Origin of the sequence: Rhodococcus sp. GA1 (assembly GCF_024321955.1) — a bacterium.
Lineage (GTDB): Bacteria > Actinomycetota > Actinomycetes > Mycobacteriales > Mycobacteriaceae > Rhodococcus > Rhodococcus pyridinivorans.
Window position 1 is genome coordinate 519044 of sequence record NZ_CP097186.1, and the last position, 56380, is coordinate 575423.

Here is a 56380-nt window from a genome sequence, read left to right on the forward strand (position 1 = left end):
CCTTACTCGGCAGGCTCACGAGGGCCTCGGCCGTGCGGACCGCCAGGTAACCGGTGAAGTCGAAGGTCGCGGGGATCGCCGAGAGCGGCGTGTACTCGATGATGCCCGGCTCTCCCCCGACCCCGATCGCACCGACGGTGCGGGAGACGGGTTCGGCGTCGAGCGACTCGCTCTCGTAGACCCAGCGCTGGACCTGCTGGACCGTGACGGGCACGGTGAGGGTCTCGTCACCACGCTCGACGGTGAACGGTACGGTGCCCGACAGGGGCTGCGTGGCCCGGACGAGGTCGCCGAAGGTCTCGACGGACTGCCCGTCCACGGCGACGATCACGTCGCCCGGTTCGATGCCGGCCTGCTCGGCCGGGCCGGGACCCGAGCAGTCGGCCGGGGTGTAGTCGGGCGGCCCGTCCTGGGTCGGCGCGGCACAGCCGACGGTGCCGACCACCGCACGGTTGTCGGTGTTGGGCAGTCCCGCGCTGGCAGCGAGGCCGTAGATGAGCACGATGCCGAGCAGGAAGTTCATCGCGATGCCACCCGACATCACGACGAGACGCTTCCACGTCTTCTGCTTGTACATCGCGCGCTCGACCTCGTCGGGCGCGAGTTCGTCCAGGGCCGTCATGCCGGCGATGTCGCAGAACCCGCCGGCCGGAATCGCTTTGAGACCGTATTCGGTCTCCCCGCGGCGGAAGGCGAACACACGGGGACCGAACCCGATGTAATAGCGCCGGACCTTCATGCCCAGCTTCTGCGCCGTCCACATGTGGCCGGCCTCGTGCAGGGCGATGGAGACGGCGATGCCGAGGGCGAACACCACCACGCCCAATACGAACATCATGAGTGGCCGATCCTCCTATACGAGTGTGCGCGCCCGGTCGCGGGCCCAGCCGTCGGCGGCGAGCACGTCGTCCACGGTACTGGGTTCGGCGGACCACTCGTGTGCGTCGTTCAGCACGGCGTCGACGGTCTGCACGATCCGCGGGAACGACAGCGTCCCCGCGAGGAAGGCCTCGGCGGCGACCTCGTTGGCCGCGTTGTAGACGGCGGTGAGGCATCCGCCGCCCACGCCCGCTTGGCGCGCGAGCCGCACGGCGGGGAAGACGTCGTCGTCGAGGGGTTCGAACTCCCAGGTGGACGCGGTCGAGAAGTCGAGTGCCGGGGCGGCGTGCGGGACGCGGTGCGGCCAGCCGAGGGCCAGCGCGATCGGCAGCTTCATCGACGGCGGCGATGCCTGGGCAAGGGTCGATCCGTCGACGAAGGTGACCATCGAGTGCACGATCGACTGCGGGTGCACCGTCACGTCGATCCGGTCGTAGTCCACACCGAAGAGCAGGTGGGTCTCGATGAGTTCGAGTCCCTTGTTGACGAGGGTCGCCGAGTTGAGGGTGTTCATCGGCCCCATCGACCAGGTGGGGTGGGCGCCGGCCTGTTCGGGCGTCACCGATTCGAGGCGATCGGCGGTCCAGCCGCGGAACGGACCGCCCGAGGCGGTGAGCACGAGACGCGCCACCTCGCCGCCGGTGCCGCCGCGCAGGCACTGCGCGAGCGCGGAGTGCTCCGAGTCGACGGGCACGATCTGGCCCGGCCCCGCCGCCTTCGTGACGAGCGACCCGCCCGCGACCAGCGATTCCTTGTTCGCCAACGCGAGTCGTGCACCGGTGTCGAGCGCCGCGAGGGTTGGTTCGAGACCGAGGGAACCGACCAGGGCGTTGAGCACGACGTCGGCCTCGACTTCGCGTACGAGTTCGGTGACGGCGGTCGGGCCGCTCCGGACCGGCAGGTCGAGACGTGCGGCAGCGTCAGGGTCGGCCACGGCGACCTCGCGGACGCCGGTCGCGCGGATCTGTTCGGCGAGCAGGTCCGTCTTGCCTCCGCCCGCGGCGAGACCGACGACTTCGAAGTCGTCGGGATTGGCGGCGATCACGTCGAGTGCCTGGGTACCGATGGAACCGGTACTGCCCAGCAGGAGCACCCGGGTGCGGGAAGAAGATCGAGTCTCGGCCACGCGAGCATTGTTCCCCACGCACCTGAACGGTTCCTGAACCGCCCGGCTTCCACCCGTCGGAACGCACCGCACGCATGCCCCGCTTCGTACGACGCGGGGTCGTATGTCACGATAAGCAGCAACAGCAGCATCTGGTGAGCAGGAGGAAACCGTGGCCGGTACCGAGTTGCAGTCCACTCGTGGTGATGTGGCGGCGGAAGTGCCGTCCGCCGAGTGGGGTTGGAGCGGGGAAGCCCCCAGGTTCTTCCGCGTCATGGCCCTGATCGTGGCGGTGTTCCTGCTGCTGATGCTGATCGGCAACCACGAAGGCCACGTGGAGAGCCTGTACCTGATCGGCTCGGCGGCTCTGCTCGTGTTCATCGTCGCGCGCGACGCGGTGCGCCGGCGCCGTCTGCGCTAGTTCCACGAACGTTCGGGGCCCGTCCGGAATTCTCCGGACGGGCCCTGTCGTGTCTTCGGTGCCGCCTCAGCCTTCGGCGGCGAGCTGCCCGCATGCTGCCGCGATCTCCTGGCCACGCGTGTCGCGCACGGTGCACGACACGCCCTGGGCCTGCACGCGCCGCACGAACTCGCGTTCGACGTCCTTCGGACTGGCGTCCCACTCACTACCCGGGGTGGGGTTGAGCGGGATGAGGTTCACGTGCACGAGCGACCCGAGAGCCTTGTGGAGCTTCTTGCCGAGCATGTCGGCGCGCCACGGCTGGTCGTTGACGTCGCGGATGAGGGCGTACTCGATCGAGACGCGCCGGCCGGTCTTGTCGGCGTAGTACCGCGCCGCCTCGAGGACCTCGGCGACCGACCACCGGTTGTTGACCGGGACGAGGGTGTCGCGCAGTTCGTCGTCCGGGGTGTGCAGCGACACCGCGAGGGTGACGCTGAGTCCTTCGTCGGCGAGGCGCCGGATGGCCGGTGCCAGTCCCACGGTGGAGACGGTGACCGAGCGCTGCGACAGGCCGAGCCCTTCGGGGGCAGGTGAGGTGATGCGGCGCACCGCCGCGACCACGCGCTTGTAGTTCGCGAGCGGCTCGCCCATGCCCATGAACACGACGTTCGACAGCCGTCCCGGTCCGCCGGCGACGTCACCGTCGCGCAGGGCAGCGGCAGCCGCGCGCACCTGGTCGACGATCTCGGCCGTCGACAGGTTGCGGTCGAGACCGCCCTGGCCGGTCGCACAGAACGGGCATGCCATGCCGCATCCGGCCTGGCTGGAGATGCACAGCGTGGCGCGGTCGGGATAGCGCATGAGGACGCTCTCGAGCAGGGTGCCGTCGTGGGCGCGCCACAGGGTCTTGCGAGTCTCGCCTCCGTCGCACGCGATGTGCCGGACCGCGCTGAGCAGGGGCGGGAACAACGCCTCCCCCACCTTGTCGCGGACGGCGGCGGGCAGATCGGTCATCTTCACCGGATCCGCCTCGAGCCGCCCGTAGTACTGGCGGGCGAGCTGGTCGGCGCGAAAGGCCGGAAGCCCCAGTTCGCGCACCGCATCACGACGCTGATCTGCGTCGAGGTCGGCGAGATGGCGTGGCGGAAGACCACGCTTGGGTGCATCGAAGACCAGGGGCAGGGAAGAAGCCATAATCACCTATTGTCCCATGATCCGGGACGGATGGGTCCGGGCGTCGCTGTGATACTCGCCCCCATTCCTGTGCCGGTGGCACCGCTCGGTCTCCCTCACGCCGAGTCACCCGGGCGCGGAGGGGGAATACGGGAGCATGGACATCATGACCGGTCTCGTCGCTCCCGAAGTCGCACGCTCGTGGTTGCTCGTTCCGGGCCGCTCCCCCGATCTCTTCGACGCCGCCGCCGGCTCGCCCGCCGATGCGGTGGTGCTCGACCTCGAGGATGCCGTGCCCGCCGCGGCCAAACCCGCCGCTCGCGACGGCATCGTGGCGTGGCTGCGCGAGGGTGGGAAGGCCTGGGTGCGGGTCAACGACGCCACCACGTCGTTCTGGGCCGACGATCTCGCCGCGCTCGCCGGCCTATCGGGCCTGCAGGGCGTCATGCTCGCGAAGGCGGAGAGCGGTCACCAGGTCGAGGCCACCGCCGACCTGCTGCCGGAGGGCACGCGCATCCTCGTGTTGATCGAGTCGGCGATGGGTCTCGAGGCGGCTCCCGAGATCGCCCGCTCGGAGGGCACCTTCCGCCTGGTCTTCGGCAGCGGCGACTTCCGGCGCGACACCGGCATGAGCGACAGCCCGATGGCGATGGCGTACGCGCGATCGCGGTTGGTCATCACGAGCCGCGCCGCGCGCCTGCCGGGACCCATCGACGGACCCACACTCAGCGACGATCCCGAGGTCCTCGAACGTGAGGCCGAGCTGACGCGCTCGATGGGGATGACCGGCAAGTTGTGCATGACCGGCGAACGCGCGTCGTACGCGAACGTGGCTCTGAGCCCGAACAGCACGGACGTGGACTGGGCGGAAGGCATCATCGACAAGCTCGGTGAGGACGGGCGCAACGTCCGCGACGGCAGCGACCTGCCGAACCTCGCGAAGGCGAAGAAGATCACCGAGCTGGCGCGGATGTTCGGTATCGGCCGGTAGCGCTGACCGGTCTCAGCTCAGTTCCAGGCCACCGATGGGTCTGCGGCGCACGTGCAGCCGGTAGCGGACGGTGAGCGTCGTGCCGGGTGTCTCCCGGATCGCCCGGGTCGCGACGCGGGGTGCGAACTCGATGCCGAGCACCCGCTCGAGGGTCGCGCGGTCCGGGAACTCCCACAGCGTGTCGATGCGGCGCAGATCGAATCCCTGCGCCTCGAAGAACGCCTCGACCGCGGCCGGGTCGTAGTGCGGGAGGTCGTCGCGCATCCAGTCGCCGTAGGGATGGGCGGTGGCGTCGAGGTCGACGACGGCGAGCGCCCCGCCGGGACGCAGCACCCGCATGGCCTCGAGGATTCCGGCGCCGCACCCGGGGCCGAAGAAGTAGGCGGTGCGGGCGTGGACGAGATCGACCGAGGCGTCAGGCAGCGGCATGTCCGCGGCGGAGCCTTCCGTCACGGTGACCGACGGAAGACCTTTCACGCGGGTGCGGGCCGCGGCGACCAGCGGCGGGTGCGGCTCGATTCCGGTCACCGTGCGTGCGTCGGCCGCGAACATCGGAAGGTGGAAACCCGAACCGCACCCGACGTCGACGACGTGGCGGCCGATCCAGTCCGCGGCCTCCCGCAGCGCCGCGTACACGGCGCAGCGGGGGTCCTGCGCGCGGTTCTCCTCCTCGTACACCTCGGGCCAGTGCCAGATGTTGGGGCTGGCGATCACACCATTTCCCGACTTCGGCGCACGAAGCTTCGACGGACGCACCATCGGCCGACTACACGAAGGCCGTGAGGATCAGCCAGGTGACGAAGGCCGACGGCAGGATCGAGTCGAGCCGGTCCATGATGCCGCCGTGACCGGGCAGCAAGGTGCCCATGTCCTTGATGCCGAGGTCGCGTTTGACCTGCGACTCGATCAGATCTCCGGCCGTCGCCGTGAACACGAGCACCGCACCGAGGATCACACCGACCCACCACGGGCCGTCGAGCAGAAGCATGACCGTGAGGACGCCGACGGCGACGCACGCCACGAGCGACCCGCCGAACCCCTCCCAGGACTTCTTCGGGCTGATCGCCGGCACCATCGGGTGCTTACCGAAGAGCACGCCCGCTGCGTAGCCACCGATGTCCGACGCCACGCACACGAGCATCAGGCAGAACACGCGCTGCGCGCCCTGATCCTCGAGGACCATGAGGGTCGCGAACGACGCCAGCAGCGGCAACCAGGCGGCGACGAAGACCGCGACAGCGGTATCGCGCAGGTAGTTGCGTGGCTGCGCGACGAGACCGTGGTCGAACAGGCGCCACAGCATCGTCACGACGACCGTGCCCGCGAACGCGCCGAGCACACCCGTTGTGCCGTACGGCCACCCGAGCCAGATCATCGCCTGACCACCGGCCAGCAGCGGCAGTCTGGGGACGAGCACGTCGGCTTCACGCAGACGCTTGGTGACCTCCCAGGTCGCGATGCCGATGGCGATCGCGACGACGGCGAGCCACGCCTTCGGGGCGAACAGCAGGATCCCGATGACGAGCGCACCCAGACCCCCGCCGACCGCGAAGGCGGCCGGCAGGTCGCGTCCCGCCCGTGAGGGTTTCTTCACCGGCTCCGACGCAGGGTCGGGGGCCGGTGCCGGGTCTGCAGGGGTGGCACCGGAGTCGGCTCCGGCACCGAGTGGAAGCTGCGGGTCGGAGGACCCGTCGGCTCGACCCACTGTCAGACCTCCATCAGTTCGGCTTCCTTGTGCTTGATCAACTCGTCGATCTGACCGACGTACTTGGCGGTCGTCTTGTCGAGTTCCTTCTCGGCGCGGTTCACATCGTCCTCGCCGGCCTCGCCGTCCTTCTGGATGCGGCCGAGTTCCTCCATCGCCTTGCGGCGGACGTTGCGCACGGCGACCTTGGCGTCCTCGCCCTTGGCCTTTGCCTGCTTGACGAGTTCGCGGCGACGCTCCTCGGTGAGCTGCGGGACCGAGATGCGGATGATGTTGCCGTCGTTGGTGGGATTGACACCGAGATCGGAGTTGCGGATCGCGGTCTCGATCGCGTTCAGCTGCGAGGCCTCGTACGGCTTGACGATGACCATGCGCGCCTCGGGAACATTGATGCTGGCGATCTGCGTGATCGGCGTGGGAGCCCCGTAGTAGTCGACGACGATACGGTTGAACATGCCCGGGTTCGCGCGACCGGTCCGGATGCCACCCAGATCGTCCCGGGCCACCGTGACGGCCTTCTCCATCTTCTCTTCTGCTTCGAAGAGGGCTTCATCGATCACGGCAGTTCCTCCATGTTCCGTTGTCCGTTCATGACCGTACGAGTGTTCCGATCTTCTCACCGGCGATGGCTCGGGCGATATTGCCCTTGGTCAGCAGATTGAAGACCATGATCGGCATGGCGTTGTCCATGCACAGGCTGAAGGCGGTCGCGTCGGCGACCTTGAGGCCCTGTTCGATGACCTCGCGATGGGTGATCTCCTCGAACAGCACCGCATCCGGGTTCGTGCGGGGATCGTCGGAATAGACACCGTCCACGGCCTTCGCCATGAGGACGACCTCGGCGCCGATCTCGAGTGCGCGCTGCGCGGCGGTGGTGTCGGTGGAGAAGTACGGCATGCCCATGCCGGCACCGAAGATGACCACACGCCCCTTCTCGAGGTGGCGGCGCGCACGCAGCGGCAGGTAGGGCTCGGCGACCTGCCCCATCGTGATGGCGGTCTGGACGCGGGTGTCGATGCCTTCCTTTTCCAGGAAGTCCTGCAGCGCAAGGGAGTTCATGACCGTGCCGAGCATGCCCATGTAGTCGGATCGCGCGCGTTCGAGACCGCGCTGCTGGAGTTCGGCGCCGCGGAAGAAGTTGCCGCCACCGATCACGACAGCGACCTCGGCGCCACCGCGCACGACCTCCGCGATCTGCTGGGCCACCGTCGTCACCACGTCCGGGTCGAGTCCGACCTTGCCGCCGCCGAACATCTCGCCGCCGAGCTTGAGCAGTACCCGGCGGAATCCGGGCCGATCGTGGGCGTGGTCGGACATGACTCTCCTCTGGTTGCGCATGAATCGGCCCTTATCATCCTGCCTCATCCGCTCGCGGGAACCGAGATCGGGCGGATAGACACGCCACACCTGTCACCGCGCAGCACGCGCGGGCGCCTCCGGGCCCCGAGGCGGCGTGGCCCGACACACCTCGACCCCGCCGGTAGCAGCACCGACGGGGTCGTGGAGTGGAAGAACTAGCTGGCGCCGACCTCGAAACGCACGAAGCGGACGACGTTCGCGCCGGCCTCGTCGAGGATCGCCTTGACGGTCTTCTTCGAGTCCGTCACGGACGCCTGCTCGAGCAGGACGACATCCTTGAAGTAGCCGTTGACGCGGCCTTCGACGATCTTCGGCAGAGCCTGCTCCGGCTTGCCCTCGGCCTTGGCGGTCTCCTCGGCGATACGACGCTCGTTGGCGACGATGTCCTCGGGAACCTCGTCACGGGTGACGTACTTGGCCTTCAGAGCGGCGATCTGCATGGCGGCAGCGCGAGCGGCCTCTGCAGCAGCGTCGCCCTCACCGGTGTACTCGACGAGCACGCCGACGGACGGCGGCAGGTCGGAAGCACGCTTGTGCAGGTAGACGGCGGTCTGACCGTCGAAAGCGGCAACGCGACGCAGCTCGAGCTTCTCGCCGATCTTCGCGGACAGCTCCTGGACGAGGGCGTCGACGGTCTTGCCGTCGGCCTCGACGGCCTTGAGTGCCTCGACATCGTTCGCGCGGGCCTGTGCGGCAGCGGTGACGACCTTGTCGGCGAGAGCCTGGAACTCGTCGTTCTTGGCGACGAAGTCGGTCTCGGAGTTCAGCTCGACGAGAACGCCGTCCTTGGCGACGACGAGGCCTTCGGCGGTGGAGCGCTCGGCGCGCTTGCCCACGTCCTTGGCACCCTTGATGCGCAGCTGCTCGACGGCCTTGTCGAAGTCGCCGTCGTTGTCGGCGAGAGCGTTCTTGCAGTCCAGCATTCCGGAGCCGGTGAGCTCACGGAGACGCTTGACGTCGGCGGCGGTGTAGTTCGCCATGGAAGCGAGCCTCCTGTGTCTGTGGTGGAAAAGTCTCTGGGGGCGGCCCTGTCGCGCGGATGAGCTCGGGCCGCGATGCGACGGCCCCGACCAGGATCTCTCGATCGGAAGGTCGGGGCCGGGCAACGAATCAGGCCTCGGGGGCCGCGTCTGCTGCGGGGGCTACGTCCGCTGCGGGCGCCTCGGCGTCGGCGGCGGGGGTAGCCTGCGCGAGCAGCTCCTGCTCCCACTCTGCGAGAGGCTCGGCACCGGCCTCGGGCTTGGCCTCCGCGTCGCTGCTCTTGCCGGCGCGGGCCTGCAGGCCCTCGGCGACAGCGGAAGCGACGACCTTGGTCAGCAACGCCGCGGAACGGATCGCGTCGTCGTTGCCCGGGATCGGGTAGTCGACGAGGTCCGGATCGCAGTTGGTGTCGAGGATGGCGATGACCGGGATGTTCAGCTTGCGGGCCTCACCGACGGCGATGTGCTCCTTGTTGGTGTCGACGACCCAGATCGCCGACGGAACCTTCGCCATGTCGCGGATGCCGCCGAGGGTGCGCTCCAGCTTGTTCTTCTCACGCGTGAGCATGAGGATTTCCTTCTTGGTGCGTCCCTCGAAGCCGCCGGTCTGCTCCATCGACTCGAGCTCCTTCAGGCGCTGCAGGCGCTTGTGAACGGTCGAGAAGTTGGTGAGCATGCCGCCGAGCCAGCGCTGGTTCACGTAGGGCATGCCCACGCGGGTGGCCTCTTCGGCGATGGACTCCTGAGCCTGCTTCTTGGTGCCGACGAACAGCACGGTTCCACCGTGAGCGACGGTCTCCTTGACGAACTCGTACGCCTTGTCGATGTACGTCAGGGTCTGCTGCAGGTCGATGATGTAGATGCCGTTGCGGTCGGTGAAGATGAACCGCTTCATCTTCGGGTTCCAGCGACGGGTCTGGTGTCCGAAGTGGGCGCCGCTGTCGAGCAGCTGCCGCATAGTCACAACAGGCATGCCTGTTTCTCTCTTTCGTGTCGGTTTCCGCGGTGGATCTTCCGATCCCCGCCCTGGCGCCCACATGCCCGTCGAACCCTTGCGGGACCGGCCGACGGCCATTGCCGATGCGGCCCGGAGAAACGGGTCGGCATCGATGCGCGGACGCGCGAAGTCGATCTGCGTATACAGACCGCCCGACAAGTGTACGCGGAGCAGGCGCGGATCCCTAACCGGGAGTCACCGGACCTGTGGACGGATCCGGAGTTGTCCACAGATCGCGTCGCCCCCCTGGTGCGCAGCGACTCCGATTCACGAGGCTGGCGGGCATGCTCCTCACCGCTCCCCTCCGGTCGCTCGCCGTCGTGATCGCCGTGGTCGTCGTGCTCACCGCTGCGCCGGGACCCGGATCGGCCGACGCCGGACGGTTCGTGTGGCCGCTCGATCCCCGGCCGGTCGTGAGCCGGCAGTTCGACCCGCCCGAGCAGAACTGGCTCCCCGGTCACCGCGGTGTCGACCTCGACGCACACGTGGGGCAGACCGTCGTGGCCGCCGGTGACGGCGTCGTCGCGTTCGCCGGTGTCGTGGCCGGGAAGCCTGTGGTCTCCGTCGATCACGAGGGCGGGCTGCGCACCACCTACGAGCCGGTGGAGGCGGCGGTCGCCGCGGGTCGCCGGGTGACGAGGGGCGATCCCATCGGCACCGTCGTCGCCGGTCACGATGGCTGCGCCTCCCCCGCATGCCTGCACTGGGGACTCCGACGCGGCCGCGACGACTATCTCGACCCGCTGCCCCTCGTCGAGCGCCCGGTGATCCGCCTGCTGCCGGTATGAGACGTCCCGGGGCCCGTGCGCCCCGCCTGGCGCACTGCGTGTCGACCCGACTAGCGCCCCGCGTGTCGACCCGACTAGCGCCCCGCCTGTCGACCCGACTAGCGCCCCGCGTGTCGACCCGACTAGCGCCCCGCGTGTCGACCCGACAGTGCAGGGAAGTCGTCGGCGACCATCGCGGCGAGTTCGACGAACGCCGTGCGTGTCGCGGGGCGGAGGCGTTCGAGATCGATCTCGGCTCCCTCGGCGAGATGCTCGTCGAAGGGCAGCACCTTCACCGCCCGGCACCGCGCGAGGAAATGCGCGGTCAGCGCGTCCATGTCGATGCTCGCCGCACCCGGGCGCGGCGAGCTGATCACCACGACCGTGCGTTCGACCAGGTCGGAGTAGCCGTGCGCCTGCAGCCAGTCGAGGGTCGCCGCCGCACTGCGGGCCGCGTCGACCGCAGGTGAGGCAACGAGGACGAGGGTGTTCGCCAGGTCCAGCACGCCCCGCATAACCGAATGCATGATCCCGGTCCCGCAGTCGGTGAGGATCACGTTGTAGTAGACCTGCAGAATGCCGACGACGCGGCGGTAGTCCTCCTCGCTGAACGCTTGGGAGGCAGCGGGATCGCGTTCGCTCGCGAGCACTTCGAGCCGGCTCGGCGCCTGGGAGGTGTGGGCACGCACGTCCGAGTACCGGCGGATGTTCGACGCGTTCGCGAGCAGGTCCCGCACCGTCGAGGTGGTCTGCTGCGGAATTCTCTGCCCGAGGGTGCCGAAGTCCGGATTCGCGTCGACGGCGATGACGCAGTCGCCGCGCAGCGACGCGAACGTCGACCCGAGCCCGACGGTCGTGGTGGTCTTTCCAACCCCGCCCTTCAGCGACAGCACCGCGATCCGGTAGTCGCCCGGGATCGGCTGGCGGATCCGGGCGACGAGCTCCTCGCGGCGCTCACTGCCTCCTCCGTCGAGCCTGCCGCCGGTCAGCCGGTCGACCCGCTCCCGCCACCGCCGCGTGGAACGTCGTGACCTGCGGACGAGCACTCCCGACGCGAGGTCGACATTCGACGGCTGATGGTCGAACCGATGGGCCTCGTGTTGCAGGTCGTCGACCGGAGCGTCCGTTCGCGCCGGTAGCGGGCCCGAGACCTCGGGTTCGACCGGTCCAAGAGCGACCTCCGTAGTCTCCGGGCCCGACACCTCAGGTGCAGGTGCAGGTGCCACAGTGTCGGGCTGCGTCTCCATGGCTTCGGGTGCCGCTTCCGAGAAGACGGGCTCAGGCTCGGGTTCGGTCACGGCTTCCGGAACCACCGCATCGGTCGCTGCCGAGACCGCCGCCTCGGGCTCCGACGATGGGAGCACCGGATTCTCGGGTCGCGCCGGTTTGTGCGCGACGAGCGGTTCGGACGCCTCCGGCTCCGGGTCGTCTGCGCTGATCCGGGGCCGCAACGCCATGCCGAGAGGCACGGAGGCCGTCATCTCGATCGGAGCGGAGGCAGTGGGCGGAATCGCACCGTCGCCAGGCGAAGTGGAGGAGCCGAGCGTCTCGGCGACTCTGGCCGCGCGGCGGAGGCCGCGGCGCGCGTGGTCGGTTCCGGATTCCGGTGGGTCCTGCAGCCAGGCGGGCACGGCAGGACCCGGTTCGTTGCGTCTCATCTGTTCCCCCGATTCGATGGTGCCGGCGCACGCTATCAAACCGGGACGGCTTCTCGGGCAGGCCGATCAGGCGCGGGGATGAGCCTGATCGTGCGCGGCGCGCAGACGCGCCACCGACACGTGGGTGTAGAGCTGCGTGGTGGCCAGACTCGAATGGCCCAGGACCTCCTGGACCACGCGCAGGTCCGCTCCCCCTTCGAGCAGGTGCGTCGCAGCACTGTGCCGCAGGCCGTGCGGTGCGAGGTCGGGTGCGCCCGGCACCGACGAGACGGCGTCGTGCACCACAGACCGGACCTGCCGCTGATCGATCCGGCCACCACGCTTGCCCAGCAGCAGCGCCGCACCCGACGACGGTCGTGCGAGATGCGGGCGTCCGTGACGCAGCCACGCGTCGAGCGCCTCTGCCGCGGGACCTCCGTAGGGAACGATCCGTTCCTTGTCGCCCTTGCCGAGAACCCGGACGACCCGCCGCTCGGCGTCGACGTCGTCGATGTCGACCGCGCACAGCTCACCGACCCGGATTCCGGTGGCATAGAGCAGCTCGACGATCACCCGGTCACGCAGTGCGACGGGATCGAGTTCACGCGCACCGGATTTCGCGGCCTCCATGATCTCCAGTGCCTGGTCGTCGCGGAGCACGGCGGGCAGGGAGCGGTGCGGACGTGGCGAGACCAGACGCGTCGCCGGATCGGCGTCGAGTCGGCGGGTGCGTACGAGCCATGCCGTGAAGACGCGTGCCGACGAGGTGCGCCGCGCGAGCGTGGTGCGGGCCGCTCCCGCCGCCACCATCCCGGCGAGCCAGGATCGCAGCAGATCGAGGTCGAGGTCGGTGATGCGCGCATCGGGATTCCGGTCGGCGAGGTGCTGCAACAGCGAACGGATGTCGGCGCGATAGGCGCGGATCGTGTGTTCCGAGCGGTTGCCTTCGAGGCGGAGGTGGTCGACGAAGTCCTCGAGGTGCACGTCCAGCGTCGCGGGGAGCATGTCGGATTCCTTGCCTCGCATGGGTCTACCGTGCGGCACGACCGCCTCGGGTGCAACGGCCCGCGCCGACTAAGGTGCTTTCGTGAACAAAACGATCCCGGTACCGATGTTGTGCGCCCTGGCGTTGCTGTCGGCGATCGCGCCGCTCGCCACGGACATGTACCTCCCGGGACTTCCCGTCATGGCGGAGAGCCTGGGCAGTTCGACCGTCGGCGTCCAGCTCACACTCACGACGTTCATGGCGGGTCTCGGACTCGGCCAGCTGCTCGTGGGTCCCCTGTCGGACGGCTGGGGCCGTCGACGGCTGATCCTCGCCGGCACGATCGTCCTGGCGGTGAGCAGCGCGATCTGCGCGATGGCACCCACCGTCGAGATCCTGATCGCTGCGCGTCTGGTCCAGGGCTTCAGCGGCGGCACCGGCATCGTCCTCGCCCGGGCGGTCATCGCCGACCGGGCGCGAGGCAATCAGGCCGCCAAGCTGTTCAGCCTGATGATGATCATCGGTGGCATCGCGCCCGTCGCCGCTCCTCTGCTCGGTGGTGTGCTGCTTGGACCGATCGGATGGCGCGGCATCTTCTGGGTGCTCACGGGCCTGGCCGTCCTGATGGCCGTCGGCGCCTTCGCGTTCGTCCCGGAGACCCTGCCGCCGGAGGAGCGGCACGGCGGCGGTCTGAAGACGATGGCCGGCAACTTCGGGTACGTCCTCCGGCAGCGACGCTTCGTCGGTTACGCCGCCGCGATGGCCCTGGGCTTCGGCGCCATGTTCTCGTACATCTCGGCCTCGCCGTTCGTCACCCAGAACATCCTCGGTCTGAGCCCCGGCCAGTTCTCGATGGTGTTCGCCGTGAACTCGGCCGGTCTCGTGCTGGCCAATGCCGTCAACACCCGCCTCATCGGCCGGTTCGAGGTGCGGACACTGCTGCTCTTCGGTGTGACCACCATGTTCACGGCGGGCGCCCTGCTGTTGCTGACGATGGTCGTCGTCGGCTACGTCGCGGCGCTGATCCTGCCGCTGCTGTTCGTCGCGATCAGCATGATGGGCCTGACGCTGGGCAACGCCACCGCGCTGGCCCAGTCGCAGGTCCCGAAGGCGGCCGGTACGGGCTCCGCCGTGATCGGCGCCTCCCAGTTCGGTCTCGCCGCCGTGGTCTCCCCCCTCGTCGGGCTCGGCGGCGAAGGCACAGGTATCCCGATGGCCGTCGCCATCGTCGTGTGCTCGGGACTCGCGCTCACCTCCGCTGCGGTGCTGGCGCGTGACTCGGCCGCGGTGCCGGCGCGCGAGTCCTCGAGCTGACGCGAACCGCCGCCGTCAGTTGCTCTCGACGGCCGCCAGTTCGCTCTTCCATACGCGGAAGCCCTCCTCGGTGCGTCCGCGACGCCAGTAACCCGAGATCGACGCGCGTGCCGGCGGTACGGCCCGTTCCTTCCGCAGGTACGGCCGGATGTGCTTCATGACGGCCTCGGCCTCACCGTGCACGAAGACCTGCACGTCGCCGCCCGGCCAGGGCAGGGCCTTCACCGCTGCGACGAGCGGCGAGTTGCCGTCGATCAGGTCGGCACCGGCGTCACCGGCCGCGACACCGCGATGGAGCCACGTGATGTCCACACCCGCCGGCGCGTCGAGTTTCAGTTCGTCGCCTGGACCGATGACCTCCAGGAAGACCGCGCCCCGCGCGTCGGCGGGCAGGTCCTCGAGCGCAGTCGCGATCGCAGGGATCGCGGTCTCGTCGCCGGCGAGCAGATGGAAGTCGGCGGAGCGATCGGGCCGGTATCCCGCGCCGGGTCCCCGCACCACGACCTGCGTGCCCGGTTGCACCGAGTGAGCCCACGGCCCCGCGACACCCTCGTCGCCGTGCACGACGAAGTCGATCCAGATCTCCCCGGCGTCCGGGTCCACGCGCCGGACGGTGTAGGTGCGGACGACCGTCTCGTCCCCCGCGGGCAGCTCGATCTTCACGTAGCTGTCGGTCTCCGCACGGGCCTGGAACTCGCCGAAGCCGTCTCCGCCGAGCACCACGCGGACGAAGTGCTCGCCGATCGCCTCGGTCCGCAGAACCGTGAGTGTCGTCCCCATGGGCGCTTTCCGTGCCACCGAACCTCCTATTAGGGTTACCTATCTCGCGTCACCGTACTCTGTCGCGGGGTGCGGCGGGGAGGTCACGATCGGCGAGGCTCTAGGCTCGAGAACATGAGCACCACCGCGGCCGACATCGCCACATGGATGACCGACATCATCACCACCGAACGCAGGGTCACCCAGACCGACATGGTCGACGCGATCGAGGCCAAGTTCGGCTCCGAGTGGATCTACGTGAACGACAACGGCCACCCCTCGATCGACCGCGCCGTCCTCAAGGAGTTCCGCAAGGCCCACCGCGGTGCCGTGAAATGGGACCGCGAGGACCGCGCTTGGTACGTCGAGGACGAGCCGACCGCCGACACCTCGGCCGAGTAGGCGGTCCTCCTCCGAATTCACCCTCGCGCGTCCCCGCGAAACGTCTCGGAGTCTGTGAACATACGGTCACGACTCCTTCGCGCGACCGTCTCCGGCACCGCCGGGCGGATCGGCGCGTCGGCGGCAGGTCGGAGGGCGCCGGGTGGACATCGAGAACGTGCGGGAACCTACCGTTCCCGCTCGCGAACTGGCGACGATCTGTGTGCTGGCGATCGTGGCCGGCGCCGTCATCGGCGTCGTCGGCGGGGCCTTCCGCTGGTGCCTGGAACGGCTCGAGCGATGGCGGATCCACACCGCGGAGTGGGCGCACGAACTTCCCGGTCCGGGATGGCTCGTGCCGGTGGGAATCACGATCCTTGGCGCTCTGCTCGCAGCGCTGATCGTCCGGATGGTCCCCCTCGCCTCGGGTAGCGGAATCCAGCACGTCGAAGCCGTCGACCGCGGGCAGGCCGAGCCCCCACCTCTGTCGGTGCTGCCCTCCAGATTCGTCGGGGCGCTCCTGTCGATCGGGTCGGGTCTCGTCCTGGGACGGGAGGGCCCGATCGTGCACATGGGTGCCGCGGTGGGCGCCGAGACCGCACGCTGCGCCCGGCGTCCCGAGCACGAACGTCTGCTGCAGACCTCGGTGTCCGGTGCCGGACTCGCGGTCGCGTTCAATGCCCCGATCGGCGGTGCGCTGTTCGTCTTCGAGGAGGTCACCGCCAGCTTCCGTTTCCGCACGGTCGTACCCGTCGTCCTGTCGGTGGCCGCCGCGGTGGTGTGCTCGCGGACGATCGTCGGCGACACCCCCGACTTCGCCGTGGACCCCATCGCTCCCCCGTCGATCGTCCTGCTGCCCGTGTTCGTGGTGTTCGGTCTGCTCACCGGACTGCTCGGCGCGGCCTACAACCGGATGGTCCTGGGCTCGCTGAGCGTGGTGGAGTCGGTCCGGTCGCTCTCCCCGGTGATGAAGGCTGCAATCATCGGCGGACTCGTCGGGTTGTTGTCCGTGGTCGCACCGTGGGCCGGCGGTGGCGGCGACTCCCTCGTCCAGCACGTGGTGAGCGGTGGTGCGCTCGCACTGCCGGTGGTCGCCTGGTACGTCCTGCTGCGGTTCGTCGCCGGCCCGCTGTCGTACGCGGCCGGGACACCGGGCGGACTGTTCGCGCCGCTCCTCGCACTGGGCGCTCTCTGGGGTCTGTTGTGCGCCGGGATCTGTACCGCGATCGTCCCCGGGATCGGGTCGTCCCTGGCCGTGCCGATGGCCATCGCGGGGATGGCCGCTCTCTTCGGCGCGTCGGTGCGGGCCCCGATCACCGGAGTCGTCCTCGTCGTGGAGATGACCGCGGCGACGGGAGTGACGGTCCCGATGCTCGCCGCGACGATCTGCGCCGTCGTCGTGGCGTATTCCACGCGGGTCCCGCCCATCTACGACAGCCTGCGCGACCGCATGTTCGGCACCCCTCCCGACCGGGGGTAGACCGCCCCGGGCGTCGATCCGCCGTCACGTCCGCCGCCACCCTCCGTCCGTCACCACCACCAGACCGTCGAGTTCGAGCAGGGGCAGCGCCGCCCGCACCCGCTCGATCGGCAGCCCCGCGGACTCGGCCACCATCGCCGGATCACAGACATCCGACGCCGGAAGCGCCTCGTAGACCAGGGCCATGTCGCCCGACAATCCGTCCAGGTCGCGGCGGAACAGGCCGTCGAGGTCGTCGTCCCCGCCCGCCAGCAGCGGACCGCACTCCTCGACGACGTCGCGCGCCGCGCCCACCAGACGCGCCTCGCCCTCCCTGATCATGCGGTGACAGCCCTGCGAGGCCGCCGAGGTCACCGGTCCGGGCACCGCCATGACAGGCCGCCCGAGTCGTCGCGCCCACGCCGCGGTGTTGCGCGCCCCGCTGCGCCAGCCCGCCTCGACGACGACCGTGCCGGCGGACAACCCCGCGATCAGCCGGTTGCGGGCGAGGAACCGGTACCGCGCCGGAGTCGTGCCCGGGGGATACTCGCTCACCACCAGACCCGATTCGGAGATCCGCCGCAACATCGTCGCGTGTGCCGCCGGATACGCCCGGTCGACACCGCAGGCCAGGATCGCGACGGTGGTGCCACCCACCCCGAGCGCCGCGCGGTGTGCGGCCGCGTCGACGCCGAAGGCCGCGCCGGACACGACCGTCCATCCGTCGGCGGCGAGATCCCCGGCGATCTCGGCGGTGACGTGCTCCCCGTAACCGCTCGCGGCGCGGGTCCCGACGATGCCGATCGCGCGTTCGGCGAGGTCGTCGATCCGCCGGCTCCCCCACACCCACAGCGCGAGGGGTGGCCCTTCGGCGTCGGTCGCGGTGTCGAGAGTGCCGAAGCCGAGCATCTGCCAGGCAGGCCATTCGTCGTCGTCGGGCGTGACCAGTCGCCCGCCGGCCCGTCCCAAACGATCGAGATCCCGTGCCGCGGTATCGAGGTGTGCCCGCACCGAGTACCGCGACGAGAGTTCGTCGAGGCCCGCACCCGACCGGATGGCGGCTGCCACCTCGAGTACACCCTCGGCTTCCACTGCCGCCGACAACGAACGTGACGCACCCTGTGCGACGGTCGACAGATAGGCCCAGGCCAGGCGCCGTTCGTCGCCGTGCCCGCTCATGCGACACCCCGATCCCGGAAGTCGAGTGCGGCAGCGACGTGCGTCGCCGTCGGCGAATCAGAACCGTCGAGGTCGCTCAGCGTCCACGCGACCCGCAGTGCCCGATCCGCTCCTCGCGCGGTGATGGCGCCCTTGCGCAGCGCCCATTCGACGGGTTCGAGCGCAGCACGTGGAAGACGGAACTTCTGCCGGAGAGCCGGCCCGGGCACCTCGGCGTTGGTGGCCCAGCCGTGCTCGGCCCACCGCTCGCGTGCCGCGGCTCTCGCCCGGGCGACACGCGCCCGTACGTCGTCGGTGCTCTCGCCGGTCTCCCCCATCAACGCGCTGGTCGCGACGGCTTGCATCCGGACCCGCAGGTCGACGCGGTCGAGGAGCGGGCCCGACAGACGCCCCAGATAGCGGCGACGTGCGGTCGGCGCACACACGCAGTCGGCGTCGCGTGGTGGTGCGCACGGGCACGGGTTGGCGGCGAGGATCAGCTGGAAGCGGGCCGGATATCGCGCGACACCGTCCCGGCGGGCGATGCGCACCTCCCCGTCCTCGAGCGGCGTCCGCAGCGCTTCGAGTGTCTTCGTCCCCATCTCGGCGACCTCGTCGAGGAACAGCACGCCACGGTGTGCCCGGCTCACCGCGCCGGGTTTCGCCATGCCGGTACCGCCTCCGATCAGCGAACTCACCGACGCCGTGTGATGGGGCGCGATGAAGGGCGGCTCCGTCACGAGCGGCCGGTCGCTGGTGAGGGTGCCCGCCACCGAATGGATGGCCGTCACCTCGAGGGCGTGACTTTCGTCCAGGTCCGGCAGGATCCCCGGAAGTCGCTGCGCGAGCATTGTTTTCCCGATTCCCGGCGGGCCGGTCAACATCAGGTGGTGCGCGCCGGCCGCAGCGACCTCGATCGCGCGACGCGCTTCGTGCTGGCCGACCACTTCGCTGAGATCGCCGCGCACCGCCCGCGGTGGCAGCGCGCGCGGATCGGGCCGTTCGAGCGGACCGTCGCCCTGGAGCCAGAGCACCAACTCGCGCAGTGTCTCGGCGCCGTAGACGTCGATGCCGTCGACGAGCGCCGCTTCGGTCATCGTCGCGGTCGGCACCACCACGCGCGACCAGCCGTGTTTCTTCGCCGTGAGCACGGCGGGCAGCACACCGCGCACCGGCCTGACGCGCCCGTCGAGCGCGAGTTCGCCGAGCAGCACCGTCCGGGAGACGGCCTCGGTCGGCACGACATCCGCTGCGTCGAGCACCGCGCACGCCAGTCCGAGATCGTAGACACTGCCGACCTTCGGCAGCGTGGCCGGCGACAGTGCGAGCACGACCTTCGAATCCGGCCACTTGGCACCGGAATTCGACACGGCGGCGCGCACCCGGTCGCGCGACTCCTGGAGCGCGGTGTCGGGCAGCCCGACCATCGTCACGCCCGGCAGACCTCGCCCGATGTCGGCTTCGATCTCGACGACCTGCCCGTCGATCCCGGAGACGGCGACCGACCAGGCACGGCCGAGCGCCATCAGAGGACCTGCTTGCGATGGGTGATCTCCGGGGCGTGTCCCCGCGCGAGCAGGACGGTGACCACATCGACGCGGATGTGCGACCAGCGGCGCGTCTGCTCGGACAACCACAGTCCGGCGAGGCGACGGATCCTTTCGGCCTTCGCGGGCGTCACCGCCTCGGCGGGGGTGCCGTAGCCGGTGCCGGTGCGGGTCTTGACCTCGACGAAGACGACGGACGCGCCGTCCTGTGCGATGAGATCGAGTTCGCCGTATCGGCTGCGCCAGTTCCGTTCGAGCACGACCATGCCGGTCGACTCGAGGTATTCGGCGGCAAGATCCTCGCCTCGCGCGCCCAGATCCCGGTTGTGTGATGTCCGATTGGTCCCCTGCATGCCCCCACTGTGGAGGACCGGGACACGCGGAATCGGGGTCCGAGCACGAAGATCGGGGAAACTGTGGATGAGTGCGGTGCCTGTGCACAACGGCGGGCGACGAGCCACGGAGAACGGCTCGGTGTCGGCGCCCCGGCTAGGATGCGGCCGCTGTGCGCAGGGTCATCCCCGAGGGCGTCAGCCCAGCTTGTCGGGCAGTCTCAGTTCGGGCTTGTCGAGCTCTTCGATGTTGACGTCCTTGAAGGTGATGACACGGACGTGCTTGACGAAGCGGGCGGGACGGTACATGTCCCACACCCAGGCGTCGGACATGCGCACCTCGAAGTACACTTCGCCGTTGGCGTTGTGCGGCAGCAATTCCACCGCGTTCGCCAGGTAGAACCGGCGTTCGGTCTCCACGACGTACGCGAACTGACCGACGATGTCCCGGTACTCCCTGTACAGCGAGAGTTCCATCTCGGTTTCGTACTTCTCGAGATCCTCGGCACTCATCGGTCTCGGTGTCCTCCCAGTCTGGTGTGTCCTGCAATCATCCCGCATCCGCCTCGTCGGTGAACAATCGACGCCCCAGGTCGTCTGCATACGATCGACGAACCAGGTCGTCGGCATACGATCGACGAACCAGGTCGTCGGCGAACAGCCGACGTCGCACTGCGGGCACTCCGCACACCGAGCGCACATTGGCCCACGACCGCCGGTGCTGCGGCGACGGGCCGTGCTCGGCCAACGCCGCCATGTGCGTCGGAGTGCTGTAGCCCTTGTGTACTGCGAAACCGTACTCCGGTAGCTCGCCGTCGAGGTCGACCATCATGCGATCGCGTGTGACCTTCGCGAGCACGCTGGCCGCCGCGATGCACGCGGCCGCCGCGTCGCCGCCGATCACGGGCAGCGACGGCGCGGGCAGTCCGGGCACTCGGAAACCGTCGGTCAGCACGTAACCGGGCGGAGTCGACAGACCTGCCACCGCGCGTCGCATGCCCTCGATGTTGGCGACGTGGATGCCGATCGCGTCGATCTCCTCCGCGGGGATCACCACCACGCTCCACGCCCGGGCGCGTCGCACGATCACCGAGTACAACTCCTCGCGGGTGCGTTCGGTGAGCTTCTTCGAATCGTCGAGCCGGTCGAGCGACGCGTGCGGCCGGTCGCCGAGCACGCACGCGGCGACGACGAGCGGCCCGGCGCAGGCACCGCGGCCGGCTTCGTCGACCCCCGCGACCGGACCGAGACCGCACCGCGCGAGCGCGGACTCCATGGTGCGCAGTCCGGAGGAGCGACGGATCACGGGTCGAGGTGGCCAGGCAGTCACGAGGGAAGGATCTCCGGTGAGTCGATGAGGCCCCATCGGCCGGGAGGCAGCACGATGAAGCGGGCTTTTCCGATGACATTGTCCAGCGGGATAGAGCCCTGGTGCTCGTCCCCGACGTGGTAGCGCGAGTCGGCCGAGTTACTGCGGTTGTCGCCCATCACCCAGACGTGGTCCTCGGGCACGGTGACGGGCCCGAAGCAACGCCCGGAGGGGACTTCGGTCTCGCAGGTGACGACACCCGGGGTGAACGGGAAGTCCATGGTCACGTACGGCTCGTCGAGCGGGACACCGTCGACGAGGACGCGGCCCTGGTCGTCGCAGCATTCCACCGTCTGCCCGCCGGTCGCGATCACGCGCTTGACGAGGTCGTTCTCGTCCGGCGGCACGACGCCGACGAGCGAACCGATCTCCTGCAGTCCCCGCACGACGACGTTGTCGGAACGGGTCGAGGTGTAGCCGGCCGACCACGAGTCGGGGCCTTCGAAGACGATGACGTCGCCGGGACGGGGGTCGGTGAAGCGGTATCCCACCTTCTCGACGACGATGCGGTCGCCGGTGCAGCCCGGGCAGCCGTGCAGTGTCGGCTCCATCGACTCCGAGGGGATGAGATAGACCCGCGCCACGAAGGTCTGCAGCAGGAAGCTCAGGGCCAGTGCGACGACGACCAGGATCGGCAGTTCACGCCAGAACGACTTCTGCTTCTTCGCCTTCGGGGCGGTGTCCTTCGCTGCGGGGTCCTCGCGCCGGTGGTGTGCACCGTCGGCTCGATCGCTCCGAGCCGAACCTCGAACATCGTTGCGGTTCACATCCGGTCGAGCCGGATCGTGCGGGGAATCTGCCACCTCGACAGACTAGCGTCTGCGGCACGGCGGCCCGCCGAGGACGACCGTCGACCGGACGGGAGAGGGACAGACCGCTGCCCACAACGACGACGACCCGGCCGGGACGGAAGTCCGGGCCGGGTCGTCGGATGCTGTATCGAGTGGCTCGGGAGCCGTGCCGAGCAGCCCGAGGGGCTGGTCAGCGGCCGAAGATCAGCGCTTCTCCTTGATCTTGGCAGCCTTGCCGCGCAGCTCACGCAGGTAGTAGAGCTTCGCGCGACGGACGTCGCCACGGGTCAGCACGTCGATCTTGGCGAGGTTGGGGCTGTGGACCGGGAAGGTGCGCTCCACGCCGACGCCGAAGGAAACCTTGCGGACGGTGAAGGTCTCGCGGATGCCGCCGCCCTGACGCCGGATCACGACGCCCTTGAAGACCTGCACACGCTCCTTGCTGCCCTCGATGACCTTGACGTGCACGTCGAGAGTGTCGCCGGGACGGAAGTCCGGGATGTCGTCGCGCAGCGACTTGGCGTCCAGAAAGTCCAGGGTGTTCATCGGTTTTTCATCCTCTTGTTCGCTCGAGCAGAGGAACCTGGCGGCGACCGCCGTGTGGCGGGCTCGACCGGTTCGTGCCCAGGTCAGGTAGGCGTGCCCGAACGGGGCAACCCGTCCATTGTGCCAGACGGAACACCGATCGATGAAATCGGCGGTGGCGCCGGCTTGACGCGACGGTCCAGTTCGGCCTCGGTCGCGGTGCGCGAGTGCTCGACACTGCCCCGCACGGTTTCGAGCGTCGGTGCGCCCGCGACGAGATCCTGCACGAAGATCTTGGCGCGGATCACCGGGCGCCGCAGTCGACGTTCGCGTTCGAGCGCGCGCGCCATGCGACGGGGCCGCTTGCCGTACCGCCAGCGAGCCCAGGGCGCGCCGGGCCGGGAGAGCCGGATCGCGCCGACCCACAGCAGCGGAACGACGAACAGCCCCACCAGGCCCGTCCAGATCTTTCCTTTCACCAGGACGATCGCGGCGAGCAGGAGGTTCACGAGCACAGCCACCACCAGCGCGGCCCGTCCGGCCCAGTCACCGCTGTCCTCGAAGTTCGTGGTGTCCCCGAGTTCGAACGGTCGCAGACCGAGCAACCACATCCCGGTCACGGCGATCGCCACGAAGACGGCGTCGACGGACACCCGTCCCTGTTCTTCCCAGTACACGTCGTTCAGATAGAAGATCAACGCGAACTCGTCGAGTGTCAGTGCGGCGCCGACTCCGAAGAGCGCCGCGAGGATGCACGCGGCGACGCGGTTCGCGTCCTCCGAGATCGCGATCAGTCCCCCACCGGCGATCACCATCGTGACGACACCGAACACCACGTGGTGCACGTGCTGACCGCCCGGGGTGATGTTGCCGGGCCACCAGCGCACCTGCGCGCGGATCAACCGCACGCTGATCCGGATGAAGACGAACGCGGCCACGAAACCGAGCAGGAAGAACAGCAGCGGCAGGCGCCCCTGATCGACGATCTCGCGCCGCATCCAGTCGAGCATCACCGGATCACCCCGGCCACCGTGGATCTCATGTCCACAGCATTGCAGGAGTGACCCGGTGATTCGCGTCAGTTGTTGCCGAAACCGGCGCGTCGCAGGGCGTCGGCCAAGGATCCGGAGGCGGCCGACGTCGAACGGCGGTCGCCGCCACGCCCCTGCTGCCCACGATTGCCCTGACCGCTGCGTCCACGACCGCCGCCCTGGTTGCCGCTGCCCTGACCTCCGGGGCGACGGCCACCTCCGCGCGGCTGGCCGCCCGACTTCTCGGCGCCCGGGGTGGGGACCTCGTCGTCGAGGCGCAGCGTCAGACCGATGCGCTGGCGCGCGACGTCGACCTCGAGAACCTTCACCTTGACGACCTCACCGGACCGGACGACGTCGTGCGGATCCTTCACGAAGCTGCGCGACATCGCGGAGACGTGCACGAGGCCGTCCTGGTGCACACCGACGTCGACGAACGCACCGAAGGCCGCGACGTTGGTGACCACTCCTTCGAGGACCATGCCGGGCCTCAGGTCGGCGACCTTCTCGACACCGGCGGCGAACGTCGCGGTCTTGAACTCCGGACGCGGGTCGCGGCCGGGCTTCTCGAGCTCGGAGATGATGTCGGTGACGGTCGGGACACCGAAGCGGTCGTCGGCGAACTCGTCGGCGCGCAGCTTCCGCAGGGTCGCGATGTTGCCGAGCAGTTCGCGGACGCTGCTGCCGGTCCGGTCGACGATCCGCCGCACCACCGGATACGCCTCGGGGTGCACCGCGGACGCGTCGAGCGGGTCGTCGCCGTTGGGGATGCGCAAAAAGCCCGCGCACTGTTCGAAGGCCTTCGGGCCGAGTCGCGGAACGTCCTCGAGCGCTCGCCGTGCACGGAACGGACCGTTCTGGTCGCGGTGGGCGACGATGCTCTCCGCGAGCGAGCCGGTGATCCCCGAGACCCGCGACAGCAGCGGGACAGATGCCGTGTTGACGTCGACGCCAACGGCGTTCACCGCGTCCTCGACGACCGCGCCCAGCGACCGCGCGAGCATCGTCTCGGACACGTCGTGCTGGTACTGGCCGACCCCGATCGACTTCGGGTCGATCTTGACCAGTTCGGCGAGTGGATCCTGCAAGCGGCGCGCGATGGAGACCGCACCACGGATGGACACGTCGAGATCCGGGAGTTCCTTGGTGGCGTACTCGGAGGCCGAGTAGACGGACGCGCCCGCCTCGGACACCACGATCTTCGTCAGCCCGGGCACCTTCGCCAGCGACACGAGTTCGGCTGCGAGAGCGTCTGTCTCACGCGACGCCGTGCCGTTGCCGATGGCGATCAGTTCGACACCGTGCCGCGCGACCAGCGCGGCGAGCACCGCGAGGGCCTCGTCACGCTTGTTGTGCGGCTGATGCGGATAGATGGTGGCGTGGTCGACGACCTTGCCGGTCGCGTCGACGACGGCGACCTTCGTGCCGGTGCGGTAGCCGGGGTCGAGGCCCATCGTCGGTCGCGTTCCGGCCGGTGCGGCGAGCAGCAGGTCCTTGAGGTTGGCGGCGAAGACGTCGACCGCGTCCTTCTCGGCGGACTGCCGCAGCCGCATCCTGATGTCCAGCGACAGCGACATCTGCAGCTTGGTGCGCCACGCCCACCGCACAGTGTCGAGCAGCCACTTGTCGGCGGCGCGTCCCTCGTCGGCGATGTCGAAGCGCGTCGCGATCCGGCCCTCGTAGTAGGTGCGCTCACCGGGCACCGGCTCGTCGATCTCGGGATCGAACGACAGTGACAGCACCTCCTCCTTCTCGCCGCGCAGGAGGGCGAGAATGCGGTGCGAGGGCAGCTGGGTGAACGGTTCCGAGAACTCGAAGTAGTCGGAGAACTTCGCGCCGTCGTTCTCCTTGCCGGACCGCACGGTGGAGCTCACCTTGCCGCGCGTCCACATCGCCTCGCGGAGCTCGCCGACGAGGTCCGCGTCCTCGGCGAAGCGTTCGACGAGGATGGCGCGCGCACCGTCGAGCTGCTCGGAGGTGTATCCGGCGGGGTCGGTGGTGGGGTCGCCGATGAGCGCGTCGGCGACGGGTTCGTGACCGGCCTCGCGCGCGATCTGCGCCTTGGTGCGCCGCTTCGGCTTGAACGGCAGGTAGATGTCCTCGAGCCGCGCCTTGGTGTCGGCGAGCATGATCTGTCCGCGCAGCGTGTCGTCGAGCTTGCCCTGCGCCTCGATCGATTCGAGGATCGCGACACGGCGCTCGTCGAGTTCACGCAGATAGCGGAGGCGTTCCTCGAGGGTGCGCAGCTGGGCGTCGTCGAGCCCGCCGGTCGCCTCCTTACGGTAGCGCGCGACGAACGGCACGGTCGCGCCGCCGTCGAGCAGTCCCACGGCCGCAGCGACCTGGTCTTCGCGGACGTCGAGTTCCTGGGCGATCCGCTGGTTCACGGTGTCGAGTTCGGTCGTCACGTCGAACGACCCTACAGTTGCCGTCCCCCGCCCGCGCCTGTGACCGTGGGGCGCCTGCGCGCGTAACGGCACTCGCGCTCGCGAGCGGGGTCCGTGCAGGCTGCCGGGTGGACCGGCGCTATCGTCCACAGCACAATGGAATGCAGGAACCGGACATGAAGCACGGGCGCGGACGCGCACGATCGGGCGCGATGATGCTGTGCGTGGCCACCGCACTGGCCGTATCCGGCTGCGAATCGATGGACTCCCATCCGCTCCCGCACGAGGCGCTCGGTCTCGCCTCGGTGACGGACACCGATTCCGACGAATCGACCGTGACGCTGTCGACGGCCGAACTGCCCCGACAGATCGACGCGGCCGTCGCGCTCGCCGACAGCCGCGGAGCGCGCCTGACTGTCGCCGTGCTCGACCGTGAATCCGGGACCCGCGTGCTCGGCGGTTCGGACGAACCCTTCGAGACCGCCTCGACGGTGAAGCTGTTCATCGCCGAGGAGGTCCTGTACCGCGAGGTGACGGGCGAGGCGACGCTCGCCGACGAGGACCACGAGTTGATCCGGTCGATGCTGCGGTCGTCGGACGACAACGCGGCGACGCTGTTGTGGGAGACCTACGGTGGTCCCGAGATCGTCGAGCACGTCGTGGAGCGGCACAACCTGACCGGCACAACTCCCCCGGATCCGGGGTCCTGGTGGTGGAACACGACCACGACGGCGTCGGACCTGCTGACCTGGTACGACGATCTGCTCGGCGACAGTGCCTCCGGTGATGAGAGCGCGGCCCGGATCGTCGGCCATCTGGTGGAGTTCACCGACGAGGGCATCGACGGATACGACCAGCGTTTCGGGCTTCCCGAGGATCTCGGCGACTCCACGGACCTGGGTGTGAAGCAGGGGTGGATGTGCTGCCCGGCCGGTGAATGGCTGCACCTGTCCACCGGGTTCTTCGGCGACGACCACCGGTACGCGGTCGTGGTCGCGGCGCGGGAGACCGTCACCTACGAAGAGTCGGATCCCTTCTACGACACCGGTTTCCTGCCCGACACGGCGATGTACGACGCGACGGACGACGGGAGCGCGCAACACGCGCGCGAGACCGTCACGCTGGCGGTCGAGACGACGCTCGGAAGCGCGCACCGGCCCTGAGGACCGTCGGGCCCGGCGTCAGTCGTCGGACGGGAGCAGATCGGGTCGTCGTTCGCGGGTGCGTTCGAGCGACTGCTCGTGGCGCCAACGAGCGACCTTGCCGTGGTCGCCGGACAGCAGCACCGGTGGCACCTCGAGGTCGCGCCACACCGCCGGCCGAGTGTAACTCGGCCCTTCGAGCAGTCCGTCGGAAAACGAATCCTCTTGATGCGACGCCTGATTGCCGAGTACACCGGGCAGCAGACGGACGACGGCCTCGACCATGACGAGGACGGCGACCTCCCCACCGATGAGGACGTAGTCGCCGATGCTCACTTCTTCGACGCGCACGCGCCGCGCGGCATCGTCGAAGACGCGCTGGTCGATTCCTTCGTAGCGGCCGCAGGCGAAGACGATCCGCTTCTCCTTCGACCACCGTTGTGCGGTGGCCTGATCGAAGCGGCGACCGGCGGGCGTCGGGACGACGAGCAGTACGTCGGGATCGGTTTCACCGTCGGGCCCGGCGAGCACGTCGTCGAGCGCCGGTCCCCACACGGTGGGTTTCATGACCATGCCCGGTCCGCCGCCGTAGGGCGCGTCGTCGACGGCCTTGTGCACGTCGTGCGTCCAGTCGCGCAGGTTGTGCACACCGACGGAGATGAGCCCCTTGTCGATCGCCTTGCCGAGCAGGGCGACGCGCAGGGGTTCGAGATATTCGGGGAAGATGGTGACGACGTCGAGCCGCACGGACTACTGCTTCCCCTCGGTCGACTTCTTCTTCTTGGACAGCGGTTCCCCGAAGTCGGGGTCGAGGAGTCCTTCGGGCGGATCGATCTCGATCACGCCGTCCCGGACCGACACCGTCGGGACGATCTCGGTGACGAACGGGACGAGTAACTCTCCGCGCTCCTGGCCGGCTGGCCGGATCGACAGCAGTTCACCGGCGGCCGTGTGCAGGACCTCGCGGACGGTGCCGACCTCGGTTCCGCCGTCGGGGCGACCGGCGACGATCCGCACCGTCAGCCCTTCGAGTTCGTGGTCGTAGAACTCGTCCGGGTCGTCGGACGGCGGAAGGTCGGCGCTGTCGACGACGAACAGCACCCCGCGCAGTGCGTCGGCGGCGTCGCGACCGTCGATGCCCTGCAGGCGCAGCAGAAGCCGCCCGGAGTGCTCCCGGGCGGCTTCCACTGTGTACTCGTGCAGGTGCCTGTCGCGAGGCTTACGGCCACGCAGGACCGCGCCGACGGCGAAGCGCTCTTCGGGTTCGTCGGTGCGAACCTCGACGACGACTTCGCCTCTGATGCCGTGCGACTTGGCCACACGGCCCACGACGAGCTCCATCGACGCTCGCCTAGCGGTCGGTGTCGACGACGTCGACACGGATACCTCGGCCACCGATTCCGGTGACGAGGGTCCGCAGCGCGGTCGCGGTGCGACCGCCGCGGCCGATGACCTTGCCGAGGTCGTCGGGATTGACGTGCACCTCGACGGTGCGGCCCCGACGGCCCGCGATCAGGTCGACGCGGACGTCGTCGGGATGGGCGACGATTCCACGAACGAGATGCTCGACGGCATCGGCGACCACGGCGCTCATTACTCGGCGGCCTCGGTGGACTCGGCCTCGGTGGCCGCCTCGGCGGTCTCTTCCTTGGCAGCCTTCTTCTTCTTGGGCGTGACGGCCTCGGCAGCCGGCTCGTTCTCGGCCTGCGCGAGGGCGGCCTGGAACAGCTCGAGCTTGGACGGCTTCGGCTCCGCCTTCTTCAGCGTGCCCTCGGCACCCGGCAGGCCCTTGAACTTCTGCCAGTCACCGGTGATCTTGAAGAGGTTGAGGACCGGCTCGGTCGGCTGCGCGCCGACGTTCAGCCAGTACTGCGCACGCTCCGAGTCGATCTCGATCAGCGAAGGCTCTTCCTTCGGGTGGTACTTGCCGATGGTCTCGATGGCCCGGCCGTTGCGGCGGGTGCGCGAGTCCGCGACGACGATGCGGTACTGCGGGTTGCGGATCTTGCCGAGACGGGTGAGCTTGATCTTGACAGCCACTGCTGTGTTCTCCTTCGGGGTGCGCCGAGGCGCGTGTCACGTGCAATTCGGACGACGCGCCCTTCTGGCACGCCCGGTTTTGCCTCTAGCCTGTGACCGCCGCGCGGTACGTAACCGGATGCGACGACAGCGAACCATTCTGCCAGACGCGCGAGCCAGGACGAAACCGGCACCCGGTGACTCCGCGCACCCTCTCTACAGCCGCGGGGCGCCCCGAGACCACCCGGCCGCGGAGCACCACAAGATCGGGACGCGCGGCCGCGGGGTCGCTGCGCGGATCCTCCCGGTACACGACGAAATCCGCCGACGTCCCCGATTCGAGACTCGGGTGCCCGAGCCATGCGCGGGCCTTCCAACTCGCCGCAGCGTACGCCTCGGTCGGGTCGAGACCCACGCGCACGAGCGATGCGATCTCGTCGGCGATGCGCCCGTGCTGCACCTGGTGCCCGCGTAGATCGGGATGCCGGCCTCGTGGGCAGCAGCGCCGATGGTCCCGTCGACGCGCGCGTACCGTACAGAGTGCGCATGTGCGCCGCATACACCGGGAATCGCGTCGCCGATGAGTTTGACCCAGCCGTCACCGGCCCGGGCCTGACGGGCCACTTCGTCGGGCAGCTACGACTCGTCCTCGAGGTCGACGGGTGTAGGGATGCAGCGAAGACTGGCCGGACACGCTGCTGCACATCGACAGATCCCGGGTGTGTCAACAGTACTCGTGCAAATGCGCGACTCGGTCGACCGCAGCGCCGATCGTGCGCGGCGGCAGCGTGTCGGGCACGCTGGCAGGGTGACAGAGCCTGACCAGGTGTGGCGTCCGCAGACTCGGCTACCGGTGTTGGTGACCACCGTGTCGATCGAAGACGGGGAGACACCGCCCCCGGAGGTCGGTGCCGTCGCGGTGTTTCCGTTGTTGTTCGAGGAAGATGCCCGCCGATCCGGCGGATCCGTCGATTGTCACGCTTGGCGCTGTGGCCGAGCCCCTGCATTCGGGAAAGCCCGCGTTGCAGCAGCCCGGGGACGGACGGCAGTGGTGGGACTGGACGGTGCTGCTGCGCGGTGTGGGGTGGACGGCGACCTGGTACACCCGTCGTCCGGTGCTCGGTCAGGTCGAGGTCACCGGCCGGTTGATCGGTGATCTGTCCTACGCCACTATCGGGCGGATCCGCGGCCGGGTCAGGCGTATTCGCGTCGCATCCGATCGGTACCGGCGCGAGGTCGATCAGCCGCACTCGCCGTTCAGGCCGGTGCCCGGCACCCGCCGCTATCGGCAGGTCACCACGTCCCCACGATCGTTCGCCCATGTTGCCCGGCCCAGCGGCCCCGACCCGCTGGTCGAGCGCACTCACGAGGTGGGCGTGCTGGTGGATCTCGACTTGACCGATGTGCCGCCACCGCCGCTGCGGCCGAGCATGATCCCCGCCGCGATATCCGCGCACGAGTCGGACCTGTGGATCGCCGACCGTGAACTGCCCCTGGTCGTGCATCTCGACGCCGACCGGCGCGTGCGCGAATACACCGTGCCCGGGCAGATCTTCGATACTCCGCCGGCCGATCGCACCCGTTCGGTGTGGGCACACGCCGACGGCTGCTGGGTGGGCGGCTGGGACGGAATCTTCCACTGCACCCGGGGCGGCACCGTCGAGACAATTACCGATACACCGATTCGAGACGGCGCAGCCCATGCCCAGACCCTGCTCGCCGTGGCGGTGCCGGACCGCGGCACCGCCGAGCTGATCCTCGCTCGCCCCGGCCAGGACCTGGTGAGGCATCCTGCCGAGCAGTGGGGCGACCTCGAATCGATGACCACCTGCGAAGGTGGGTTTGTCCTGCTGTTTCGCCGGCGTGACCCGAGCACCGGCGCGCTCGGAGCGGCGCGCCTGGTCCGGGTCGATCTGCACGCCGCCGTGACCGTCGGTGCGCCGCTGGAGACCGCGGGGATGTCCTATCGGCCGTTTCTGACGGGCCTTCCACCGACGATCGTCGACGGCACCTTCGCATACCGGATACTCGACGATCTCACCCTCGCCCAGCCGAACTCGCTGCCTGATCATGTCCTCGGCGGCGGACAGATCGATGACCTGCTCTGGATCGTCGGCCATCCCCCGGACGGTTCCGGCCGTAGGCAGTGGTGGCCACTGCCGGGGCCGGCCGTGTATCCCGCCGATCACCATCAATACTGGCTGTTCACCCGCCTCGATCCGGTCACCTGGGAGCCGATCGCCAGCATCCCGATCCGCAGTCCCCGCCCGGACGTCACCATCGACGGAGCCGGCACCGTGTGGGTCACCGCTGCGGGCGTGCATGCCTTGCCGCACCAGCACATGAACCCGCCGGAACTGCTCGATGTCGCCGAACTCCTCGACCGCTCCCGCCTCCGGTAGCCGAGCACTCACGAGGCGCAGGTCCGTGTACGCACGCCGCCCGATCACCGGTCCGGCCGCGTCCGCCCACCTCCATTCTCCTTGCTCCGCAAGGCAGACCAGTGGTTCGAGGGGGCTACGCTCCTACATAGACCGTGGCACGTTCACAGCACGCGGGAAAACGCAGGTCGGGCGCAGGAACACCGCGGCGGCCACGGGGCGAGCCGATGATTCAGTCGTCCTCCCAGACCAGTTTGTGCAGACGCATCGCTTCGATCAGATCGGAATCGTGCTCCTCGACAGGGCCGTAATCCAGCACCGTGACGTTCTTGCTGACCGGCCCGTCACCGGGACGCTCGTACAGCGCCCAGAGCACCAACCCGTCACCGTGCCAGGACTCGAACTCGATGCCGGCCACCGGCTCACCGCCGGGATCGGAGAGAGTGTTGATCCACTGGGAGATCGCCCGGGTCAGGGCACGCGGGCGGGCATTGCGGATCGCCGCGGTGTCGAGGTCGAGCAGACCGTGTCGGATCGCATGGGGCCGGACAGGGTGCGCAGGGTGGCCACCGATTCGGGGTCGCCGGGCACGACGCAGCGGACATCCCCGCGCGAGGTGGAGATCAGCGTGCGGTCCGGTGCGCTCATCCGACCGTCGCGAACTGCCGGGCAGCGGCGAGGACCTTCGGGCCGACGTCGGACAGCTCGCCTTCGCGCAGCAGCAGCGCCGGCGGGCGGTCGTCGAGGATCGGGTTCAGGCCCTGGAACCACGTCTGCGCTACGGCGGGGGTGTCGCGTTCGGCGATCAGCCGGGCGGCGCGGTAGGCGATGCGCAGGCGTTCGACGTCGGTGTCGTTGTTGATAGTGCGGGTGCCCTCGGCCCACTGGCGGACCGCGCGGGTTTCCTTGACCTTCCCCAGGTAGGCGACGAGCTTGGCGCCGAGCAGGTCGCGCAGTGCGGTGACCAGCTGTGATTGGGTCATGCGGGCGGCGTCGTTGTAGGCGGCGAGGTCAGGGCATGGGTGTGCGGCTGTCATAACAATCCACCTCCTGATCACAGGGTAAATCACAGTCTTGATGCCGTCGAATTTCCCACCTCGAGTGACTGTTCAGGGTTGATTCTTCGAGTGTCGGTCCGTGCGAGCTTCGCCGAGTACGGCGCGGGCAACGACTCTGAACATGCAATGTGTCACCGCGCTGAGCGCCTACGGATTCCAGGCCGTGCCTCACCAGCGTGGACGCGACTCTGCGGTGACTCCAACCGCAGATCGTCGTCTGTGTGGCTGTGAGTCAGTCGCTGGGGGTGGACGCGGCGGGGTGTGTGGTCAGGGCGGGCAGGACCGTGGCCATGATCGAGGCGGCGAACTCGGTCATCGGCTGCTGGGGATGGTCGGGTCCGTAGAACTGTTCGAGGAACGCCCGTAGGTAGCAGGCACCGGCGATCGATGCGGCGACTCCGTCGATGGGGGCGTCGGCGGCCACGGTGCCGGCGCGCTGTTCGTGCTCGAGGAATCGGGCCACGGCGGCGGGCAGCAGAGCCGGGCCGGCGCCGTGCGCCTCCTTGACCGACAACGGCTGGCTGCACCTCGATCCGGTCGCCCCGGGCACCACCGCCATGCGGATCACCGATGCGGGCCGCGAGCTGCTCGAGCAGATGAGCCGCACGCACGCGCGCACCGCGCAGACCCTGACCGACGGCGTCTCCACCGAGGACTACGAGACCGTCCTGCGGACGCTGGCCACGATGCTCGACAACCTCGACGCGGCGACACCACGATCCGAGACGAACCCGACCGGATGATCGCCCGGAAGTGCTTGTCCACCACGATCGGCGGATGCTCCACGCGGGTCTGCGTGCCAACACGGCCGGGTGGGTCTTGGCTATGGTGCCGAGATGACCACTGCCGATGCTGCGCACCCCTCGTCCTCCACCATCGACCTCGAGGGCAGAGTGTTCACCGGTGTCAGCAACTCGCCCACCGGACAGGTCAGTAGCGCCACACGTTTTCGGTACCACCAGGACAACGCTGTCATCTGGGCCGACTACGACGGCGGAGAGATAGTGCGGGGTTTCCTCGTCGGGACACGTGACGGTGAACGGCTGCACTTTCGCTACACCCACCTCAGTGTCGACGGCACTACCGCGAGTGGAGTCTGCGACAGTCGGATCGAAGTGCTCACCGACGGTCGCCTACGCGTAGAAGAGAACTGGGCCTGGGAATCCCGCCCCGGAAAGGGTACGAGCGTGATCGAAGAAATCCGCTGACCCGTCGGACCCGCTGCATCGACGGACGCCTACAGCACGAACGCGAACCAGTACGGGATGCGCTGCGCTCTGCGTAGATGACACGTCCCCCGCACCCCCGGGTGGAGAGCGCGCCGGCGGACACAGAAACGAGCCCAACCTCGGCGGTGGTCACGGCGTCGAGGGCCGTCCCGCGGCCGCGCGGGACGATCCGGCGTCGGTCGCGGCGGGATCGAGGACCACTGCGCAAGGAAGCGGCCGTCGGCGGAGACCCGGATCGACATTGCGATCGCCGGCGCGACCGCCGGACATCGCCTGGCCGGGATGGAGCGAACCGTAAGAGACCGCAGAAGGTTGTCGTGGACGGACCTGATCCCGGTATGGACGACGTCATCGAGTCCGTGATTCGTTGTGGCGGCAGCGCCGGCTATCAGATGGGACTCGACGATGCCGGCCAACTACAACTGACCGCAACGGACGATACGCCCGTCGATCCACCGGTGAAATTCGTCTTCAGTGAGCAGGAACTGTGGGACTACTACGTCAGCTGCACCGCGCCCTCCTCGATCAGCCGGGACACCGTGGGAAACATGGCTCATGTCGATCCCGACTCGTCTCGACGAACCTGCCTGGAAGGCAACGACTCTGAACATGAAATGTGTCATCGCGATCAGCCCCTACGGATTCCATGCCGTGTCTCGATCGACGTGGGCGTGACACTCGTGATTGGTCGAATGTGCGCTGGACTGCCCCGACGGCATGGGCCCCTCCGACGCGGTCGAAGCGGTGTCGTTGCTCAGTTGCATCCGCGATCGCGCAACCATCCCAGTGCGGCCACCTCCGCGCCGTCGCTGGAGGTGCGGTGATCGGCAGCGACGGGTTCCTCAGCGAGATTGACGCCGTCGCGGTCGACATACGTACTCTCGGTGAGAACCAACAGTGCTCCGTCGTAGAGCGGGTGCACCGAATTCGCTGACGTGTATCCCGCGCTGTCCGCCCCGAACGACCGGGCGTTGTCGAGACCACGGAACGCCGTGAGCACCGCCTCACCACTCGAGACCGTGTCACCGTCTTGGAGCACCACAACAGGCTGATCGGCGATCTTCGCGACAGCACCGACCGAGATGACGGTCCCGCCCATCCCGGCACCGTCGTCGAAGATGGTCACGGGCATGTCCTCGCCCGCGCGGGTGCGAAAGGTCATCGCGGTCCCGTTCGGTAGCAGCGGGGTCAGGCCGGACAACATCGGGTACATCGTGCCGCCGGTGTTGCCGCGCAGATCGACAATCCACCCGCAGGTCCGATCCGCCGCGCCGAGAATGCCGACCGCCGCGGCGTCGGCGTAGCGCTGCTGCAACTCGTCCGACACCGCACCCAAGGCAGGAATCGTCACGGTGGTGATGCTGTCCACTGTGGTGACCGTAGGTTCGGAAAGCTCGGCGGTGGCAGCCGAGGACGACCGGGCCGCTTTCGCCGGATCGAGGAAGACCGAGTGCTTCCCACCGGCCACTTTCACCGCCGCCGCCAACGGGCCATGCAACTCCTGGATGCTCGCAGCGCCGTCGGCGGCAGCCTGTACGCGGGCCCGCCGCGCGTCCCACTCCAGACCGGTCGCGTAGTAGCCGTTCTCCCATCAGGTCCAAAGCGATCTCGGCGTAGCGCTGCGGCGACGGATGCCACCGCCCCGCACTCGGCAGCGTCGTCGCCTGCCGTCGGCTGCGCAGTGAGAACACCGGTGACGACGCCGTGACGCTCGTCCTCGCCGAGAACCAGCAGCCCCGGCACACCCGCCGCTGATCCCTATCTGCCAGGAGGCCCCGTGATCGTAACCGTCGTGCTGATGCTCGGAGCGCGGGTAGCTGCTGGCCGGATTCCTGGGAACCCGCACCGCCACCGAACCCGCCCCCCCGAGATCGCCGCGCTCGCCGTCCCAAGCCTGCGGCGCATTGATGCTCGGCGCAGCCGCGCTCGTCTGCGCCTCGTCCTGGACCGCCAAACTACCGATCCTGCTCAGCTCGGCGATCCTGCTGACCACCCGCACCTACACCTACCGGCGTGCCCACCAACACAGTCACAGCCCCGACCGACCCGCTGCGTGGCACCGAACACCTACGCGTGAGCTGCGCAGATGACACATTCCTCGCACCGCAGGCGCGGTGACATCCGCCGGCGCACCGGCGGGTCGGTCCTGTAAGACCAGCCGCTGCCGGTGCCTCCGCGATCACGGTGCGAGATCCGGCACGGGAGCTACAGCCAGCCGGGGTCGTCCTTGAACCATTGACGACTCCCCGCGACGGTGCACACGCCCTGCTGACGCACCGCGGTGCCGGCGAGCTGTGGTCCGGGGTGGGTCGGTGGACCTGATGGTGCCGCTGGCCGGAGTTGTCGCCGGCGCGAGACTGGCGACGAGAAAGTCAGGCCGTCCCTGGCGCCGTCCTACCGGCACGGGCATGCCGTGCGACCCGGGCGCGGTTCCCGCACACCGGTGAGCACCACTCTCGCCGAGGATGGGACTTGACGAAGAAGAGGATGCATCCCGGCGCGGGGCATGCCCGCACCTGGCCGATCAGATCCGGCATCAGCAGTCGGCACGCGTCGGACGCGACTTCGCTGAGCGCGATCAACCACGGATCGTCGACCTGCCACCGCCGCGTCACCACTACAGGGTTCCCGGGTGAGATTTCCAGGCGAGATGCGTTGTAGCTGCTGAATCCGTTGATGACCGCGAGGGAGTCGCCGTTGGGTACTGCGTGCTCGACAACGGACTGCAGGCAGCTGCGTAGCGCCTCGCGCAGCGAGAGGAACTGTTCGTGGGTGCGCGGGGTGCAGGCTCGTTCCACGAGAACCGCGGGTAGTTCATCACTGAACTGACCGGCATGTTCGCTCGCCCAGGCGGTGAGCTGGTCCGTGGTGGTCAGTGCGTCGACTCGATGCCCCCGGAGTCCTCCGTCGATGTAGGTGGTGTTCACCAATTCCAGGGCGAGGGGTTCTCCGCTCAGAGGTGCAGCCGGGGAGGGATGGGGCTGTCGCGTCATAGAACTAATGGTATCCCCGTTTGACTTGCGTTAGATCTCGTGCTGCGATACCTAACTAACGGCCAAGCAATACACATCCATTAGCTTAGGGGGGATTCATGGACAGGTCCGTACTGCACAGCAGCTGGGGCGCACGCATCACCGCAGTGGCGTTCATATCGCTGACCGGTGCCTTTGGGCTGAATCTGGCAATCGGCCAATTCATCCCGCCTTTGATGGGGCACTTCGGGTGGTCGCTCGCAGCCACGAGCGGCACCGTCGCAGCGAGCACCCTCATGTGGGGGCTGGCCCAGCCGGTCATGGGCCGGCTCATCGACCGGTCGGGTCCACGAACGGTGATGACCGCCAGCGCCGCGCTGATGGGCCTGGCTTACCTTCTTCTCGCGGCCATCACCGAGTTCTGGCAGTTCGTCCTGCTCTTCGGAATCATCGTCGCGATCGGATTCGCCGGCTGCAGCTCGATGCCCGCATCGGTCCTGGTGACGCGATGGCACGTACGCCGGCGCCCCCAGGCACTGGCGATCAGCTCGATGGGCATCAACGCCGGCCAACTACTGCTACTTCCGCTCGCAGGAGTCCTGATCTCCACGTTCGGATGGCAAACCGCCTTCGCGATCCTCGGCTGTGTGATGCTCGCCATCGTCGTTCCGGTCATCTGGTTCGGCGCCCGGAATGGCCCCGGCGATGTGGGACTGGAAACGGAGAAGACTTCCGTTCCGACGCTCGCTGCAACCAGCCTTCATCAGGCACTGAAAGATCCTCAGTTCTGGCTGATCGGCCTCAGCTTCGCGGGATGCGGTTATTCGCTCTACATGTTCACCACCCACATGCCGAAACTCGCGGTGGAGCTGGGGCTCGGGACCTCTGCCGCCGGATGGCTGATGGCGCTCGTCGCAGTGTGCAGTGCTGCCTCGATGTGGGCTACCGGTCAATGGGCCGCCAAACGGTGGGGCAAGCGCCGTCCCCTGCTGGCATTGCATCTCGTACGCATCGTGAGCTTCCTCGTGTTGGCTTTCACCGGCACCGGACAGCTCCTCACCGTTGCCGTCGTTCTTTTCGGACTGTCCTCGTTCCCCGTGATCCCGCTGACCACAGGATTGATCGCGGATCGCTTCGGTGGCACCGCCATGGGCGGGATTCTCGGCTCGACCTGGCTGATCCATCAACTGTTCGCTGCGCTCGGTGTGCTGATGGGTGGCGTGCTCCATGATGCCACCGGCAGTTATGGCATCTCTTTCCTCAGCGGCGCTGCGGTCCTGCTCGTGTCAACCGTCCTGACCTGGCTCATTCGCGAGCAGCGAGTAGCAGCACCGCAGCCGGCGTTGCAGCCGAGCTGAGCTCCATCATCGATTCGGCCCGCACCGACTGTGCCTTGGATCGCCACAGTCGGTGCGGGCCTCGAGGTTCGACTGTCACCGACCGCCTCGATGAATGCTGCAATCCGCCAATGAACGATCGATTTCGGGAAGCGCTTGCACATACGGCACTTGCACATACAACGTTTTATCGTTGTCCCGGAGCGACAGGCGGGGCCACCAACCCGACCTCGAGGGTGCCCTGTGTACCTCCGGGGCAGGTTCAAGAAACGTTCCCTGTGCCAGTTGTGCGGTCGGTTCTCGTGGAACGGGCCACGCGTACTCGATTGCCGCAGATGTCACTGCACCAGTGTTGGCGGGGGTTGTAGCGGGTGAAATACAACACGCAACGCGGTGCCTCGCATCTGCGTAGCAGAGTGGCAGGGAATCCGGTCACCGCGACCATGGCGGACACCGCGATCTCTGCAGTCAGTTCGTCGAAGGGGTTGCCCGATGGGTCTCCCCAGCTGGCGTGCAGATAATCTTTGCCGCTGACAATGCCGGGACGGATACGGACCCGGTCGAGTACACCTTGAAGGTGCGCCGAAGCAGGGGCGAGCTCACCGTCGATGGTGTTGCGATAGACCGATTCGATCGTATAGCGCAGTTGCCGGAGCCACCCGAGCTGATCATCAGTCGGAATGAATGGGCTGCGGGGAAACCGGATCTCCTCGGAGAGGGTGCGCATCCAGACTTGAGCAGCATCCCGGGAGCCGAGCACGTCCACAACTCCACGACCGTCGTAGAAACGAGTACTGAGAAAGTTCGTGGCGGGCTTCTCGAGAGGCCTGACCAGGACGCCGTTCTTAACGTACTGCGTCCGCATGGTCGGTCCTCCTTCGGCGGGATGCCAGGGGTCAGCCCGCGTGTAATCGCCTCCAATCTACCTTTGGAAACATGGTTGATGGATTAGCCATCCTCGATGATCTTCAGCTCGCTGCAGAATCTCACCCCTACCGTTCCCTACCCACACCCCCATCTGCTGCGGCCGCCGGGACGACCGCGGCGACGGTTCCGGGACGGGTAGTCATCCCGCACACACCGGAACCGCCGCCGTGCGGTCCACATTGGGGCGTCGGCAACTGCATCAACGACGCCCCGAAATCTCTCCTACCTCTGGTAGGCAGCTCGGGAGAGATGAGATCGTTGGATCTTGCCGTTGATCGAACGTGGGAGTTGCTCGATCACGGTCAGCGACACTACATCCACCTCGCCGGGCAATCGCTCGTTGACCCATTGCAACACCTCGACTTCGTCGAACGCCTCGTATCCGTGGTCCGCCACTACGAACGCTACGGGCACCAGGCCACGATCGGTCGTTTCGGCCGGCACCACCGCTGCCGATCGAACCGCCGGATGCCGCTCGAACAGGCCTTCCAACTCTGCGGGAGCGACGAGGTGCCCGTTGCTGCGGAAAACGTCGTCGCCGCGTCCGAGCAATCGCAGCGTTCCATCCGCCAGCGAGCCGATGGCGTAGTCGCCCGTCCATTGCATACCGGCCGGTGTCAGTACAGGCGGTGTGAGCGTGCCATCTTTCCGGAGATAGCCGAGGAACGAACCGCCTGCGAGAGCACCGAAGTTCAGGCGCGGAGCCGGTTCCCCCTCGGACATGGCCAACTCGATTCGGTAGCCAGGCAACACACTCCACCGACCTGGCCGCGCAGCAAGTTCACCGAGCATTGCCGTCGCCTCGGTTTGACCAAATCCTTCCCGTAGCCGTACGCCCCATGCACGGTGAGCATCCTGCCGAAGGCACTCCGGCACGATCTCACCGACCGAGGTCAGATCATCCAGGCGAATCGACCCGCTGGCGTGGTTCAAACTTTCCCGCAGGAAGACCACAGGCGCACACACGGACGAGACATCGTGCTCAGCGACGAAGTCCTCGAACTCCGCCGGTCCGAGCCACTCCGGCCGCACGACCACTGTGGCTCCCGCAGTAAGTGGAACAAGGAACGAGCTCCAGAAAAACTTCGCCCATCCGGGGCTACTGATGTTCAAGTGCCGCTGCCCGACGTCGAGACGATTCCAGTAGAGGCTTGCCAGATGTGCTACCGAGTGCGAGCGGTTGCTATGCAGCGCGAGCTTCGGCACCCCCGTAGTACCGGAAGTGAAGCAACCGAACGCAGGTGCATCCGCGGACAGATCCAGATCAGGTAGCTGAGCCGGCGTCTCGTGCCACCGCACCAGGGTGTCGGCGCCTAGCGTCCCGGCCGGCCCTCCACCCCGATCGGAGATCACCCGGCTCGGCCGTGCCACTGCATACCGTTCGGCCAGAGCATCGGGATGCAAGCCGTGATGAACTGGAATCACAACTCCGCCGATTCGCAAGATGCCCAACAGCACTGCATACAATTCGACCGAGGCGGTCATGTCGATCATGATTCGATCGCCCGGGGACACACCGTCGCGCAGCAGTGCTGCAGACACCTCCTGTGAGGTGCATGTCAGCAATCGATAGGAGACTTCCCGCCATTCCCCGGACAATGACGGCCCCGCCACAGCGATATCGCTACGGGAGGCGGCGTAAACGTCGAACCAGTCGCGTGCCCAGTTGAAGGTCACCACCTCCGGGAAGCAGAAGTCTGTGAGTCGCTCTGGATAGTCGTAGTTCGTCATGAGCAGCCTGCGAGCCGCGGCGAACGACTGCCCGCATCGATCGTCAACTTTGCTGCGGGCGCTCACGGGCGGACCACCTTAACGACGGTGGCGAGCGCTGAACGGGCGACACGCTCTGCGTCGACCGTGAATCCACTGCGCGCCCCAGGGCGCCCGTTGCCAATCTGTGTGAACCAGCGTTGCCGCTCCGTCGGGATCCCGAGCAGGAACAGCCCCCTCACGGGCGCGCCATCGGCTCCGATTGCACCCGCGGTGTCGGGATCGGTCTCACAAGCACCGGTCTCGGTCGATACCTCGGCACCGACATGACGGAAACGCCGGACAAGACCGTCGGCAAGCAATTGCGGGAAAAGCGGGGAACTGCATCGACCAGCTTCGTATCGGGGGATCCGCGCGTCGATGACACGTTCGATCGTGACCGAGCCGGGTACCGCCGGAGACTGCACCGCGAGTTCATGTCCGTCCTCGACGATCCAGGCCTGCGGACCGGCCACAGAGACAACTCGCGCGCGCATCAACGCCAGCAACTCCTCGATGCGCCGCGGAGGTGGCCCAGCTACAAGCAAGGAATACTGAGGGACAAACTCACCCAGGAATCCGTGCTCGTGACTATCAGGCGTCAGTCCGCCATTGTCGACGACCGCGCGGATAGAAGGCCGCAGATCCCGGAGGGTATCCAGGGCCGCCTTCAGCGGATTCGTGACATTTCCTTCGCGTGCGTGGTCAAGGTCGGCTTGGAGGTGAGCGGTGAGTGCGTCCATCCACTGCCCTCTGGAGGAAAACTGCATTCCCTCGAAGGGGCGTGCCAGCGACTTCATCGAGGGAAATCGCTCACGCACACCGAACTCAGCGGCGATCCGATACAGCGACTCCGCGGGATCCGACTCGTCAACTCCACCGAGTCGATCGATGAACTCACCTGCACGCGCTGGTTGAGGACCCAACGCAATCGTCGTCAGACAGAAAGTGATTGCCGCTTCGGCACGGATCCATGGTTCGACGTCGCGGGTAAAGTCAGCCTGTTTGCCGCTGGCGCGCAGGGCTCGCATTCTTTCGACCGTGCAGAGTCGGGGAGTGAACCGGAAGTCGCCAGGCTTCTGGTTGCGGCCCCGACTCGGGATCGGGAGTCCCGATCGTGACACGCCGGTGATGACGGGCTCCTCACCGCTGGGTGCATATTCGAGTGCCCCCTCTGATCCGGTCCGGAAGAGCCCGCCCCGCCCCTGGGTGAGTAGGGCCACAACGTCATGAAACGCAAGCCCCATTCCCATGGTCGCGACTGCCTGGCCCGGCTTGATTTCGTCGAGAGGCAGGTCCGCTGCTGAGTCGCCGGTCAGGATCCGAGTAGCTCCGGGTTTCCGGACGCCGATGAGCTCTGCCGCCTTCGGCCGAGGATGGCCGGTGGCGAGTACGACTGCATCGTAGACGCGGACGTGGCCGGAGCGAGTGCGCAAAGTGAACGCGTCGTCACCATGTCGTCGCACCGCCACGACAGTGTCCTGGTGCTCGGTGATCTCCACGAAGTCCGGCGCATTCTCGACGAAAGAGTCGAATGCGAACCGTAGGTACCTCCCATAGTCGGCGCGTGGCGCATAACCGCTGTACACACCGTCATTAGGGCCGAGCCATTGCTGCAACGACGGACCTGCCCCTGCACGGGCCGGGCCGTCATCCATCGGACCGGCGAAGATCGACACTTCTCCGGCGTGGGTGTTCATCAGCAGGTGTCTGCTCTGCTCGGGGTGCCAGATCCGACCGGATCCGACGAAGCAAGAGTCGTAGACGTCGATCTTGACCGACTCGTCAGCATGCATAATCAGCTGCTCGACCACCGATATTCCACGCGGCCCGGCACCGACGACGGCGATTCGACCCACCTGTCCGCTGACGTCGGGGACCGCGGCCGCCATTCCTTGGGGTGTGCTCAACGCTGTGCCTCGAGGATTGCGGCCGGCAATTCCGGGGCCTTCTCCGGCTTAGGGTCCGTCGGCTTGGTGCGGATCGCCAGGATGGTAGCGCCCTCGACAGTGGCCATCCGATGGAAGGTGCCTGGCTCCTCGACGATCAAATCGCCAGTCACGAAACGCTGCCCATTGCTGTGTTCGAGGGTTCCGTGAAGGACCAGCATAAGCTCGTATCCCAGGTGCTCATGGTAGTCCCCGTGTGCGCCCGCCGGATAGCGAACGAGCATCCCCACAGAATCCTCCGTCTCGGACGGTACCCACAACGGGTAGCGCTGTACCCCGGATCGACCGGGCTCGCTCCACGTCGTCCAGTCCAGTTCCGTCAGGTCGAATCCTGATCGGAGCACGTTTCTGATGACCTCGATATTGGGCATGGACTTCCCCCCTGATTGCGATGAACTGCGCCGAGTTATCGGCACGTCAGGAAGCTAGACAGCTCCGATCGGTCACGCCATGGGAGATCCCTCAACAACTCGGTTGCGGTGGCGCTGACCTCCAATAAAAGGCTAATGGGAGAACCGTTAGTCTCTTGGGGAAGGGGGGACCATGACCAAGAATTCCGCGCCGACTCGCCTCTCGCTGTGTTCCGAGCAACCGCTGGCGGTGAACCTGATCAACACCCGAACCAAGTTCCGGGGAAACGTGATCGACCAACTTTCCGATATCCGTAGCGCCCAGATATGGTTGGACGCTGCAGGGTCTCAGCTCGGCAGAATCGACTGTGCATGGGGCGTGGACGCACGGCGACTCCTGCTGCTGCGCAATACCAGACGCGCGATTACTCACCTGGCCGACGTGTACACCGCCAGAGCCGCGCCGACGGAGGAAACAGTCCACTGCTTGGGATACCTGAACCAGCAACGCACTCCAGCGCGATTCCACCTCGCTGCCGGAAAAATTACTATCAGTGCGAACTCGTCACTGTTCGAGTCCTTTCGCCAGGCCATCATCGACTCCGCAGCCACAGTACTCAGCGCGCCTCCTCGACTAGGCCTCCGCCGCTGCGCAAACACCGAGTGCCTGCACTACTTCGTTCCATACGTCGAACGTCGACTCTGGTGCACCGGCGCCTGCGGGAACCGCGTTCGAGTCGCCAGACACTGGCCCGCCCGCCACGCGCAACCTCGCCGAACACCGGCCAGCTGACGTGCCTGCAGCGCAATGGGAGACGTGTCCATGGTCAATGACCTTGGATTCGCCACCATATCGATCGATCAGACGGAACCGCGGTAGAAGCAAGACCGCCGTGCTGACGGCACCGAGGGCGCGCAGGTTCCCGCGGTCTACGGCCCTCGCGGTGCCGCGCACCTGCTCGCCCGGCTGGGCACTCTTGACATGTTCGTCGACACCGCCGCCACCCACATGGCTCGCGACGCGGCGTTCGACTACCGCCCCGACGCCACCGACCGCGCCGAAACCCTCTTCGACCGGGTCGTCGCGCAGATCCGCGACAAGAACGACGACATCTCCGTAATCAGCGCCGCCAGCCCGGCCCGCGTGCCCGATGCCCGCTGCTTCGAGGTCACCACCCCGTACTCCGAAGGAGGGAAGCTGTACGCTGCTCCACGACACCTACGGCGCCGAGATCCACACCAAGACCCTGCAAGGCGCGCACCAGGCGACCGCGGGCGCAGTACCTGATCTTCCAGGTCACCGGCACCGACTGACCTGCAACAGAACAGGACCCCAGTCATGATGCGCTCCGGCTCTGACCCGTCCGTCCCGCACGAGGTGGACTTCCAGCACATGCCCACCGGGGATTCTTCGCCGCATGCACCCAGCCGAACCGTGTTGCGGCCGAAGCGTTCGCCTTCGACAAACTCATTGGCCTCGGGGAGACCCTGCCGAGGTCGGCGAGACGGTGAAGCTGGCCGGTTACACCGCCGCCGGCACCCGCACCTACGCGGTACGGATCTATCCGGCCGACCCGGATGACCACATAGCCTCGGACCGAGAGTGGAAGGAGCGTTGAGATGGCGGTGGTGACGAGGAAAATGGTCCGGCGCAGCTCGTGCACACCGGGCTGCTGCTGAAGATCGAGGCACAGACGCGAGCAGTGGGACCATCCGATGTACGGCCGGTACATCGATCTGTGGGAACAGCTCATCGAGGCTGGCGACCTCGACGAGATCACACGCATCGTCCTGGCCGACGACGAACGCGGCGAGGAAATGCGCCGGCTCTCCCCGTTCAAGGTCTACCCGACCGAAGAATCACGACTGCTGACCACGCTGCTGACCTCCGCGCTGATGGACACCCGACAGACACTTCCAGGTGACCGTCGAAGTCCCGGCGTTGCGTGACCTCCCCTCGATCTTCACCACGATCCTGCTCGCCGACCTGGCGCGCTGGTGCGCCAGCGTGCACGACCGGTGCCGACCCGTGACTACACGCGGGCCGCTCTACCTGCATAAATGGCACGTCCCTACCTAGGTGGAGGTCAGCGGGTGAGCGAAACGGCGCGCGATACACCCTGATACGCGAGCCCGAGACACCCTCGGGCCCACAACCGAACCGGCCGGCTACCGACACCGGCACCTGTGCGGACAGAACGCCGACATCGCTGGAGAACACCCTCGCTACCGTGAACGCGTGATCCACACGTCCGAGCAACCCACGCCCCGCACAGGGGCGCGAGCCGCCCCTCCCGCGGGGCGCGGATGCAGCCCACGACGCCGGGTCCGCCTCCCCGAACCAGACCTGCCCCTAACAGCACCGAAGGAGAATCCGTGCTCGAGTTCTTCCGCCGAAAGCGCCGCCGTGCAACACCGTCGACCGAGTCGTGGATGGGTCGATGCATCGGCACCGCGACGCCGGACGAACTCGAGCATGCGCAACGGCTCCTGACCGACTGTCATGACACCGCACCGTTCGTCGAGCCCGACGAGGACGAGTACGAACTGTGGAGGGCCGGCAAGCTCGTCCCCTTCTATCTCACCGAACTACTCAATGCGGGAGGACACTTCGGCCCCGACGTCGATACCGCGTGTCTGGCCGAAGAGCCGGCGGTCGACCGCTGGGAAGTGGGCGTCGAATATCCGAGCTGGGAGCAGACCGTCGCGCTGGCCCGCTTCCTCGATGTGCGGGTGCGCGATCTGGCCCACCCCGATGCCGAGCCCCGGCACCACGAGGTCCGTCCGCGACTCAAGGTTTCGGGTCTGGCGATCCTGTCCTTCGAGCCTGCGGCCGTCTCAGCGGTCACAGCAGGTGCCGGCGCCACCGAGCGCGTGGCACACGACGATCACCCCGACGCCTGAACCGGGTTCCGGTCCGGACCGGCCTGGAGAAATACGCGGTCACCCCTGGTCACGGCGTTTCGACGAAGTCCTCGGGGGTGAAGTCGCGCAGCTGCCCGTCGACGACGTCTCCACGGTCATGTGAACCTCTGAGAAGTGCACTCTGAACTGCACTGATGATATGTCCCCCTGCGGTGGGGTCGATGACATGGGTGGATGGCATCGTCACCGAGCACCCAGGCCCTTGGTCGCGGTCGGCTACTTCAACCGTCCGTCCGACCCGACATCGAAGGTGCGTTCCTGCACCGGCTTGCCAGCGGTCGGCAGACACACTCGGCCGCTATCGAGGTCGATCCGCCTGTCCTCGTCGCTGGTCGACAGGTCGATGCGACCGTTCTGCTTGCCGGCGATCTCCTCCACCGCGTGTCTGGTCGCCGGGGAGAAGAGCTCGTCCATCACCCCCAGCATTCCCGCCCCCGCATCCGCTGATCCGCCGCCGGATTTGTGCCGTCGCCAATAGATCCAGCCTTTGCGTTCGGCCCACAACGCCAACTGATCGAACCCCACCACGACCGCCACTGCGATCGCGCCGACCACGACAATCTCCATTGCCCCAACTCCCCAATCTTCCGATCGTCGACCGCAGCGTCACTGCGGTCGGCCACCCACTCGAGCTGTGCGCGCGGTGCACTGACGTACGCACACTACGGCCCAGAACACCGTCGGCACGCAGGCAGCGGCCGCCGACGCGAATTCTCTGTCCGAGGCGCACCAGAGCGCCAACACCGACCACGCCCCCACCATCACCGTGCACGTGCCGGACCCGACGCCGCGCTGAGAAAACCGCCCCTCCACGAGTCCCGGCCTGGCACAGCACACCCCAGGACACCGCGACACAGGGATCGGCGACAGCACCGAAGGGCGTACCGATGGCCGCGCCCATCCGGACTCACCGAACCGCGAATGGAACGGTCGGACACCGGTTCTGAACAGGACCGATGGCATGTCCCCCGCCCTGGGCTGACTCGCCGCCGGCGCCGGAAAACGCACACCCTCGGCGCTGCTGTCATACGGCCATCCGGAACGTGCCGCCGGATAAGGTGACCGGTTGTGGACACCGTCCTGCACGCACCTCACCCCTGGCCGGCCATCACCGCGGCTCTACGCGGCCGCGGCCCCCGGCGCGTGGCCATCGCCTACCTCGACCACACCGCGCCCGAACTGCTGCCGCTACGCAGCGGGGACCAGCTCATCGTCAACGCCGCCCGCGCCGCCGTGCGCGCACACGCCACCTCCCCCACCACCCTCGCCCACTTCCTCGACGCCGGCGTGCAGGTGCTGTCGACAGCGAACCTGCACACCGGCCTGATCGTCACCGCAGAGAAGGTGATCGTCGGCCCCGCCAGCGCCTCCCACGCCTCCACCATCGCCGACGAAACCGCGCTGATCACCGACGATCCAGACGCCCTCGCCGCAGCACATGCCTTCCTCGACCGTCTCGACGACACCACCGTCGTCGACGAGGTGTTCCTCGACAGCGCCACCGCCATCTGGCAGATCGGCCGCGTCGTACCCCTGGCCGGGATCGGCAGCCGCGCGCGTCTCGAGCACGACTTCCTGCCCACCCCCGTACGCCGGATGTTCCTGCGACACCTTCACGACTACACACCCATCGCCGACAACGAGACCAGCTCGACATCACCTGCGCCCGGCAGGGGCGGACCGGACCCGCGCTACCGAACCCACTGGGTCCGCGAGGACAGCCCCGGCCCCGACCGTCGCACCCGCCTCGCACCCGGCGACGTCGTGATCCGGATCGGCGCAGACGACACCCGGCTGGACCCACCGGCCGTCGTCGCAACCGGCCCCCACCGCATCCCCCACACCCGCCACGCCCGCGCCGACCTCGACCCCATCGCCATATCCGACGCCACGCGCATCCTCACCGACCGCGGTCACTCGAACCCGCGCCTGCACCGCGACCACCGCATCATCTCTGCGAGCCTGCGCGCCGCGGTGCTGGCTCTGTGGAAGATGTGACCATCTTTGGACCGTTGACCGGCGGCCCACCCGGTACACCCCCACTGACATGCGTAAATGGCACGTCCCCTGCGCCTTACACTGCCGGCTGCATCGCCTCGGCGGCGAAGGCTTGTGTCCACCACTGGTCGACGTTGGCGTGCTCTTTCGGTAACGCCAGGGCCGGGGCGACGACGAAGTACCGCTCGACGGTCGGGAACACCGGGCCACGTTCGTGCTGGTAGACACGCACGATTTCCATCGTCCCCGATGTCCGGGCGAACCTTGTTCTGTGCGGCTCCGTCGGCCGCGAGGCGACCGAGGATGTTGTGCATGCTGGCCCGGGAGCCGCGGCCGCGGATGCGGACCGAGCGGGCGGCATCGCCGAGTTCGGTCGGGTCGGTCTTGCGGGGCCGCAGAATGCGGCGAATCTCGTAGATAGCGTGCTCGTGGCTCTCGAGGATTGCCTCGACGGCATCCAGGACGTTGTCGAGCTGGTGCTCGCGGAGCATCTCGATCAGGCGGCGGCCGCCGACGAGGCCCTGCGCTGGATTGAGCGCGAGTGCGAGGTGTTCCATCAACAGGGTTCTCGCGCCGACTTCGGGTGCTTCGGCATAACGAGCGAAGTTCTCGGCGCGACTGCTCTTGTTGGCAAAGCTGAACGGACAGAATGTGCACGCGCTCTTGCCGACGCTGGTGCCGAGGATCGAGCGGGTGTAGTCGATCGCGTCGGCGCGTGACCACCCCCAGTCGATCAACGGGTACTCGCCGGTGCGTCGGTCGGTGTTGAAGAGTGCCGCACCGACGACCGCGGCCGCCGCACCGACACCAGCGATCTCGGATCCGGGGCACCCATCGAGCGCCATTCCCACAGCACCGGTGCTTCATCACCAGCGAGGCGAAACCACCATTGTGAAGTCACGAAAGGCCCCAGTTGCCGAGTGCGGGACATGACCGCCCATCCGCAGAACACGTATGCGGACCCATACACGGGCCTCCCCCGGTCAGGGATGTACTTCCGTCCTTCCCATCATCGAGGGATCGGCTACTTTAGCGGGCTACATCAGCGAGCGCTGGGCAGGGCTATGTGCCGGCCGGCCCGGATGATCCGGGAGAGGTCCGTCCGCTGATCGAGGGCCCGGGTGTCGACAGGCGACCCGGCGTCGCGGAGCAGCAGGACACCCGCGTCGCGTTCGGTGACGCCCTGCGCGAGCAGACCCTCCTCGGCCTCCGCTCCCCCACCGAACCGGAGGCCGACATGGCAGTGCGCGTCGACGAGGCCCGGCAGGATCCAGCCGTCGGCGCAGAGCACCTCGCCGTCGCGGCCGGGCTCGGCCGTGAACGCTCCGTCGGCCCCGACGAACAGTTCGACGGGTTCGCCGTCGGCCAACGACCGGCCTCACACGACGAAGGAACGCGCATCACCCTCGGTCACGGTCATCCCCCCGGCCCGGCTCAGTTCTTGGGGAACTTCAGCTTCGACAGGTCGAAGTTCTCGAGTCCCGGAGGAAGCTCGTCGAGGCCCTTCGGCATCTTCGACAGGTCGGGCATCCCGGCGGGCATGCCACCCGGGAGACCGGGGAAGCCGCCGGGCATACCGCCCCGCACCTTCGGCGGCGTCGGTCCGCGACCGCCCTTCTTCCCCTTCTTGCCCTTCTTGCGCTGATTCCTGCGTGCGCCCGGCATGCCCATCTGGCCGGCCATGGCCGTCATCATCTTCCGGGCCTCGAAGAACCGGTCGACGAGCTGGTTGACGTCGGAGACCTTCACACCGGAACCGTTGGCGATGCGCAATCGCCGCGAGCCGTTGATGATCTTCGGGTTGGCGCGCTCCTCCGGCGTCATGCCGCGGATGATCGCCTGGATGCGGTCGAGCTGCTTCTCGTCGACGTTGGCGAGGGCGTCCTTCATCTGCCCGGCTCCGGGCAGCATGCCCAGGAGATTGGCGATGGGGCCCATCTTCCGCACGGCCATCATCTGCTCGAGGAAGTCCTCGAGGGTGAGCTCGCCGGAACCGATCTTGTTGGCGGTGGCCTCGGCCTGCTCGGCGTCGAAGACCTGCTCGGCCTGCTCGATCAGGGTGAGCACGTCGCCCATGCCGAGGATGCGGCTGGCCATGCGCTCGGGGTGGAAGACGTCGAAGTCCTCGAGCTTCTCACCGGTGGAGGCGAACATGATCGGCTGGCCGGTGAGCTCGCGGACGCTGAGCGCGGCACCTCCGCGAGCGTCGCCGTCGAGCTTGGTGAGCACCACGCCGGTGAAGCCGACGCCCTCGCGGAACGCCTCGGCTGTGCTCACGGCGTCCTGACCGATCATCGCGTCGAGGACGAACAACACCTCGTCGGGCTGCACGGCGTCGCGGATGCCCGCGGCCTGCGCCATGAGTTCCTGGTCGATACCGAGGCGACCGGCGGTGTCGACGATGACCACGTCGTACTGCTTGTTGCGCGCCTCGGCGATGCCCTGCTCGGCCACGGCGATCGGGTCGGCGGCGGTGACTCCGAGTTCGTTCTCGCCTCCGCCGATGGAGGTGCCGGGATGGGGCGCGAAGACCGACACGCCGGCACGCTCACCGACCACCTGCAGCTGGGTCACAGCGCCGGGGCGCTGGAGGTCGCAGGCGACCAGCATCGGGGTGTGCCCCTGCGCCTTGAGCCACTTCGCGAGCTTACCCGCGAGCGTGGTCTTACCGGCACCCTGCAGACCGGCGAGCATGATGACCGTCGGCGGGTTCTTCGCGAACTGCAGACGACGGGTCTCGCCGCCGAGGATCCCGACGAGTTCCTCGTTGACGATCTTGACGACCTGCTGGGCCGGGTTGAGCGCGCCATGCACCTCGGCGCCCTTGGCGCGCACCTTGATCTTCTTGATGAACTCGCGCACGACGGGCAGCGCGACGTCGGCCTCGAGCAGGGCGAGGCGGATCTCACGGCAGGTCGCGTCGATGTCCGCGTCGGACAGCCGTCCCTTGCCGCGCAGGTCCTTCAGGACCCCTGTCAACCTGTCGGAAAGGGATTCGAACACCGAATGCGCTCCTGAGCTCTGACGAAGATGCGGACATTGCTGCGAACCAGGGTAACCGCTCCCGATCCGTCGCGATCGCGGGTGGCCACACCACAGCGCGGGCCACCCGCGCGGTCACGATCCGTCGGTCACGCTCTGTCGACGGGTGCGGGCGGCTCGGGAGCAGGCAGGACCGACAACAGTTCCTTCTCGAGATGTTCCCGGGAGACACGGGTGTGGGCACCGGCGAGATCGACGCAGAACGAGTCGATCACCGTCGAACCCAGCGTGCTCACCCGCGCCCACCGCACGTCGGCTCCGACACGCTCGAAGACGTCCGCGAGACGGCACAGCAGACCGATCCGGTCCTCCGACCGGATCTCGAGCACGACCTGGTCCGATTCGGATCCTTCGAACCAGATGATCCGCGGCGGCGCGAGAGCGGCGCTGACGGGAACCGCCCGGGCCGTTCGCTCGGGAAGCCGGCTCTCGCGTTCGGCGCGGTCCTTGGCCTCGAGGGCACCGAGGAGGTCGAGATCGCCGGAGCGCGCCCGCACGAGTTCCTGCCGGAGCAGGGCCGCTTCGGGCGGTGAACCGAATCTCGGAGCCACGACGAAGCTGTTGACCGTGCTGCCGGCGTGACTGCCGATCGAGGCCGACAGCACCCGCAGACCGTGCAGGGAGAGCACACCGGCCTCGTCGGAGAGCACGCCCCGCTCGTCGGGCGCGACGAAGGTCGCGGAGAAGCTGCGGCCGTCCTCGCGTGGTTCGAGCGCGACGTGCAGGGCGCCGTCCTCGGCGAGGTTCGCGAGGGCGGGATCGATCGGATCCGGTGCCGGCAGCTCGTCCCCCGCCATCATCATGCGGCAGCGGCGCACGAGTTCCCGGATCAGCGACGCCTTCCAGTCCCCCCACACCCCCGGGCCGGTGGCCTGCGAATCTGCCTCGGCCAAGGCGTGGAGCAGGTCGAGCAGCACCGGATCCCCGTCGAGGGCGCCGACGACCGCGGCCACGGTCTCCGGATCGTCGAGGTCGCGACGGGTCGCGGTGTGCGGCAGGAGCAGATGGTGCCGCACCATCGAGGTGAGCAGCGCCAGATCCGAAGGCCACAGGCCCATCCGCCGCCCGATCTGCAGGGCCAGTTCGGCACCGACCACGCTGTGGTCGCCGCCGCGTCCCTTCCCGATGTCGTGCAGCAACGCGCCGAGGACGAGCAGGTCCGGACGGGAGACCCGCGTCGTCAGTTCGCTCGCGTACACGGCGGTCTCGACGAGGTGCCTGTCGACGGTCCACGTGTGGACGGCGTCGCGGGGCGGCAGGTCGCGCACCGCACCCCATTCGGGGAGCAACCTCCCCCACAGTCCGGTGCGGTCCAGCGACTCGATGACGTCGACCGCGCGACGTCCCGAGCCGAGCAGTACCAGGAAGTCGTCGAGGGCTTCCCGGGGCCAGGGTTCGCGCAGCTCCGGTGCGTGATCGGCGAGTCGGGTGAGCGTGGCCGCCGAGACGGGCAGTCCGGCCTGCGCAGCGGCCGCCGCGACCCGCGTGATCAGGCCCGGATCGCGACGCGGATGCGCGTCGCGTGCGAGGGCGACCTCTCCCCCGTGCTCGACGACCCCTTCGTCGAGCGGACGCCGCACCGGTCCGCGGCGCAGACGCGACAGACCCTTGCGCGGCAGCGAATTGGCCGCGGTGCGCAGACCGACGTCGACGGAATAGCTGATCGTGCGGGCCGATTCGGTGAGCACCCGCGCAAGATCGAAACGGTCGCCGATCCGCAGCGCCGCGGCGATCTCGTCGGCGTCCTGCGCGCGCAGCTGGTCGCGGGAGCGGCCGGCGACGCGGTGCAGCTCGGTGCGTACATCGAGCAGTCGCCGGTGGGCGGCCGCGAGCCCGCCGCCCGGGACGTCGGGTCCGAGTCCTGGCATGCCGTCGGTGAGCTGCGCAACGGACAGGGCATTGAGCAACTGCACGTCCCGCAACCCGCCGCGACCGCTCTTGAGGTCGGGTTCGGCCCGGTGGGCGATCTGCCCGCTGCGCTGCCATCGCACCTCGGTCGTCTCGATGAGTTCGTCGAAGCGGGACCGGATGCCGGTGCGCCACTGCCGTCGCACACCACCGATGAGCAGATTGCTCAGCTGGGCGTCGCCCGCGATGTGCCGCGCCTCGAGCATTCCCAACGCGGCCGTCAGATCGGACGAGAACACCTGGAGGGCCTGGGGCACCGTCCGGACACTGTGGTCGAGCTTGATGTGCGCGTCCCACAGCGGGTACCAGAGCTCGTCGGCGACCTTCGACACGACGGACGGCGCCATGTCGTCGTGGAGGAGGATGAGATCGAGATCGGAGTACGGGAGCATCTCGCGGCGTCCGAGACCCCCGACGGCGACGATGGCGAAGCCTCCCTCGCGCTTGATGCCGAGTTCGGAGCCCTTCGTCGTCAACCAGAATTCGTGCAGGTCCACGAGGGCGTGGCGCAGGGCCACGGTGTCGAGGCGGCGGCTGCGGGGGCCGCCGGAGAGCAGGGTGTCGCGGGCGGCCGCCAGATCGGCGGCGCCCGCCGGTGCGGTTGTGCGGGCCGAGGACACCGAAGGCCCTGATCCCGCTGCCGAAGCAGCGCGATCAGGGCCTCGAGTGCCGGACCCCTGGGGGTCAGAGCGCATCCGAACCTCGTTCTCCGGTGCGGACCCGGACAACGGCTTCCACGGGCGTGACCCACACCTTGCCGTCGCCGATCTTGCCGGTACGGGAGGCCTCGACGATGGTCTCGACGACCTTGTCGACAGCGGAGTCGTCTATGACGACCTCGACACGGACCTTCGGCACGAAGTCGACGGAGTACTCGGCTCCGCGGTAGACCTCGGTGTGGCCCTTCTGACGGCCGTACCCCTGCACCTCGCTGACTGTCATTCCCAGCACACCGGCCTGCTCCAGGCCTGCCTTGACGTCCTCGAGCGTGAACGGCTTGATGATCGCCGTGATCAGCTTCATATCCTCATCCTTCCCAGAGCCCGCTGGCCGCTGTCATCCCTGCTCACTGTCGTGGTCTTCTTATCACTTGAGAGCCGGCGCGAAGTCGTATGCGGATTCCGCATGTTCGGCTTCGTCGATACCGCGGGCCTCTTCCTCGTCGCTCACACGCCAGCCCATGGGCTTGAGTGCGAAGGCGATCACTGCGGTGACGACGGCGGTGAACACCAGGGCGACGACTGCGATGACGATCTGGATGACGAGCTGCTTGTAATCGCCACCGTAGAACAATCCGGTCTCGGTGCCGAGGAAGCCGATGGCGACCGTGCCCCACAGGCCGGACACGAGGTGGACACCCACGACGTCGAGCGAGTCGTCGTAACCGAACTTGTACTTCAGACCCACCGCGAGGGCGGACAGGACACCGGCGATGACGCCGAGGGCGATCGATCCGACCGGGCTCAGCGAGCCTGCAGCGGGGGTGATGGCGACCAGGCCGGCGACGGTACCGGACGCGGCACCGAGGCTGGTGGCCTTGCCGTCACGGATGCGCTCGGTGAGGAGCCAGCCGAGGATGGCGGCGGCGGTGGCGGTGGTGGTGTTGACCCAGGCCAGGCCGGCAGTACCGTCGGCGGCGAAGGCCGAACCGGCGTTGAAGCCGAACCATCCGAACCACAGCAGCGCGGCACCGAGCATGACGAACGGCAGGTTGTGCGGACGGAAGGCGGTGCGACCGAAGCCGGCACGCTTGCCGATGACGACGGCCAGGACGAGAGCGGCGATACCGGCGTTGATGTGGACGACCGTGCCACCGGCGAAGTCGATCGGCTCCACCGCGGCGCTGACCTCTCCGCCGTCCTCGACGGTGCCGAACATGGCCGCTGCGATGCTGTCCTCGGAGCCCGAGAGCAGGCCGCCACCCCACACCATGTGGGCGAGCGGGAAGTAGGCGCAGGTGACCCAGATGGCCGCGAACGCCATCCACGTACCGAACTTCACGCGCTCGGCCAGCGCACCGCTGATCAGAGCGGTAGTGATGATCGCGAAGGTCACCTGGAAACCGATGTCGATGATCTGCGGGTAGTTGCCCGAACCACTTGCAAGGAACTCACCATCCTCGCCGTACATGGCTCCCTGCAGACCGAACTGCTCGAAGGGGTTCGCGAAGATCCCGAGTACGCTCTCGTTGCCGTAGGACATCGACCAGCCCCACAGGACGTAGATGACCCCGATCACGGCCATCGCGCCGAAGGACATCATCATCATGTTGAGCACGGACTTGGAACGGGACATCCCGCCGTAGAAGAACGCCAGGCCCGGGGTCATCAGAAGCACGAGCGACGCTGCTATCAGCATCCACGCTGCGTCGCCGGTGTTCACCACTTCCTCCACTTGCAACCTCCCTGTAGGCCGCGCCGATCGGCGCGTTGTCGAGGGAAAGCTTGCTGCCCGGATGTTTCCGTGGAGGCGCCGCGCTGTTTCGTGGGCGTGAACGCAGGAACCGACCTTGTTTCATCCTTGTTTCACACTTTTCGGACACCGCATCCCCACCGACGGAACCGGCCGCTGCCCGCATGAGCGGACAGCGGCCGGAACAACGGACGCGGTGCGGATCAGCCCAACAGGGCGTCCACGAAGGCTTCCGGTTCGAAGGGGGCGAGATCGTCGGCGCCCTCACCGAGACCCACCAGCTTCACCGGGACGCCGAGTTCGTGCTGCACCTGGAAGACGATGCCGCCCTTGGCGGTTCCGTCGAGCTTGGTGAGCACCACACCGGTGATGTCGACGACCTCGGCGAACACGCGGGCCTGCATCAGACCGTTCTGGCCGATCGTCGCGTCGAGGACGAGCAGAACCTCGTCGACGGCGGCCTTCTTCTCCACGACGCGCTTGACCTTGCCGAGCTCGTCCATCAGGCCGGTCTTGGTGTGCAGGCGGCCGGCGGTGTCGACGAGGACCGCGTCGACACCGTTGTCGATGCCCCTCGCGACGGCATCGAACGCCACCGCGGCCGGATCGGCGGCCTCCTTGCCGCGGACGACCTCGGCGCCGACGCGTTCGGCCCAGGTCTGCAGCTGGTCGGCGGCCGCGGCACGGAAGGTGTCGGCGGCACCGAGCAGCACCCGGCGTCCGTCCGCGACGAGCACGCGGGCGAGCTTGCCGGTCGTCGTGGTCTTTCCGGTGCCGTTGACACCGACGACGAGCAGCACCGCGGGATGGTCCTCGTGCGGGAGGGCCCGGATGGAGCGGTCGAGCTCGGGGCGGAGCTCATCGACAAGCACGCTGCGCAGCACGGCGCGGGCGTCGGCCTCGCTGCGCACGTTGTTCACGACCATCTCCTCACGCAGACGGTCGACG

At 67.9% G+C, this 56380-nt stretch carries 59 protein-coding genes and 2 pseudogenes (2 of these 61 cut by a window edge); 17 read left to right on the top strand and 44 right to left on the bottom strand.

Annotated elements, in window-relative coordinates; translation table 11 throughout:
• Nucleotides 1-838 carry the 5' portion of an RIP metalloprotease gene (locus M3330_RS02500; protein WP_247848880.1) on the bottom strand. 380 nt of this gene lie to the left of the window's left edge, so the window shows 838 of its 1218 coding nt (coding positions 1-838); the start codon lies at nt 836-838; its stop codon lies beyond the left edge, outside the window.
• Nucleotides 839-853: 15 nt separating this feature from the next.
• Entirely contained in the window at nt 854-2005 is a 1152-nt protein-coding gene (gene dxr, locus M3330_RS02505; protein WP_255026873.1) for a 1-deoxy-D-xylulose-5-phosphate reductoisomerase, read from the bottom strand.
• Nucleotides 2006-2156: 151 nt separating this feature from the next.
• Here dxr and M3330_RS02510 point away from each other — a divergent pair, with 151 nt between their 5' ends.
• Nucleotides 2157-2405: a DUF2631 domain-containing protein gene (locus M3330_RS02510; protein ID WP_024100642.1), complete on the top strand. Its 249-nt coding sequence runs from the start codon at nt 2157-2159 to the stop codon at nt 2403-2405.
• A gap of 66 nt (nt 2406-2471) precedes the next feature.
• Here M3330_RS02510 and rlmN read toward each other — a convergent pair whose 3' ends face one another.
• On the bottom strand, nt 2472-3581 hold the full coding sequence (gene rlmN, locus M3330_RS02515) for a 23S rRNA (adenine(2503)-C(2))-methyltransferase RlmN (RefSeq protein WP_024100641.1): 1110 nt from the start codon (nt 3579-3581) through the stop codon (nt 2472-2474).
• A 136-nt stretch (nt 3582-3717) separates the two neighbouring features.
• Between rlmN and M3330_RS02520 the strand changes: the two genes are divergently transcribed.
• On the top strand, nt 3718-4551 hold the full coding sequence (locus M3330_RS02520; RefSeq protein WP_071934802.1) for a CoA ester lyase: 834 nt from the start codon (nt 3718-3720) through the stop codon (nt 4549-4551).
• Nucleotides 4552-4563: 12 nt separating this feature from the next.
• On the opposite strand, the gene M3330_RS02525 is transcribed toward M3330_RS02520, so the two are convergent.
• The 6 genes from M3330_RS02525 to rpsB form a co-directional block, all read right to left on the bottom strand.
• Entirely contained in the window at nt 4564-5310 is a 747-nt protein-coding gene (locus M3330_RS02525) for a class I SAM-dependent methyltransferase (protein ID WP_255026877.1), read from the bottom strand.
• 7 nt (nt 5311-5317) lie between these two features.
• Nucleotides 5318-6256, bottom strand: a complete 939-nt coding sequence (locus tag M3330_RS02530) for a phosphatidate cytidylyltransferase (protein WP_006550978.1) — start codon at nt 6254-6256, stop codon at nt 5318-5320.
• A gap of 2 nt (nt 6257-6258) precedes the next feature.
• Nucleotides 6259-6816, bottom strand: a complete 558-nt coding sequence (gene frr / locus M3330_RS02535; RefSeq protein ID WP_024100638.1) for a ribosome recycling factor — start codon at nt 6814-6816, stop codon at nt 6259-6261.
• 28 nt (nt 6817-6844) lie between these two features.
• Nucleotides 6845-7573 carry a UMP kinase gene (pyrH, locus tag M3330_RS02540; protein ID WP_006550976.1) on the bottom strand — a complete coding sequence of 243 codons (729 nt, stop codon included), beginning with the start codon at nt 7571-7573 and terminating at the stop codon, nt 6845-6847.
• A 197-nt stretch (nt 7574-7770) separates the two neighbouring features.
• Entirely contained in the window at nt 7771-8595 is an 825-nt protein-coding gene (gene tsf, locus M3330_RS02545) for a translation elongation factor Ts (RefSeq protein WP_006550975.1), read from the bottom strand.
• Nucleotides 8596-8725: 130 nt separating this feature from the next.
• Nucleotides 8726-9568 (bottom strand): 30S ribosomal protein S2, encoded by an 843-nt coding sequence (gene rpsB, locus M3330_RS02550; RefSeq protein WP_024100637.1) that lies wholly within the window; start codon nt 9566-9568, stop codon nt 8726-8728.
• A 308-nt stretch (nt 9569-9876) separates the two neighbouring features.
• Here rpsB and M3330_RS02555 point away from each other — a divergent pair, with 308 nt between their 5' ends.
• Nucleotides 9877-10380, top strand: a complete 504-nt coding sequence (locus tag M3330_RS02555) for a M23 family metallopeptidase (RefSeq protein ID WP_024100636.1) — start codon at nt 9877-9879, stop codon at nt 10378-10380.
• A gap of 122 nt (nt 10381-10502) precedes the next feature.
• On the opposite strand, the gene M3330_RS02560 is transcribed toward M3330_RS02555, so the two are convergent.
• Nucleotides 10503-12017 carry a MinD/ParA family protein gene (locus M3330_RS02560; RefSeq protein WP_138842681.1) on the bottom strand — a complete coding sequence of 505 codons (1515 nt, stop codon included), beginning with the start codon at nt 12015-12017 and terminating at the stop codon, nt 10503-10505.
• 66 nt (nt 12018-12083) lie between these two features.
• The gene (locus M3330_RS02565; protein ID WP_039586967.1) at nt 12084-13022 is read right to left on the bottom strand and encodes a tyrosine recombinase XerC; all 939 of its coding nucleotides are present in this window, start codon (nt 13020-13022) and stop codon (nt 12084-12086) included.
• 85 nt (nt 13023-13107) lie between these two features.
• On the opposite strand from M3330_RS02565, the gene M3330_RS02570 reads away from it, so the two are divergent.
• Complete coding sequence (locus tag M3330_RS02570) at nt 13108-14295, top strand: multidrug effflux MFS transporter (RefSeq protein ID WP_033096707.1); 1188 nt, start codon at nt 13108-13110, stop codon at nt 14293-14295.
• Nucleotides 14296-14310: 15 nt separating this feature from the next.
• Here M3330_RS02570 and M3330_RS02575 read toward each other — a convergent pair whose 3' ends face one another.
• Nucleotides 14311-15075, bottom strand: coding sequence for a siderophore-interacting protein (locus tag M3330_RS02575; protein WP_033096505.1), 765 nt, complete (start codon nt 15073-15075; stop codon nt 14311-14313).
• A gap of 114 nt (nt 15076-15189) precedes the next feature.
• Between M3330_RS02575 and M3330_RS02580 the strand changes: the two genes are divergently transcribed.
• On the top strand, nt 15190-15456 hold the full coding sequence (locus M3330_RS02580; RefSeq protein WP_006550968.1) for a hypothetical protein: 267 nt from the start codon (nt 15190-15192) through the stop codon (nt 15454-15456).
• A 142-nt stretch (nt 15457-15598) separates the two neighbouring features.
• Entirely contained in the window at nt 15599-16915 is a 1317-nt protein-coding gene (locus M3330_RS02585) for a ClC family H(+)/Cl(-) exchange transporter (RefSeq protein WP_255026883.1), read from the top strand.
• Between the two features lie 24 nt (nt 16916-16939).
• Here the strand turns inward: M3330_RS02585 and dprA are convergent, their stop codons facing one another.
• The 9 genes from dprA to M3330_RS02630 all read right to left on the bottom strand — a co-directional run bounded on the left by dprA (nt 16940) and on the right by M3330_RS02630 (nt 26055).
• Nucleotides 16940-18073, bottom strand: coding sequence for a DNA-processing protein DprA (gene dprA, locus M3330_RS02590; RefSeq protein WP_033096503.1), 1134 nt, complete (start codon nt 18071-18073; stop codon nt 16940-16942).
• Nucleotides 18070-19578 (bottom strand): YifB family Mg chelatase-like AAA ATPase, encoded by a 1509-nt coding sequence (locus tag M3330_RS02595; protein ID WP_006550965.1) that lies wholly within the window; start codon nt 19576-19578, stop codon nt 18070-18072. The genes dprA and M3330_RS02595 overlap by 4 nt, the downstream gene beginning before the upstream one ends.
• Nucleotides 19578-19952 carry a YraN family protein gene (locus M3330_RS02600; RefSeq protein WP_006550964.1) on the bottom strand — a complete coding sequence of 125 codons (375 nt, stop codon included), beginning with the start codon at nt 19950-19952 and terminating at the stop codon, nt 19578-19580. Before M3330_RS02600 ends, M3330_RS02595 begins: the two co-directional genes overlap by 1 nt.
• 177 nt (nt 19953-20129) lie before the next feature.
• A complete protein-coding gene (locus tag M3330_RS02605; protein WP_006550963.1) occupies nt 20130-20444 on the bottom strand; it encodes a DUF2469 domain-containing protein in 315 nt (104 codons plus the stop codon).
• Between the two features lie 37 nt (nt 20445-20481).
• Nucleotides 20482-21261 carry a ribonuclease HII gene (locus M3330_RS02610; protein WP_255026890.1) on the bottom strand — a complete coding sequence of 260 codons (780 nt, stop codon included), beginning with the start codon at nt 21259-21261 and terminating at the stop codon, nt 20482-20484.
• The gene (lepB, locus tag M3330_RS02615; RefSeq protein ID WP_039586960.1) at nt 21258-22067 is read right to left on the bottom strand and encodes a signal peptidase I; all 810 of its coding nucleotides are present in this window, start codon (nt 22065-22067) and stop codon (nt 21258-21260) included. Before lepB ends, M3330_RS02610 begins: the two co-directional genes overlap by 4 nt.
• Before the next feature lie 228 nt (nt 22068-22295).
• The gene (gene rplS / locus M3330_RS02620) at nt 22296-22637 is read right to left on the bottom strand and encodes a 50S ribosomal protein L19 (protein WP_006550960.1); all 342 of its coding nucleotides are present in this window, start codon (nt 22635-22637) and stop codon (nt 22296-22298) included.
• 83 nt (nt 22638-22720) lie between these two features.
• Nucleotides 22721-23626 (bottom strand): hypothetical protein, encoded by a 906-nt coding sequence (locus M3330_RS02625; RefSeq protein WP_033096501.1) that lies wholly within the window; start codon nt 23624-23626, stop codon nt 22721-22723.
• Nucleotides 23627-23694: 68 nt separating this feature from the next.
• Nucleotides 23695-26055, bottom strand: a complete 2361-nt coding sequence (locus M3330_RS02630; RefSeq protein WP_255026892.1) for a Tex family protein — start codon at nt 26053-26055, stop codon at nt 23695-23697.
• A 155-nt stretch (nt 26056-26210) separates the two neighbouring features.
• Between M3330_RS02630 and M3330_RS02635 the strand changes: the two genes are divergently transcribed.
• Entirely contained in the window at nt 26211-27197 is a 987-nt protein-coding gene (locus M3330_RS02635) for a hypothetical protein (RefSeq protein ID WP_247848876.1), read from the top strand.
• An 18-nt stretch (nt 27198-27215) separates the two neighbouring features.
• On the opposite strand, the gene trmD is transcribed toward M3330_RS02635, so the two are convergent.
• The 5 genes and pseudogenes from trmD to M3330_RS02660 all read right to left on the bottom strand — a co-directional run.
• Nucleotides 27216-27923 carry a tRNA (guanosine(37)-N1)-methyltransferase TrmD gene (trmD, locus tag M3330_RS02640; protein ID WP_006550956.1) on the bottom strand — a complete coding sequence of 236 codons (708 nt, stop codon included), beginning with the start codon at nt 27921-27923 and terminating at the stop codon, nt 27216-27218.
• A gap of 3 nt (nt 27924-27926) precedes the next feature.
• Nucleotides 27927-28517, bottom strand: coding sequence for a ribosome maturation factor RimM (gene rimM / locus M3330_RS02645; protein ID WP_247848875.1), 591 nt, complete (start codon nt 28515-28517; stop codon nt 27927-27929).
• A 10-nt stretch (nt 28518-28527) separates the two neighbouring features.
• A complete protein-coding gene (locus M3330_RS02650) occupies nt 28528-28770 on the bottom strand; it encodes an RNA-binding protein (protein ID WP_006550954.1) in 243 nt (80 codons plus the stop codon).
• Nucleotides 28770-29216 carry a 30S ribosomal protein S16 gene (gene rpsP / locus M3330_RS02655; protein ID WP_255026893.1) on the bottom strand — a complete coding sequence of 149 codons (447 nt, stop codon included), beginning with the start codon at nt 29214-29216 and terminating at the stop codon, nt 28770-28772. Before rpsP ends, M3330_RS02650 begins: the two co-directional genes overlap by 1 nt.
• A gap of 208 nt (nt 29217-29424) precedes the next feature.
• Nucleotides 29425-29858 (bottom strand): annotated as a pseudogene (locus M3330_RS02660) (hypothetical protein); the annotation flags it as partial.
• Nucleotides 29859-30103: 245 nt separating this feature from the next.
• Between M3330_RS02660 and M3330_RS02665 the strand changes: the two are divergent.
• Nucleotides 30104-31597: a hypothetical protein gene (locus M3330_RS02665; protein ID WP_255026894.1), complete on the top strand. Its 1494-nt coding sequence runs from the start codon at nt 30104-30106 to the stop codon at nt 31595-31597.
• Nucleotides 31598-31808: 211 nt separating this feature from the next.
• Here M3330_RS02665 and M3330_RS02670 read toward each other — a convergent pair whose 3' ends face one another.
• The 4 genes from M3330_RS02670 to M3330_RS02685 form a co-directional block, all read right to left on the bottom strand.
• Nucleotides 31809-31994, bottom strand: coding sequence for a hypothetical protein (locus M3330_RS02670; protein ID WP_006551243.1), 186 nt, complete (start codon nt 31992-31994; stop codon nt 31809-31811).
• Nucleotides 31995-32047: 53 nt separating this feature from the next.
• Nucleotides 32048-32224, bottom strand: coding sequence for a hypothetical protein (locus tag M3330_RS02675; protein WP_019289107.1), 177 nt, complete (start codon nt 32222-32224; stop codon nt 32048-32050).
• The gene (locus tag M3330_RS02680; protein WP_252174095.1) at nt 32221-32613 is read right to left on the bottom strand and encodes a hypothetical protein; all 393 of its coding nucleotides are present in this window, start codon (nt 32611-32613) and stop codon (nt 32221-32223) included. The genes M3330_RS02675 and M3330_RS02680 overlap by 4 nt, the downstream gene beginning before the upstream one ends.
• A 253-nt stretch (nt 32614-32866) precedes the next feature.
• A complete protein-coding gene (locus tag M3330_RS02685) occupies nt 32867-33148 on the bottom strand; it encodes a hypothetical protein (RefSeq protein ID WP_006551241.1) in 282 nt (93 codons plus the stop codon).
• On the opposite strand from M3330_RS02685, the gene M3330_RS02690 reads away from it, so the two are divergent.
• Complete coding sequence (locus tag M3330_RS02690) at nt 33138-33377, top strand: hypothetical protein (protein WP_138842649.1); 240 nt, start codon at nt 33138-33140, stop codon at nt 33375-33377. The two genes, M3330_RS02685 and M3330_RS02690, sit on opposite strands and share 11 nt — an antisense overlap.
• A gap of 93 nt (nt 33378-33470) precedes the next feature.
• Nucleotides 33471-33842: a hypothetical protein gene (locus M3330_RS02695; protein WP_255026896.1), complete on the top strand. Its 372-nt coding sequence runs from the start codon at nt 33471-33473 to the stop codon at nt 33840-33842.
• A gap of 775 nt (nt 33843-34617) precedes the next feature.
• On the opposite strand, the gene M3330_RS02700 is transcribed toward M3330_RS02695, so the two are convergent.
• Both M3330_RS02700 and M3330_RS02705 read right to left on the bottom strand, forming a co-directional pair.
• A complete protein-coding gene (locus M3330_RS02700; protein WP_255026897.1) occupies nt 34618-35232 on the bottom strand; it encodes a S41 family peptidase in 615 nt (204 codons plus the stop codon).
• A 1003-nt stretch (nt 35233-36235) separates the two neighbouring features.
• Entirely contained in the window at nt 36236-36856 is a 621-nt protein-coding gene (locus tag M3330_RS02705) for an ABATE domain-containing protein (protein WP_255026899.1), read from the bottom strand.
• A gap of 98 nt (nt 36857-36954) precedes the next feature.
• Here M3330_RS02705 and M3330_RS02710 point away from each other — a divergent pair, with 98 nt between their 5' ends.
• Nucleotides 36955-38193 (top strand): MFS transporter, encoded by a 1239-nt coding sequence (locus M3330_RS02710; protein ID WP_248689950.1) that lies wholly within the window; start codon nt 36955-36957, stop codon nt 38191-38193.
• Nucleotides 38194-38434: 241 nt separating this feature from the next.
• Here the strand turns inward: M3330_RS02710 and M3330_RS02715 are convergent, their stop codons facing one another.
• The 4 genes from M3330_RS02715 to M3330_RS02730 form a co-directional block, all read right to left on the bottom strand.
• Nucleotides 38435-39037, bottom strand: coding sequence for a CGNR zinc finger domain-containing protein (locus tag M3330_RS02715; RefSeq protein WP_255026902.1), 603 nt, complete (start codon nt 39035-39037; stop codon nt 38435-38437).
• A gap of 284 nt (nt 39038-39321) precedes the next feature.
• Entirely contained in the window at nt 39322-40830 is a 1509-nt protein-coding gene (locus M3330_RS02720; protein ID WP_255026904.1) for an acyl-CoA synthetase, read from the bottom strand.
• A gap of 62 nt (nt 40831-40892) precedes the next feature.
• Entirely contained in the window at nt 40893-42662 is a 1770-nt protein-coding gene (locus tag M3330_RS02725; protein WP_255026905.1) for an FAD/NAD(P)-binding protein, read from the bottom strand.
• A 92-nt stretch (nt 42663-42754) separates the two neighbouring features.
• The gene (locus M3330_RS02730; protein WP_255026906.1) at nt 42755-43168 is read right to left on the bottom strand and encodes a cupin domain-containing protein; all 414 of its coding nucleotides are present in this window, start codon (nt 43166-43168) and stop codon (nt 42755-42757) included.
• 172 nt (nt 43169-43340) lie between these two features.
• Between M3330_RS02730 and M3330_RS02735 the strand changes: the two genes are divergently transcribed.
• From M3330_RS02735 to M3330_RS02750, 4 genes are all read left to right on the top strand, one after another.
• The gene (locus tag M3330_RS02735; protein ID WP_255026907.1) at nt 43341-43940 is read left to right on the top strand and encodes a CGNR zinc finger domain-containing protein; all 600 of its coding nucleotides are present in this window, start codon (nt 43341-43343) and stop codon (nt 43938-43940) included.
• 189 nt (nt 43941-44129) lie between these two features.
• A complete protein-coding gene (locus tag M3330_RS02740; protein WP_255026908.1) occupies nt 44130-44435 on the top strand; it encodes a hypothetical protein in 306 nt (101 codons plus the stop codon).
• A gap of 428 nt (nt 44436-44863) precedes the next feature.
• Complete coding sequence (locus M3330_RS02745) at nt 44864-45097, top strand: hypothetical protein (RefSeq protein ID WP_255026909.1); 234 nt, start codon at nt 44864-44866, stop codon at nt 45095-45097.
• A 426-nt stretch (nt 45098-45523) separates the two neighbouring features.
• Nucleotides 45524-46051 carry a hypothetical protein gene (locus M3330_RS02750; protein ID WP_255026910.1) on the top strand — a complete coding sequence of 176 codons (528 nt, stop codon included), beginning with the start codon at nt 45524-45526 and terminating at the stop codon, nt 46049-46051.
• A 237-nt stretch (nt 46052-46288) separates the two neighbouring features.
• Here M3330_RS02750 and M3330_RS02755 read toward each other — a convergent pair whose 3' ends face one another.
• A complete protein-coding gene (locus M3330_RS02755; RefSeq protein WP_255026912.1) occupies nt 46289-46639 on the bottom strand; it encodes a hypothetical protein in 351 nt (116 codons plus the stop codon).
• Between the two features lie 501 nt (nt 46640-47140).
• Here M3330_RS02755 and M3330_RS02760 point away from each other — a divergent pair.
• Entirely contained in the window at nt 47141-48070 is a 930-nt protein-coding gene (locus M3330_RS02760) for a phosphatidylserine/phosphatidylglycerophosphate/cardiolipin synthase family protein (protein WP_255026914.1), read from the top strand.
• Between the two features lie 76 nt (nt 48071-48146).
• Here the strand turns inward: M3330_RS02760 and M3330_RS02765 are convergent, their stop codons facing one another.
• Complete coding sequence (locus M3330_RS02765) at nt 48147-48302, bottom strand: hypothetical protein (RefSeq protein WP_024100467.1); 156 nt, start codon at nt 48300-48302, stop codon at nt 48147-48149.
• 190 nt (nt 48303-48492) lie between these two features.
• Between M3330_RS02765 and M3330_RS02770 the strand changes: the two genes are divergently transcribed.
• Nucleotides 48493-48789 carry a hypothetical protein gene (locus M3330_RS02770; RefSeq protein ID WP_255026917.1) on the top strand — a complete coding sequence of 99 codons (297 nt, stop codon included), beginning with the start codon at nt 48493-48495 and terminating at the stop codon, nt 48787-48789.
• 335 nt (nt 48790-49124) lie between these two features.
• Here the strand turns inward: M3330_RS02770 and M3330_RS02775 are convergent.
• From M3330_RS02775 to ftsY, 6 genes and pseudogenes are all read right to left on the bottom strand, one after another.
• Nucleotides 49125-49415: pseudogene (locus tag M3330_RS02775) on the bottom strand (amidohydrolase family protein); the annotation flags it as partial.
• Nucleotides 49416-49504: 89 nt separating this feature from the next.
• The gene (ffh, locus tag M3330_RS02780) at nt 49505-51073 is read right to left on the bottom strand and encodes a signal recognition particle protein (RefSeq protein ID WP_255026919.1); all 1569 of its coding nucleotides are present in this window, start codon (nt 51071-51073) and stop codon (nt 49505-49507) included.
• Nucleotides 51074-51201: 128 nt separating this feature from the next.
• The gene (locus tag M3330_RS02785) at nt 51202-53715 is read right to left on the bottom strand and encodes a [protein-PII] uridylyltransferase (protein ID WP_024100623.1); all 2514 of its coding nucleotides are present in this window, start codon (nt 53713-53715) and stop codon (nt 51202-51204) included.
• Nucleotides 53705-54043, bottom strand: coding sequence for a P-II family nitrogen regulator (locus M3330_RS02790; protein ID WP_006551220.1), 339 nt, complete (start codon nt 54041-54043; stop codon nt 53705-53707). The genes M3330_RS02785 and M3330_RS02790 overlap by 11 nt, the downstream gene beginning before the upstream one ends.
• Nucleotides 54044-54106: 63 nt before the next feature.
• A complete protein-coding gene (locus tag M3330_RS02795) occupies nt 54107-55414 on the bottom strand; it encodes an ammonium transporter (RefSeq protein ID WP_006551219.1) in 1308 nt (435 codons plus the stop codon).
• A gap of 221 nt (nt 55415-55635) precedes the next feature.
• On the bottom strand, nt 55636-56380 hold the end of the coding sequence (gene ftsY / locus M3330_RS02800) for a signal recognition particle-docking protein FtsY (protein ID WP_255026923.1). Its footprint extends 809 nt past the window's final position; 745 of the gene's 1554 nt are visible here — the last part of the coding sequence; its start codon lies beyond the right edge, outside the window; it ends in the stop codon at nt 55636-55638.

What these genes read in the sequence shown, in the direction of transcription:
- M3330_RS02570 (WP_033096707.1), top strand. Translation starts at nt 13,108, where the DNA reads ATGTTGTGCGCCCTGGCGTTGCTGTCGGCGATCGCGCCGCTCGCCACG.
- M3330_RS02785 (WP_024100623.1), bottom strand. Translation starts at nt 53,715, where the DNA reads ATGCGCTCTGACCCCCAGGGGTCCGGCACTCGAGGCCCTGATCGCGCT.
- M3330_RS02790 (WP_006551220.1), bottom strand. Translation starts at nt 54,043, where the DNA reads ATGAAGCTGATCACGGCGATCATCAAGCCGTTCACGCTCGAGGACGTC.
- M3330_RS02730 (WP_255026906.1), bottom strand. Translation starts at nt 43,168, where the DNA reads ATGCCCAATATCGAGGTCATCAGAAACGTGCTCCGATCAGGATTCGAC.
- M3330_RS02600 (WP_006550964.1), bottom strand. Translation starts at nt 19,952, where the DNA reads ATGCAGGGGACCAATCGGACATCACACAACCGGGATCTGGGCGCGCGA.
- rpsB (WP_024100637.1), bottom strand. Translation starts at nt 9,568, where the DNA reads ATGCCTGTTGTGACTATGCGGCAGCTGCTCGACAGCGGCGCCCACTTC.
- M3330_RS02520 (WP_071934802.1), top strand. Translation starts at nt 3,718, where the DNA reads ATGGACATCATGACCGGTCTCGTCGCTCCCGAAGTCGCACGCTCGTGG.
- M3330_RS02745 (WP_255026909.1), top strand. Translation starts at nt 44,864, where the DNA reads ATGTACGGCCGGTACATCGATCTGTGGGAACAGCTCATCGAGGCTGGC.
- M3330_RS02650 (WP_006550954.1), bottom strand. Translation starts at nt 28,770, where the DNA reads ATGAGCGCCGTGGTCGCCGATGCCGTCGAGCATCTCGTTCGTGGAATC.
- M3330_RS02565 (WP_039586967.1), bottom strand. Translation starts at nt 13,022, where the DNA reads ATGCGAGGCAAGGAATCCGACATGCTCCCCGCGACGCTGGACGTGCAC.
- M3330_RS02715 (WP_255026902.1), bottom strand. Translation starts at nt 39,037, where the DNA reads ATGCGGACGCAGTACGTTAAGAACGGCGTCCTGGTCAGGCCTCTCGAG.
- M3330_RS02625 (WP_033096501.1), bottom strand. Translation starts at nt 23,626, where the DNA reads ATGCTCGACTGGATGCGGCGCGAGATCGTCGATCAGGGGCGCCTGCCG.
- M3330_RS02735 (WP_255026907.1), top strand. Translation starts at nt 43,341, where the DNA reads ATGACCAAGAATTCCGCGCCGACTCGCCTCTCGCTGTGTTCCGAGCAA.
- M3330_RS02695 (WP_255026896.1), top strand. Translation starts at nt 33,471, where the DNA reads ATGACCACTGCCGATGCTGCGCACCCCTCGTCCTCCACCATCGACCTC.
- M3330_RS02710 (WP_248689950.1), top strand. Translation starts at nt 36,955, where the DNA reads ATGGACAGGTCCGTACTGCACAGCAGCTGGGGCGCACGCATCACCGCA.
- M3330_RS02705 (WP_255026899.1), bottom strand. Translation starts at nt 36,856, where the DNA reads ATGACGCGACAGCCCCATCCCTCCCCGGCTGCACCTCTGAGCGGAGAA.
- M3330_RS02680 (WP_252174095.1), bottom strand. Translation starts at nt 32,613, where the DNA reads ATGACAGCCGCACACCCATGCCCTGACCTCGCCGCCTACAACGACGCC.
- rimM (WP_247848875.1), bottom strand. Translation starts at nt 28,517, where the DNA reads ATGGAGCTCGTCGTGGGCCGTGTGGCCAAGTCGCACGGCATCAGAGGC.
- M3330_RS02740 (WP_255026908.1), top strand. Translation starts at nt 44,130, where the DNA reads ATGTTCGTCGACACCGCCGCCACCCACATGGCTCGCGACGCGGCGTTC.
- M3330_RS02720 (WP_255026904.1), bottom strand. Translation starts at nt 40,830, where the DNA reads ATGACGAACTACGACTATCCAGAGCGACTCACAGACTTCTGCTTCCCG.
- rlmN (WP_024100641.1), bottom strand. Translation starts at nt 3,581, where the DNA reads ATGGCTTCTTCCCTGCCCCTGGTCTTCGATGCACCCAAGCGTGGTCTT.
- M3330_RS02580 (WP_006550968.1), top strand. Translation starts at nt 15,190, where the DNA reads ATGAGCACCACCGCGGCCGACATCGCCACATGGATGACCGACATCATC.
- M3330_RS02595 (WP_006550965.1), bottom strand. Translation starts at nt 19,578, where the DNA reads ATGGCGCTCGGCCGTGCCTGGTCGGTCGCCGTCTCCGGGATCGACGGG.
- pyrH (WP_006550976.1), bottom strand. Translation starts at nt 7,573, where the DNA reads ATGTCCGACCACGCCCACGATCGGCCCGGATTCCGCCGGGTACTGCTC.
- tsf (WP_006550975.1), bottom strand. Translation starts at nt 8,595, where the DNA reads ATGGCGAACTACACCGCCGCCGACGTCAAGCGTCTCCGTGAGCTCACC.
- M3330_RS02635 (WP_247848876.1), top strand. Translation starts at nt 26,211, where the DNA reads ATGAAGCACGGGCGCGGACGCGCACGATCGGGCGCGATGATGCTGTGC.
- M3330_RS02525 (WP_255026877.1), bottom strand. Translation starts at nt 5,310, where the DNA reads ATGGTGCGTCCGTCGAAGCTTCGTGCGCCGAAGTCGGGAAATGGTGTG.
- M3330_RS02605 (WP_006550963.1), bottom strand. Translation starts at nt 20,444, where the DNA reads ATGAGTGCCGAGGATCTCGAGAAGTACGAAACCGAGATGGAACTCTCG.
- rplS (WP_006550960.1), bottom strand. Translation starts at nt 22,637, where the DNA reads ATGAACACCCTGGACTTTCTGGACGCCAAGTCGCTGCGCGACGACATC.
- M3330_RS02560 (WP_138842681.1), bottom strand. Translation starts at nt 12,017, where the DNA reads ATGAGACGCAACGAACCGGGTCCTGCCGTGCCCGCCTGGCTGCAGGAC.
- M3330_RS02555 (WP_024100636.1), top strand. Translation starts at nt 9,877, where the DNA reads ATGCTCCTCACCGCTCCCCTCCGGTCGCTCGCCGTCGTGATCGCCGTG.
- M3330_RS02675 (WP_019289107.1), bottom strand. Translation starts at nt 32,224, where the DNA reads ATGAGCGCACCGGACCGCACGCTGATCTCCACCTCGCGCGGGGATGTC.
- M3330_RS02575 (WP_033096505.1), bottom strand. Translation starts at nt 15,075, where the DNA reads ATGGGGACGACACTCACGGTTCTGCGGACCGAGGCGATCGGCGAGCAC.
- dprA (WP_033096503.1), bottom strand. Translation starts at nt 18,073, where the DNA reads ATGAGCGGGCACGGCGACGAACGGCGCCTGGCCTGGGCCTATCTGTCG.
- M3330_RS02755 (WP_255026912.1), bottom strand. Translation starts at nt 46,639, where the DNA reads ATGGAGATTGTCGTGGTCGGCGCGATCGCAGTGGCGGTCGTGGTGGGG.